Raw genomic sequence first — 44,228 nt, 5'->3', positions numbered from 1 at the left:
TAAAATAGACTTTTTTTTAAATATAATTGGTATTAGTCATTTTAATGAATAATTATATTATTTATTTAACAATTATTGTTTTTTTTGATACACAATCATTACAATTATTGAATAATAAAAAAATAAGAGAATTGCTATAAGAAGGGGGATTCGAAAACCTTTAAAAGAGTAGAAAAAATAATTTTAAACTAAATATCATAGAAAAAATCACAAAATTTTCAAGTTTCATCGCTAAGCTAGAGCGCAATATGATTGACAATAACCAAGAATCTTTGGTACTAACAAACTTTGCAGAACAATCTCAGGGAGGATTTATAGGAATTAATGACAGCAGATGTATTAATGCAACCGCAACTTGCCAGGGATCTATTAACGATTACAAATGTTCAAACGGAAACTGTGACAGCAGTATGAACGGAAAAAAATGTACTACTATACAACAAGGATTAAGTTAAATATTTTTATTAAACACTAAATTAATCTTATAGCAATCTCTTTACTAAACACTAAAAAAAACAAAATCACCATGAATACAAACTCAAAATTTTTAAAGTTCGTTGCCAACCTGGAGCATCAGATAATAGATAATAATGAAGAATTAATCTTATTATCAAGAAATATGAATGACAACTTTGGTGGGAATCTGATTATCACCAACGGCGACCGCTGTATCAATTCCTCATCAGCCTGCCAAGGTTCTATTAATGACTACAAATGTTCCAATGGAAACTGCGACAATAGCTCCAACGGAAAAAGATGTACAACAATACAAAGTACTCTTACACCGTAATTCTATGATTATAAATTCGAATTTCTAAAATTCGTAGCCGGTTTTGAAATAAGATGTTGAATTCTTAAGCAGAATCAATCATTATTTCTAAACAGGAAAACCATCACTGAGGATTTATTGCCATAAATGTGGCAAGCACCGGCGTAAATCAATCCAATTATAACGAAATAAACAATCGCTTTACGAATCCCAGATGCGGAATAAGTCAGAACAAATATAGTAACCATTAGATATTCATTAAATCAAATATCTATTGAGCAAGAAAATACATCATTAAAAAATACCAATAACCAAATTACACTGATATGTACAAATTCAGCAAATACAATTCTATCATTTCATTAAGTAACTCTATTTCAGCGTTATATAACTCTAAAGAAGACAAATGCATCGTCATAAAAAAAGACATTGAAAGCTATTTTAAACTTCCTGCAGGCGATCTGGAAAATCATTATCCTGCTATTTATCAGAATTTACTGGATATTAATGCAATCATTGATGAACATACAGATGAACTTCAAGAAGTTATCCAAAGAAGCAAAGAGGTAGATTATGCAGATAACTCCTACCGCCTTATCATCAATCCAACCATGAATTGTAATTTCAAATGCTGGTATTGCTATGAATCTCATATTGTCGGTTCCAAAATGAGCACCTCTGGTGTGGAAAAGATTTTTAAATTCATTGATAAGACTCTGCAGATAAATCCAAATCTTAAATCATTTGACCTTTCATTTTTTGGAGGAGAGCCATTGATGTATTACAGCAAAGTGACTGAGCCTATCATCAATTATTACAGAACAAAATATGAAGAATATCCGGCTATTCACTTTTCAATTTCTTTTACAACAAACGGATATCTCTTAAACGAAAAAATGGTACATCATCTTATTTATGAAAATGATGAAAAATTTTTCCAAATTACCCTTGATGGAAGTAGAGAAGAACACAACAAAGTAAGAGTGGCCCAAAAAGAAGAAGGTTCTTATGATAAAATAATTAGTTCCATAAAAAGACTTTTAAAAGAAAAAATAAATGTACTTATAAGAATCAACTACACTGCTGAAAATATTGAGTCTACAAAATATATTGCAGATGATATTATTGATATTCCTGAAGAAGACAGAAAATATCTAAGCATCAGCTTCCATCAGGTATGGCAGGATATTGAGGTGAACAATATTGAAGATAAGGTAAAAGAGGTTATGGATGTTTATAAAAAACATAAATTTATTCCGCAAGGCGAGGAAATTCAGTTATTAGAAGGTCTTGCCAATCCTTGCTATGCAGATAAAAAAAATGAAGCAGTTATTAATTACAACGGAGATGTATTTAAATGTACTGCGAGAGATTTTACAGATGACAATAAATACGGATCCTTAAACGATGAAGGATAAATTGAATGGAACGACAAAATTGTAACTTGGGAAACTTTAAAAATACAGTCGAAAGCATGCCAAAACTGTAGAATATTGCCGTTATGCGGAGGAGGATGCCACTAGATAAATCTTGAAGCAAAAGGCATGGACATCTGCCAAATGGGATATGACAATGCTAAGAAAGATGAAGTAATAATGGACAGGCTTACTAAACTTTTCTTCAATGAAGCGTAAAATAAAATTCACACATCAGCTTGAAGCAAATGACTGCGGTCCCGCATGTCTTCAGATGATCTGTGAGTATTATGGAAAAAAATATAAAATTCGTGATATAAAAGAAAACATTACAGCTTCAAAATTAGGAATATCGATTAAAGATCTAAGACTTTTTCTTGAAAAAAACGGATTCAACCATGCTACAGCCAATGCAACTTTAGAAGACATTAATGAAATGCCGCTTCCTGCAATATTGTATCTAAGGCAAGGACATTTTATTATCCTCGAAAGCATCAGCAAAGGCAATATCAATATTGTAGATCCCGGATTTGGAAAAGTAAGCCTCAGTATGGAAGAATTTTCAGAAAAATGGCTCAACGGTGAACACGGAATTGCAATTGTATTTGAACCTTCACCGGATTTTGCGAAAATTCCGCTTCTTGAAAACAAGGAAAAAAAGAAAGACAATCCTATATTCAATAATATAAAAAGAATTTTAAAAAAGAACCGTAAAAGATTTTATTTTTCAATTCTTCTTACTCTAGTTACTCTTTTGGCAAATTGGGCAATGCCACTTTTGCTGAAAGAGAATATAGACAGAGGAATACTTTCAAAAGACATGCATATTGTCGTAAAATTATTGATCTTTCAGTTTATATTTGCAGTCAGTTTTCTTTTTTCTCAGAGTTTTTCGGAAGTTATAAATGCCAGAATAAGTTTAGATCTCAATATAGATTTCAACAAAACTTATTTTGCTAAAATATTAAAGCTGCCAATAAGCTACCATGATTCTAAATTTAAATCTGACCTTATTGAGGGACTGAATGATCAGCACAAAATCAATTATTTCATCACCTACAATATGATAGGTGTTGCTACAAGCATTCTGAATATTTTGGTTTTTTCAATGATCCTGATTTATCAGAATTATAAAATATTTTTGGTATTCAGTATATTCAGTATTATATCCTTTTCTTATATTTTGATTTTCTTTAAAAGAAAAAAACAAATTGATTATTCATTATTTTCGTTGGAATCTACCAACAGAAATACCATTTATGAATTAATCATGGGAATTACGGATATAAAGATAAACAGTGCCGAAAAATCCAGACTGAACAACTGGATACAATCCGAAGAAAAATTAAAAAAAATAAAAACCAGACTTGCTTATATTAATTTTTACATGAACGACGGAAATCTGTTCATTTCCAAAATAAGAGATATTGCTCTAATAGGCTACAGCTCTTATCTTGTAATAGAATCACAGATGACTTTAGGACTTATAATGATGATCAGTTATGTTTTGGGACAATTATCTGCACCACTACATCAATTAACGGATTATACTCAGAATTTTCAAAATACCAGGCTTGCTTATAACAGGCTTACAGACATTTACAACAAAGAAAATGAAATAAAAGAAGATACTGAATATAAAAATATTCAGCGTGTTGACGGGATTTCTCTTGAAAATGTCAATTTCAAGTATGATTCCGGAACTGAGCAACTTATCTTAAAAAACATTAATCTCAAAATCGAAAAAAATACAACAACAGCCATCGTTGGTGAAAGCGGAAGCGGAAAATCTACCTTATTGAAGCTATTACTGGGATTTTATTTTCCTACCAATGGAAATTTATATTTAGGCGAAAATAACATCAAAAATGTGAATCTTACAGACTGGAGAACAAAATGTGGAGTTATTCTTCAGGAAGGATATATTTTTAGCGGTTCTATTTTGGATAACATTACTTTATCTGCAGAGAAACCTGAACCGAGAAGGCTTAATTTGGCTTTAAAAGTTGCTGAACTTTATGATAAAGTACAAAGCCTGCCCATGAATTACAATACTAAAATCGGTGAAATCGGTATTTCATTAAGTGGTGGCGAGAAGCAAAGACTTTTAATTGCGCGTGCAATTTATAAAAATCCGGATTTTATCTTTTTTGATGAAGCTACTTCTTCATTAGATACAATTAATGAAAATAAAATTATCAATAATCTGAATATTTATTTAGAGAACAGAACATCAATCATTATTGCCCATCGGTTAAGCACCATAAAAAATGCCGATCAAATCATTGTTCTCAAAGATGGTGAAATTATTGAAAAAGGAAAACATGATGAACTAATTATGAATCAGTCGGAATATTACAAGCTGATAATAAATCAGGTGCAGCTTAACAGTCAGAAAAATTTACAGGTAACCAATTAAAATTTTAAAAACATGAAATCAAAATTATTAATCATAGCATTTTTAAGTATATTTATGACAACATTTTCGCAGGTGAAAAAAATAAAAAGAAATGATATACTTGAAATCAACAAAGAATGGAGACTGATAAAAACCAATTCTAATACCTACGGAATTATGGATCAAAATGGGAAAATTATTGTTCAGCCCATATATTCGAAAATCGAAAAATTCGGAGAATATGATAAAAACCTGGCTTTGGTAAAAAACGTTTCAGATGGCTACGGTTTTATAGACAAAACAGGAAAGGAAATTATTCCTGCTCATTTCGAAATAAATGATATTAAATCCGGCTTCCATTCTCTTTATAAAAAATACGTAACGCGATAAGAAAATCATGAAGATCAAATTGTATTTTATATTAATATTAGTTTTTAATTTATCTTTTTCCCAAACCAAAAGGTATATTTATGAACTGAGTTATAAACCAGATTCTACAGAGGCATATTATAAAAAAAACTTCATGGTTGTGGATATCAACCCTAAAGAAGTGAAATATTATGATTATAAATTTCTTGAAAAAGATTCGCTAAACATACTTCAAAAATCTCAGAATCTTATATGGACTACGCAAATTCCGGTGGTAAGAAAAAGAAATTCTGACACTCACATTAATTATCCCTTGATAGGAGATAATATTTATGCATATCCAACACAGGATCCCATAAAATGGAAACTTGAAAATGACACCAAAAATTATCTTGGCTTTAAAGTTCAAAAAGCAACAACAGATTTTGGGGGAAGAAAATGGATTGCATGGTTTACAAAAGAAATCCCTTTCAGTGAAGGACCTTACAAATTTCAAGGACTTCCGGGGCTTATTTTGCAAATAAAAGACACTCAGGAAAATTATATTTTTAATCTTATAAAAAGCACCAATTTACCTGAAACTTACAACACAACAAATATTATCGAAGTAAGATATGGCGACACTCCTATTCCTACCAATGAGAAAACTGTTATAAAAAAGGCATTGGAATACTTTAATGATCCTTTCAATGATATCAGACAGGAATTTAATCGAAAAGCAATCTCCTCCTTTGAATATAATGGTGTAAAATACAAACCAGAGGAATTAAGTAAACTGATAAAAGAAGAACAAGAGGATATTCTAAAATCTTATAATCCCATAGAAAGAAACAAAGCTTTCCCTTATCCAAAAAATTAAGATTAAATTAAAAATACAGCAAATAACTTGAAATCATCATTCAAGTTATTTATTTTTATACTAACAATTAAAATTTTAAACTGATGAACATCAATTTCTCAGATGAGTTCTTAGTAAAAGGAAAATTTTCGATCAAAAAGGCTGCCACGGAATATAATGGAAAACTCTCCAAAGAAGAAGGCGAACAATTGCTGATGCAGGAAAAAGAAAAGCTGCGTGAACTCCAGGAACGTCTGTATTCAGATGGAAGCCAATCGTTGCTTGTTGTATTGCAAGCCATGGATGCAGCGGGAAAGGACAGCATGATCGAGCATGTTTTCGGTGGCGTGAATCCTCAGGGCTGTAATGTAACAAGCTTTAAAACCCCAAGCTCCAGGGAATATTCTCATGACTTTTTATGGAGGCATTACCTGGCGCTACCTCAAAAAGGGATGATCGGAATCTTCAACCGTTCCCATTACGAAAGCGTGCTGGTCTGCAAAGTACATCCCGAATATAACCTGACCGAAAAAACATGGAAATCCGTAAAAGATTTTAATGAAAAATTCTGGGAAAACCGCTATGAAAGCATCCGGAATTTTGAAAAACATCTTGCCCAAAACGGAACGACCGTTGTAAAAATATTCCTGAATGTTTCTAAGGACGAACAAAAGAAAAGGCTTCTCGACAGAATCAACGAGCAGGAAAAAAACTGGAAATTCTCTTCCGCCGATCTTCCGGAGCGCGCCCTTTTTGACAAATATATGGAATGCTACGAAACGGCCATTAATGAAACCGCCAAAGATTATGCACCCTGGTACGTGCTTCCTGCAGACAATAAATGGTTTGCAAGAGTCGCTGCGATACAGATCATTATTGATGCCCTTGAAAAAATGGACCTGAAATACCCTAAACTTTCGGAAGAAGAAAAAAAGAGCCTGGAAGATTCAAAAAAAATCCTTGAGAGTGAATGAAAGGTATTATTTTTAACGTGAACCAGAGTAGAAGGCAGGTTAAGGCTGGAAGCCGGATAATAGAAGTTATTGCTGATAGTCTTAAATATCAAATGATCTTGTTTATATACTGTTAACAGAAAGGCTATTTAAGATCCGGGGCCATATTTCTGCCTTTTTGTTAAATTGCTGAAATAAATTAAATATTATCGAATTTACGTTATTTTTAAGGCTATTATCAAATTCAATGATTGGTCTTAGTAAAAATAACCTATAGAAAATGCGGAGCTCGGCTCCGCATTTTTATATATCCATAAACTTTCAAAAAAATCACGAGAAAATCTGTAAGCCGGATTTTGTATCCCATTACAAGAACAGGATGCCTGTTATTTATCTGTGTCATACATTGCTGCATGACTTTAGCTGATTACCCCTCGGCTTTCAGAGCGAGCCACCCCTATTTTCATTACTGAAAAGAACCGATATACTTATCATTGCACCACAAAGAGTTTACCTGGTTTCACTACAGCCGAACTGTACATTCTTTCTGTTGCACTGGTCCTACCCTCACGGGTGACGGAGGTTATCCGCTTTGCTGCTCTACGGTGTCCGGACTTTCCTACCCTTACCGAAGCAAGAATCAACAGGCCGATTTTCTCGTGGCTGCAAAGATAGCGATTTAATGTAACAGTTTACCAATCTGACAGTATAACAATCATACGATCCCGCTTAATGAGCACTGCATATTAAATCTAAGCAACTATCTTCGAATTGACACATTGACACATTGGTACATTGATAAATTGTTACATTATTAGATTTATTTTTTATCTTCGTGCAACCATTTATTACATCAGCATTGGCTTCAAAGGAAAAAGAATTTGCGCAGCTTATCAAGGATAATCAGGGCCTGATTATCAAGGTTTCGCGCCTGTACACCAATTCCCTTGAGGATGAAGAAGATCTTTTCCAGGAAATCGTTTTACAGCTGTGGAGAAGCTATGATTCTTTTAAAGGGAATTCCAAAATTTCTACCTGGATGTACCGGGTAGCCCTGAATACAGCTATTACCCTTTTCAGAAAAAAAAGCAAAAGCCTGCCCACCAATGAGCTGGACATCAACCATGCCGATTTTATCGAAGATGATGACGAAAAACAGCAGCAGATATCCCTTTTGTACACGGTTATCAAGACACTTCCTAACGTAGAACGGGCAATTGTAATGATGTATCTGGACGATTTGCCTTATAAGGATATTGCAGAAAACCTCGGGATCACCGAAGTGAATGCGCGTGTGAAAATGAACAGATTAAAGAAAACCCTTAAAGAACAGATGGAAAAATATGCCTGAATTTGATTTAGACAGCTTTAAAAAGACATGGCAGGAACAACCTGTTCAGAAAAAATACGGCAGCGATGAAATCCTTCAGATGCTCAACAGGAAATCACGGAATTATGTGAAATACATTTTCTGGATAAGTGTAGCTGAATTTCTTTTCTTTACCTTAATAGGTCTCTTTTACATTATCCAGGGAAAAGAAGCCAGTTCGTTTCTCAATATTCTCGAAAGGCTCGGTGTACAGAAAACTTCGGAGCTGGAACTTACATTTGATACTATTTATCTTGTACTGAAAATAGTGAGCCTCTCCGTAACGGCATATTTTGTGTTCCGGTTTTATCAGAACTACAAAGGCATCAAGGTAGAGGAAAACCTGAAAAAATTTATCCTTAAAATCATTCAGTTTAAAAAGACGGTAAATGCATTTATTCTCATTAATATTGTCTTACTGGTTACTTTCACTTCCATTTTTACCGTATTTGTATTCTATATCCTCAATACCCAGAAGATCGAGATTACCAATTCCACCATTGTTGGTTTTATTGCCGGAATGGTGATCAGTACGGTTTTTACGGTAGTAATGGTCTGGCTGTACTATAGGGTTGTGTATGGAATTATCATTAAAAAGCTCGACCGGAATCTTACTCAACTGAAAGAAATCGATTCACAGGAAATTTAATCCGTAAAGCCGGAATGTAAGATTTTATTATTAATTTTATTTCACCAAATCTTTCATTTTATGCAATTATCTTATGTTCATGGAGCTTCCGGCATTCCGTTATTGGGTGAAACGATCGGAAATAATTTCAGGCGGACCGTTGAAAAATTTCCCGATCAGGAAGCTTTAATATGTGTTCACCAGAATTACCGTGCTACGTATCAGGAATTTTACAACCAAACGACAGCGGTAGCGAAAGCCCTCATTTTTCTCGGTGCCAAAACAGGAGACCGTATCGGTATCTGGTCTTCCAACCGCTATGAATGGGTACTGCTTCAATATGCCACCGCAAGAATCGGAGTTATTTTAGTCAATATAAATCCTGCCTACAGAACGAGTGAATTGATTTTTGTGATCAATCAATCTGAAATGTCCCATATTTTTTCATCCCTTTCTTTTAAATCCAGCGATTATAAGCAGATGATCGCCGACGCAAGAGAATTTTGCTCAACCTTAAAATCTGAAATTTTCTTTGATGACAATTGGGATGAATTTTTGAATAACGGACATGAAATTTCGGATGACACTTTGCACAGTTTTGAAGAGCATGTGCAGTTCGATGATCCGGTAAATATCCAGTACACTTCGGGAACAACGGGTTTCCCGAAAGGCGTTACACTTTCCCACCACAACATTCTGAACAACGGCTACTTTATCGGGATCCGTCTGAAATACACCGAAAAAGACAGAGTCTGCATTCCTGTTCCTTTCTATCATTGCTTCGGGATGGTAATCGGGAATATCTGCTGTACTACCCACGGTGCATGCATGGTGATTCCGAATGACAGTTTCGATCCTGAAATCACCTTAAAAGTTGTTTCTGACGAAAAATGCACATCGCTCTACGGCGTTCCGACCATGTTTATTGCTGAACTAGCGGTAAAAAACTTCGAAACCTTTGATTTTTCAAGTTTAAGGACAGGTGTCATGGCAGGCTCTGTCTGTCCGCCTGAAATTATGAAAAAAGTGGAAAATCTTATGAATATCAAGGAAATGAGCATTTGCTACGGAATGACAGAAACCTCCCCTGTTTCTACACAAACCCTGATCGGAACTCCATTTGAAAAGCAGGTGAATACGGTAGGAACTGTGCAGGATCATCTGGAAATAAAAATCATTGATGAAAACGGAAAAATTATTGCGCGTGGCGAACACGGAGAGCTGTGTACAAGAGGTTATTCCGTTATGCTAAAATACTGGAACGATCCCGAAAACACCAAAAAAGTTCTTGATGAAGGAAGATGGATGCACACCGGCGATATGGCGGTAATGGATGAGGAAGGCTATATTACCATTTCCGGAAGAATAAAAGATCTGATTATCCGTGGTGGTGAAAATATTTCTCCAAAAGAAATTGAAGATTTTTTATACACCTATCCGAATATTCTGGATGTTCAGATCATCGGCGTTCCGAGTGAAAAGTTCGGGGAAGAAGTTATGGCATGGGTAAAGGTGAGAAAAGGATTCAAGGTAACCGAAGAAGAGTTGCAGAAATACTGCAGCGGAAAAATTGCCCATTACAAAGTTCCGAAATATTGGAAATTCGTAGACGAATTTCCGATGACCATCTCCGGAAAAATAAGAAAAGTGGAAATGCGCGAAGTTTCGATAAAGGAACTTGGACTGGAAAATATAAAAGCAAATTAACCTGGCGAGTATAAAAAAAGCATTTCCGATGGAAATGCTTTTTTTATACTTAAAGTTCTTTTCTTAATCTCGCTACCGGTATATTAAGCTGTTCGCGGTATTTGGCGATCGTTCTTCGGGCAATGTTGTACCCCTGCTCTTTCAGGATCACCACCAGCGCATCGTCGGTAAGTGGTTTTCTTTTGTTTTCTTTGCTGATCACTTCCTGAAGATGGGTCTTGATTTCTTTCGTGGAAACTTCCTCCCCATCATCATTTGTTAAACTGTCAGAGAATAAATCTTTCAGATAAATAATTCCGTTCGGCGTATCGGCATATTTGCTTTTTACTACCCTTGAAATGGTTGAAATATCAAAACCGGTAATATCAGCGATATCTTTCAGGATCATTGGCCTCAGTGACTTTTCATCACCGGTCAGGAAATAATCTTTCTGGAATTTTACAATGGCCGTAATGGTCTGCAATAATGTGTTCTGACGCTGGTTGATGGCATCGATGTACCATTTTGCCGCATCCAGTTTTTGTTTGATGAATAAAGCTGCCTGCTTATGTTCCGAAGAGTTTTTATCATGTGAATACGTAGATAAAATATCTTTATATTCTTCAGATACTCTTAATGTCGGGGCATTTTTGCTGTTCAGCATCGGGATTACCTGTCCGTCCTTTACCTGGATTACAAAGTCCGGAATGATTTCCTGGTTAATAGTAATGGTCTGTGTGTCGAAGTTTCCACCGACCTTCGGGGATAATTTTGAAATTTCATCCAATGCATCCCGAAGATCCTCCTCTTCAATATCGTATTTCTGGATGATTTTGTTGTAATGCTTATTGGTTAAAGCATCAAACTGATATCTCAGGATATTGGCCGCCAAGGAAACGGCTTTATCGGAACTTACTTTTTTCTCGATCTGTAACAGAAGGCATTCCTGTAGCCCTCTTGCCCCTACCCCCGGCGGATCGAGCTTCTGTACATAGTTTTCAAGGATGTCTTCTACATTTTCTTTCGTCGTATAAATCCCCTGGGAGAATGCCAGATCATCCACAAGGGACTTTATCTCCCTTCTCAGGTAACCGTCGGTATCAAGATTACCAATGATATATTCTGCAATTTTCTCGTCTTCTTCGCTGATGTTTACAAGGTGAATCTGCTCAAGCAGATAATCATACAACGACTGCCCCTCTGTTAAAAGGCTTTCATTATCGAATTCTTCGTCGTCTGAAGAATAATTGCTGGATGCGGTCTTATAGTTTGGTTCGTCGTCGTAGAGATACTGATCGACATCAAAATCGGTTTCGATACTTTCCGTTCCTTCGGTTTCGTAGGAATCTTCAAGCGAGGCATATTCATCTTCCTGGGATTCTTCTTTTGCAATTTCCAATGCCGGATTTTCTTCCAATTCTCTTTCAAGTTCCTCCTCAAATTCCAATGTATGGAGCTGGATCAGCTTCATCAGCTGAATCTGCTGGGGGGCCAGCTTCTGTCCTAATTTGAGTTGTAAGTGTTGTTTTAGCATATTATAGGATGGTGTTTTAACATAACATATTCTACGAATTTAATGATTTTTTTTGAAAAAAATCATTTTTAGCACGATTTTTGTATTCAATCCCACATAATAAGCTATTTAAAATAAACAGAAAAAGCCCTGATGCGTGATTGCCAGGGCTTTTTTACGTTTTTATTCTAAAAAAGACTGATAACTATTTCTTATTTTTTATCTTGAGAGAAGGGCTTGAAGAAGGAAACCGGATGCCGGAAGTTTTTTTTGTCAAAATACTATTAACGATCTTAAATATAAGAGCTCAGATAACATCAAAGTCATGCTATTTTACATTTAGATTCTCAGGGTTTCTCCGGTTGTCCCAAAAGGCTAGAATTTCAACGACATCTTTATTCGTTCTGTAATAGAGGGAAAATTTTTATCAATTAAAACATATCGTATGCCTTCTATTTCAGAGATGGAACCCATGTCCGGGTTTTTGGAGATCAGTTTCTCTTTCTTTTCGACTTCCCTTATTAATTTATCAGATCGGTTGTGACCAATCCAATATTTTAACGTATCAAGATAGTCAGATTCAGCCTGATGCTACCAGATTACCCTAAGCATTTTCTGGCTTTTTTACTTACAGACTCACTGGAAGAAAATTTACCTTCCGCAATATCTGAAATTCCTTTCATAATTCTTTCCTTCTGCCAATCCGTTAGATTTTCTTCTTTATTGATTTCAAAACTGATCTTGAGCTCTTTCAAAAGGGCCTTCAGAAGATTGATCTGGTTTTCGTTTTCCGTATGGATGGTAATGGTACTCATTTGTAAATTTTTAATAAAGTTAATAAAAAAATCCTTCCGGTATTTCAGAAGGATTTTGGTATGTTTTAAAGAAATTCTTAGAATTCTGCATTTTTCGGCGTTCTCGGGAAAGGGATTACGTCCCTGATATTCGTCATTCCCGTTACGAAAAGCACCAGTCTCTCCAGTCCTAATCCGAAACCGGCATGTGGCACAGAACCGAATTTCCGGGTATCCAGATACCACCAAAGTTCATGCTCGTCAACGTGCATTTCGGCCATTTTCTGCTTCAATACATCCAGTCTTGCCTCTCTTTCGGAACCGCCAATGATTTCTCCGATCCCCGGGAAAAGAACGTCCATTGCCGCAACGGTTTTGTTGTCATCGTTCAGCTTCATGTAGAAAGCCTTGATCTCTTTCGGATAATCGAACAGTACCACCGGACTTTCAAAATGCTTCTCCACCAGGTATCTTTCATGCTCAGACTGAAGATCCGTTCCCCATTCTTCCACAGGATACTGGAATTTCCCTTTTTTATTTTCTTTAGAATTTAATAAAATTTCGATGGCCTCCGTATAACTTACTCTTTTAAATCGTTTAGCCACCACATTTTCCAGCTTTTCGATCAGTCCTTCTTTTGCTCTTTCCTTTTCCGGCTTTGATTTCTGTTCTTCGGCAAAACGCTTGTCAAGGAAATCAAGATCGTCTTTGCAGTTATCCAGCACATACTGGATTACATATTTCAGGAAATCTTCCGCCAGGTCAATGTTGTCTTCCAGGTTATTGAAGGCAACTTCCGGCTCGATCATCCAGAATTCGGCAAGGTGTCTTGTGGTATTGGAGTTTTCTGCACGGAAGGTTGGTCCGAAGGTATAAATTCTTCCCAATCCCATCGCAGCTGTCTCTCCTTCAAGCTGTCCGGAAACGGTAAGGTTGGTTTTTCTTCCGAAGAAATCCTGGGCGAAATCGATGTCTCCCTGCTCGTCTCTCGGAATGTTATTTAAATCAAAATTGGTTACCCCAAACATTTCACCCGCTCCTTCTGCATCGGCACCGGTGATTACCGGTGTGTTAATGTAAAAGAACTGGTTTTGGTTAAAAAATGAATGTACCGCAAAACTCACGGCATGGCGCACTCTGAAAACCGCACCAAACAGATTCGTCCTGAATCTTAAATGCGCCTGCTCTCTCAAAACTTCCAGCGAGTGTTTTTTAGGCTGAAGAATGGTTTTATCCCGATCTTCCGTAAAGTTATCGCCTAAAATAATAATTTTCTTAGCGATAATTTCCACAGCCTGCCCGGCTCCCTGGCTTTCGACCACTTCGCCTACTACTTTCAGGGAAGAAGCGGTACTGATCTTACTGATAATTTCTTCGTCGAAATTTTCGAAATCAACAACAATCTGCAAATTATTAATTGTAGAACCATCATTAAGCGCGATGAAGCGATTGGCCCGGAATGTTCTCACCCAGCCGTAAACCGTAATGTCATGATGTAGTACTTTCTTGTAATCCTGTAGGATTTCCCTAATGGTCTGCTTTTTCATTTGTTGATTAAAATTTTTGTGTAAAAATTAATGTCTGCAAAGGTACAAAAAAACAGCGCAATCTTATGACTGCGCTGCCTGAATTAAAAAGTCCTTATCAATTATTGCACAAAAAATAATGCTCTACATACAAATCAGTTAAAGAAAACCGATTTTTTCCGCTGTTTTCCTTTTCGGATTTTCCAGGCATGATAGCAGCTCGGAACATCATACTGCCATTTCGGAAGGATTAAAATAATTAAAATAACATCTGCGTGGGCAACGAATCCCAATCCTGCCATAAGATAAAAAGCCCAACCGACTGTTCCGAATCCAATAAGATAAGTGAAGGCAAGCAGCAGACTCAGTCCCCACATTTTCGATAAAAACGCATGCGTACAGGTTTCTTTGCCAAATTTCATCCAGCTTATGATATAGCACAGCACCTCCATTATGAAAATAACAGAAATTATTTTCCAGTGATTTCTGATCAGATCAGAATTTAAAAAGTAGGCGGCAAATCCTAATGACAGCCAGAATACGAGATCGGTCTGGCTGTCAAGCCTCCTCAGTTTCTCAGAAGAGACGCCAGCCTTGCGGGCGATAATTCCGTCAAAAATATCGGTCAATATTCCGGAATACATCAGGATTAAAATTAAATGCCTGGCATTTTCATCGGTGTAATAAGCAACGAAAGCAATAACCGGCGCTAAAATGAATCTTAAAGCAATTAAAAGATAAGGTATTGTTCTCATGGTTTCTGTTTTTCAAAAGTTAAGTGATAATGGAATGTTTTCCAATCGTTCATGACGATCATTGCTCCGCGGCAGAAAAAATAATTGGTTTCGACGGTCAGCCTATTATTTTCGTCTACGGTAAAGCGGGACTTCTGGACATTCCAGCCACCAAAAATCAAAGGAAGACCATCCAACATAAGTCTCTTCTCTTTTAAATATAAAAAACCATCATTCTTCAGCTTCATCTTCATGTCTTTATCAAATAACAATTCTTCTTTTCTGTAAATTTTCACATTCATTTTATCTTCGCTGATAGATTTTAATTTAAAATGTACCGCCCTAGTATCATACTTATTCCTACGGGTGAACATATCCTTATTTCTATCAAAAATATCAGCGAGACCATCAACATATCCAGGATCTCCTTCAACAGGATAATTGTTATAACTTCCGTCTATGCGGCTTACATTCTCTCTGCTTAGGACACCGTGAGTACTTCCGGTATTCTTAAAACCGGCACAGTTAATCATCATCAGAACAAAGCATAAATAAAAACACAGTCTTCTCATAATTCATTAATTTATAATTGTTAAATCAAAATTATAAGGATAAGACGCCAAGACGAATGTGAAAAAAAATTAAAATAAATACCTACATTTGTGAAAATCGCAAAACCATGCATCAGGAACGCTTGCTTAAGGAAATCCGAAAAAAAATTGCCAACAAATCGTTGAACGACGAAATTGCAAACATCCTGAATATAAGCTATGACGCCGCGCACCGCAGAACTTCACTGAAAGCTAAATTCAGTTTTGAGGAAGCCCTTGAACTCGCAAGACATTATCAGATCTCCCTGAATCAGTTCCTGACTTCGGATCATCAGATTTTAGTGCAGAAAACCAAAGCGGTTACGGAAACAGGAGATTTGCAGTCTTTCTTTAAGCACAACCTGAATGTTTTTGAGAACCTTCCTCTTTCAGAAGGGATGATCATTTATTACTCTGCCAAAGACATTCCTTTTTTCTATACGCTTTCGGATACGCTGCTTTCCCGTTTTAAAGTTTATGTGTGGATGAATTTATTAAACTCAAGACAGGTATTTATTCCTTTTCTGCAATTTTCACCACCCGACTTTGAGCCGGCAACGCAGGAGCTAAAACAGAGATATGAAGAACAGCATGTAGTGGAATTGTGGAATGACATGACGGTATCAAGCATTCTGCAGCAGATTGTGTATTATTTTGAAACAGGACTTCTTCAAAAAAGGGAAGCCATGGTTATATTGGAAGAATTAAAGGAGCTGATCGGATACATAGAACGGAAAACCGAAAACAATCCGAAATTCCATCTGTACGAAAATGAGCTGATGCACTTGTCCAACGACATCTTTTTCCATCACCCGCAGCAGTCGCTTTTTGCGATTCCTACGAATATGTTTGGCTACATCCTCATCAATGATGAAAAAACCTGCAAAGAGACCCTGAATTATTTTGAGCACCAGATCAGAAATTCAAAATCGATGAATACTTCCGGAAACAGGGACCGGAAAATATTTTTCAATAAGATGTATCAACAGATTGAAAATTTAATTCAAAAGCTATCGTATGAAAAACCTTCGTAACGGCGAATTTTTCGGACAGATCAATGAAAAGCTCGACTTTGACGGATTGACTATTACTGATACCGAATATACGTATCCTTATGTCGATTGGCATTATCACGAAAACCCATATTTTACTTTTCTGCTTCAGGGAAATATCAGGGAAGGAAATAAAAAAGAAGTATACGATTGCTCAGCAGGAACCTTACTTTATCATCATTGGGAAGATGCGCATTACAACATCAAACCGGATCTTTTTACACGAGGTTTTCACATTGAAATTACAGAAAATTGGTTTGAAAAATTTCACCTTCCGAAAGATTTGGCGGAAGGAAGCCATAATATTAAAAATCCTGTGATCATATTATTAATGTATCAGATTTTCAAAGAATCAAAACTAAATGATAACTTGTTTGAATTGAACATTAATCAGATTTTGTTGAATCTTTTCGGCAGATTGTCCAATGTGAAGAAATCTCCTGAAAAAAAGCCTGTTTGGGTTAATGAGATTGATGAGATCCTCCACGAAAGTTTTACGGAAAAACTGACCCTTACAGAACTTTCACAACATTTGAATATTCATCCAATGCATTTAAGCCGTGATTTTCAGAAGTACTTTCAATGTAATCTGGGAGAATATATAAGAAAACTGAAAGTCGAAAAATCCTTGAAGATTTTAAATGATTTTGAATCCTTAGCGGAAGTCGCTTTAGAATGTGGTTTTTCAGACCAAAGCCATTTTATCCGTTGTTTCAAGGAAAACGTCGGGATCACACCTTTAAAATATAAAAACATTCTAACTTAACAGCGCTTTCCCACAAATTATAATGTTAATTCTATTCTATTTTCTTCGAGAACCAAAGTCTAATTTTGTCAGATAAAATTAAATCTATGCCCAAGTTTTCAAGACAATTCAACCTGTTGCTGTTTTTATCTGTACTGATGATGTATTCCTTTTCTTTCGGACAAATAGCGAATATTGTGGAAACTGAAGGTATAAAAACAGAATTACAGAAAAAGAATATCGGCAAAATATTTTTTACCGATAAGAAAATTGGGAATGATGTTTTAAAGCAGGAAGATTTTTTAAGTTCTTATACGTTTACCAACAAAAGCAATCTTTTTTTCGTTGCTTATTTTGACAATTCTCTTACCAATTATAAACATTTTCTTTCGCCGGAAACTCCGGTAGATTCCTTATTCAAAAGTGGAAATTACCAATTTACCCTGTTTGTAGACGGAAAAGAAACTTATAAAAGCAATCTGATGCCGGGAGCTCCGCAATCCGAAGTTCAGGATCAAGCGACTTCGTTAAATCGACCTTTTATAGACAATATGAACGGGCAGGGCTCCTGGAGCGAATCTTTCTGGAACCGGTTTCTGAATAATGGCGGGGATCAGGCGCTTTCGGATGGCAGCCATACGCTGAAGATGGAAATCCGCCCTTATGTAAAAACCGAAACGGTAAAAGCAGGTGAAGTAATAGCCTCCGGAAGCCTGAAACTTAACGTTGTAAGAAATCCAAAAATTGATATTTCAAACATTGTTTTAAATAAAATACTTCCTTACAATGGATTTTCTATTTCTAAAGAAAAATACGATACAGAAAAAATAAAATTCCTGAAAGGTTCTATAGACGAAGGGATTTTTAAAAAGATAAACAGCATCGTTGTTATAAAGAACAGCGGAATATTAATTGAAGAATATTTTAATGGCGAAAACAGGGCAACGCTGCACGACCCGCGTTCTGTAGGAAAATCCTTTACTTCTACATTGATGGGGCAGGCCATTGCTGATGGTTATATCAAAGATGAATCAGAACCCCTTAAAGCTTTTTACCAGCTTGATCAATTTAAAAATTTCAGTACAACCAAAGAACAAATTACAATTAAAGACCTTCTGACAATGAGCTCCGGATTCGACGGAAATGACGAAGACAGTTACAGTCCCGGAAACGAAGAAAATATGTATCCTGCTTCAGATTGGGTAAAGTTTGCACTGGACCTGCCTTTTCAGGAAAAACTTAATCATCGGTGGCATTATTTTACTGCCGGAGTGGTTGTTTTAGGAGATATTATCAATAAATCTGTTCCGAATGGTTTGAAGAAATATGCTGATGAAAAACTATTCAAGCCACTTGGCATCAAGCATTACGAATGGCAATATACGCCACAGGGCGTTCCCAATACAGCCGGAGGAATCAGGATGAACGCACTGGATTTTGCAAAATACGGCCAGCTTTATAAAAATAAAGGAATCTGGAACAAAAAACAAATTCTCGCTAAAAACTGGATCAACAGTACTTTTACCAAACAAAATCAGATAACCGGCAGAAAAGATGAATATTATGGATATTTGTTTTGGAACAAAAGATACAAATCCAACAGGAAATTATACGAAGCTTATTATTGTGCTGGAAATGGCGGAAACTATATTTTGATTTTCAAAGACCAGCCATTGGTCATTGTCATTACCGCAAGTGCTTACGGACAGCCTTACGCCCATTCGCAGGTTGACAAAATGGTTCAGGAATTTATATTACCCGCAGTTATGGGTAATAAGTAATTCGGAATAAGCAATAAAATAGGTTGAGTAATATAACAAAAGGTGAACATGCTTTCTCAGTTCATGCCGTCTTTTTATCAAAAAAAATTATTCGTCTTTCTTGGAAGGTACCAGGAAAACATCGATAAGTCCTTTCGGCAACTGCATTTTGATGAACCGTTCTTCCCGGTTTACATCAAGAACCCAGTCTTTGATCATCGGGATTACGACCTCTTTACCGTCAAGATTGGTAATAAAGTACACCTGTGCCGTTTGGTCATTCACGGACCGGATTACACCACAGTCATTGTCGTTTTCATCGAAAATGGTAAATCCTATGATTTCGTGATAGTAGAATTGTTTGCCGGTAAGTTTCGGCAAAGTGGAGAGCGGAAGATAAACGTCTTTTCCTAAAGACTGGTCTACCACGGCTTCCGTAGAATTTTTAAAGGCAATATTCAGAGCATCCAGTTTGCTCCATGAGGATTTGGCAATAAAAAAAGGAACCAATAATCCGTTGATCTCAACGAATATTGATTCCAGTTTATTGTAAAGCTCGGGTTGATCGGTATCCAGTTTAAGGATAACGTTTCCCGCAAGTCCGTGTCTGCGTGTGATTTTTCCTAATAAATAGCAATCTTCTTTACGCATACGGGATTTTTCTTAAGCTTCAGTGTTTTCTTCTGTAGATTCAGCAGCAGCTTCTCCTTCTGTAGTTTCTTCAGCAGGTGCATTGGCAGCTTCCTCAGCAGCTTTTGCATCGGCTTCAGCTTTCGCAGCAGCAGCAACTCTAGCTTCGTTTACTTTAGTTTCAGCATCCAAAGCCGCTTTTTTAGCATCGGATTTAGCAGTTGCCAAACCTTCTACTTTACCTTGTACTTTAGCATCTTTAGCCTCTACCCAAGCATTGAATCTTTTTTCAGCTTCAGCTTCATCAAAAGCGCCTTTGGCCACACCACCTTGTAAGTGTTTTTTGTAAAGGGCACCTTTGTAAGAAAGGATTGCTCTTGCAGTATCAGTTGGCTGAGCACCGTTGTTTAACCACTTCACGGCAGAATCAACGTTCAAATCGATAGTTGCAGGGTTTGTAATTGGGTTGTATGTTCCTAACTTCTCGATGAATTTACCATCTCTTCTAGCTCTGGAATCGGCAACCACGATGTGGAAAAAAGGTCTTCCTTTAGATCCGTGTCTTTGTAATCTGATTTTTACTGACATAATGTTTGAATTTTACGGGAACTCGTCCCAGTTAAATATTTAAGAGTGCAAAGATAAACAAAAAAAATTATTGGACAATCAATAAATGTAACAATTAATAAATGTAACAGTTTACCAATTTAGCAGCACAACCTTATTTATCCGAAAAGTCCTTTTATCGTTGTATCATTGTCTTATTTTCATTCTTTCACTGATACATTGCTACCCATTGTATTGGCAGATCTCTGCATGGTTAAATTGCTACACTATTTCATTGTTACATTGTTACATTGCATCTGCAACGCCCATATAAAAGAAGCCCAGGCATTTTTGGTTTTCTTCGATGGTTAGGGATTCTTTCAGATGGTCTACCAGCTTCGGAGAACTCCAGTAGCAGCCGATTCCGTTGGCGGTACAGGTAAGATACATATTCTGGACAGCCATGGAAACGGCGGCAATCTCTTCCCATTCCGGAACCATTCCGCTGAAATTCACCACAATGGAAACCACAGCATCCGCTTTATTGATTTTGAAGCCAATATCGTTGTACTTTTTCTCTAAAAACACCTGTTCGGGCTGGGTTGCTTTATAGATGGCCTGCATTTCTGCAGCAAGGCCGGCCTTTTCTTCTCCCCTAAAGGTTTTGAAACGCCATGGTTTGGTCCTTTTATGATTGGGAGCCAGGGTTGCCGAATGTAAAATCTCATCAAGGATTTCCTGAGGAATTTCCGTATCCGTATAATCTTTAGGAAAAATACTTCTCCTCTGCTCTATGATTTCTTTTAAAATTTCTGCTTTGTTCATAAAACAAAATTACAAAAAAGATGGAAGCCGAAGACGGGATGGAGAAAGTTTAATGTTTAGAAATACAGGCGGCGTGATGAGTGATGGGTGATGGGTGATGGGTTATGAGTTATGAGTTATGAGTTATGAGTGTTTATCAAAAAAANAAGCCGAAGACGGGATGGAGAAAGTTTAATGTTTAGAAATACAGGCGGCGTGATGAGTGATGGGTGATGGGTGATGGGTTATGAGTTATGAGTTATGAGTTATGAGTGTTTATCAAAAAAAACATTTTACATTTTACATTTTACATTTTACATTTTACATTTTACATTTTACATTTTACATTTTACTTAGTAATTTTTACTTAGTAATTTTTACTTAGTACTTTTTACATGGCTCTTTCCTTTACAAAACCTCCACAATCTTCTGATGGATTTTATTTAAGGTAAATTCGTCTCCGGGTTTCATGCCCATCATTTTTTGAGCCATCGGACTTTCCGAAGAAATGGCGTAGAACCGGTCGCCTTCAAAGAAAAATTCTCCCAGAGAAACCGAAATATAGAATCTCGCTTTATTGGTAATTACCAGAGAACCCAGCTGTACCCTGTTCGTAGAATTGTTCAGAACTTTCGCCATATTTCTTCTGAGGTCATGCAAAGCACCCAGCTGCCGCTGCATCTGGTAGATTTCTTCCTGCATCTCCTCTCTTATACTGTCATATTTCGGGGTCTTTTTTATTTCGCGGCTAGCTTCAAGGGTAAATTCTATAAAATTTTTAAGTTTTTCTATTTTTCCGGCAATCACATCTTTAACATAATTCCTTATGTTGTTTTTCTCAAATACTATCTTCTCCATGTATCGAATCTTTAATATAAAGATAATATTTTTTAAATAATCTGTACTTTGAAGTTAATCGAATATTAAAATAACTAAAAACGAGGCATGACTATGAATTGGCAGATGTTTTTATTGAAGATTCGAAAACAATTGCTGAATCGAATTCTGAAGAAGAAACCTTTAATATTATAATTATAAAAGAGCAGCTGAACCGGCTTGAAAATAAATAGCTCAATGAGTGTTTGGAGTCTTTAATTGTCTTCACTCTGAAAAATGTTCGGATTGGATTGAAGAAAATAGATCACGTACAGAAAATATTTCTTTAAACCGGGGGAAATTTAGCAGCAATGTCTCATTTCATTGGCTAAGAACTGAAAAACAGATTCATCTTGGCAGACCTTAATCTAATCCTAATTGCACAGACAGTATATATTTTTATACTTCGAAAGGCGAAAAATTAAATCAAATTTACGGATAATCCTAATCTGAATATTATAACAGAAAAATATCAGCGTATGTATTAAAAGAGAAAATCAAGAGCGGAAAACACCGTGAATGCTGCTTCAAAAATTTATTTAATTAAATAAGCCTTGTCCGTCGACAAGGCTTTCATTTTATTTTTCAACTAATTTTTTCAGGTTATTGAGACCTTCTTCGTAGGATTTCCCCATCTGGTAATCCATGATCGGTCTCATGATCTTCATCATAGGATCCTGTTCCGTATCCATTGTCCAGGTTACTTTCGTTTCATTTCCTTCGGGTGACAGGATCATTTCGGAAGTTGCCTGTCCTTCAAACGGCTTTTTAAAGATCATTTCCGTTTTCTGCCTTTGGTACGGAATCAGTTCTTTAATTTCCTGGCAGCCAGCGCCTGCATCATTGTTTTTGCTGTCCCAGCAATATTGATCTCCTATCTGCCCTGAAGTTCCCGAATAAACAAGCTTCATTTTGGGATCCAGTTTCAGCCAGGGATTCCATTTGTTGACGGCCTGCATGGAACTGATTTGCTGCCAGATTTTCTCTTTCGGCGCGTGGATCACCATGGATTTTTCATAGTGATAGTTTTTGCCGAAAGCCAGCATGGCAATAACAGCGTACACGACAAATAAGATAATCAGGATGCCAATAATTTTTAGAAATGTTTTCATAGTCACCGTATTTTTAGAGTTTAATTTTTAAATAAGGAGATAATCCGGATGCTGTCAAATGTAATCAATTCCGGTATATTCCGGCTTCGCATATGACAAGATTATGCAATCCCGTCAATTTTGTCACATCTCCGGGCTCAGGCATTATTTTTGAGCAATTTAGCTGTCGGTTCATCAGAATCGTTACATTTACAAATACTAAAATAAGACTATGACTATTTTAACGGAAAAATTTAATACCCCATATCATTCGGCTCCATTCGATCAGATCAGTAATGAAGATTTTCTTCCTGCTTTTAAGGAACTGATCCAAAAATCGGAAGAGGAAATTAATGCGATCGTCAATAATCCTGCAGAACCAACTTTTGAAAACGTAATCGAAGCCCTGGCTTACTCCGGAGAACAGCTGGATATTGTTTCCAATATATTTTTCAATCTGAATTCTGCCGAAACCAGCGACGAACTGCAGCAGATCGCCCAGGAAGTCTCCCCGATCTTAACGGAATATTCTTCAAAAATTTCCCAGAACGAAGCTTTATTTAACAAAATTAAAAAAGTCTACGACGAAAAGGAAAAATACAACCTTAACGAGGAACAACAGATGCTTTTAAACGAGACTTATAAAGGTTTTGTAAGAAGCGGTGCCCTGCTGAATGAAGAAGACAAGGAAAAATTAAAGAAAATCAATATGGATTTATCTTTAAAGTCGCTTCAGTTCGGGCAGAATGTCCTGGCTTCCACCAATCATTATTTTAAGCATATTACCAACAAGGAAGACCTGGCCGGAATTCCCGAAGCCATACTGGAACAATATGCCGAAGAAGCAAAAGAAAGGAATCTCGAAGGATGGGTGGTAACGCTTCAGTATCCGAGCTATATTCCTTTCATGACGTATGCGGAAAACCGGAATTTCAGAAAGGAACTGGCTTTGGCCAACGGTAAAAAATCTTTTGACGGCGGCGAGTTCGACAACCAGAATTTAATTAAAGAGCTGCTTTCCCTGAAACAACAGAAAGCGGATCTTTTAGGCTATAAAAACTATGCGCAGTATGTATTGGAGGAGAGAATGGCCAAATCTCCGGCAAAAGTGATTGACTTCCTGAATGAACTTTTAACCAAAGCACAACCTTATGCAGCAAAAGAAATCGAAGAATTAAAAGCATTGGCAAAAGCCGAAGGAATCGAAGAAATGCAGGCGTATGACCATGCTTTCTATGCGGAAAAGCTCCGTAAAGCGAAATATGATTTAAACGACGAGGAACTGAAACCTTATTTCCCGTTGAACCAGGTTCAGGAGGCTGTCTTTGGCTTAGCCGAAAAACTTTTCCATCTTAGTTTTGAGGAAAGAAATGATATTCCCAAATATCATGAAGATGTAAAAGTTTATGAGGTCCAGGAAACGATTGCAGCATCCAGCTCAGGAATGATTGAAAAACAATTCAAAGCCCTGCTGTATGTCGACTATTTCCCTAGAAAAGGCAAAAGAGCCGGCGCCTGGATGACGAGTTATAAAAACCAGTACCAGAAAGACGGCGAAAATTCGCGTCCGCATATCTCCATTGTCTGCAATTTTACCAAACCGACAAAAGATACACCAAGCCTGCTGACGTTTCAGGAAGTAACTACACTGTTTCATGAATTCGGACACGCCCTTCACGGAATGCTGGCCAATACGCAATACCCTACCCTTTCCGGAACTTCCGTGAAATGGGATTTTGTGGAATTGCCGTCCCAGTTCCTTGAAAATTTCTGTTACGAACCGGAATTCCTGAAAACATTTGCGAAACATTATAAGACCGGCGAAGTCTTACCGGACGAGAAAATAGAAAAAATCGCCCAGTCGAAGAACTTCATGGAAGGTTACCAGACGCTCAGACAGCTTGGTTTCGGATTGCTGGACATGAATTACCATACTAAGGTTAATGAATTGGAGGGTAAAAGTGTGAAAGAGTTTGAGGATGAATATACGAAGGCGACCCAATTGTACCCCGCCAATCCGGAAACCGCAATGAGCCCGAGTTTCTCCCATATTTTCCAAGGTGGATATTCCGCAGGATATTACTCCTATAAATGGGCGGAAGTGCTGGATGCAGACGCGTTCCAATATTTCAAGGAAAACGGGATCTTCAATCCGGAAATTGCCGCAAAATATAAGGTTCTGTTGTCTTCCGGCGGCACAAAAGATCCGATGGAGTTGTACAAAAACTTCCGGGGAAGTGAACCAAAAGTGGAGAGTCTGCTGAAGAGGGCGTTTGGGTAGAAATATTTTTTTTAAAAACCATTGAGTGAATGAGCTTAATGGTTTTTTTATTTTAAATTAGAGCCATGGAATTAATTATGAATATTGTCTGCCAGGTATACTTTGACGAAAAGTCAACCGAAAAGATATTTGAACTTCTTAACCTATATCTGCCGAAATACGAAGAGCTGAATTTAGATTATACCCTAAAGGAAGGCTTTAAAAGTCATTATGAAATGATTGAGTATTTTGTAATCACGGACAATATCCGCCAGACATTTTACTGGAATCAGCAGCATGATAACCCTAACAACCTTATGTTTGGCGTTAATATAACAGATGATAACAAAACCGTATTCAGCCTGACGATTGACGGAACTATTTCATTGGCGGAAATTTATTTAAAGGATCTAAAGCAGAAATTAAATTCCGATGTCGGAGTTATTACTTTTGTGAATCCTGCAGAATATCAGAATGGAGCTGATTTTAAAGAGATATCAGCCGGTTAATATTTAGAAAACGATGCATAATATTCAGAATCTTTATAAAAGCCTGAACGAGCGCAAGCGCCCGGAAGATATTGCAGAGCTCATTGCTGATCTTATGCATGATAAACTCACAGTTGCTGAAAATGAAATTCTTAAAACAGCTGCACAGAGTGCCTTAAACAGAAATTTTTTCGGATACACATCCATGCTGGAAAGTTTCGGTGAAGTCATCGGAGCCGACAGGCAGATTAACAAAGCTCTTGAAATCTTCAAGGTTCAAAACTTTTCAGATTCGGATTACAGTAAGACCGAAGGAATTGAACTTTTTTTATATGGTATTTCTCCTCTAATTTCAAAATCGGTAGGTCAGAATAATTTCAAAACGGACCGGCTGAATAAGGTAGAGCGAAAAGAAGCAGGCCTTCATATCTCAAGGAGGAGCTACAACAAAAAATGGCGCCTCCTGAAAAGGATTGAAAAAAGACTTCAGAAATGTATTGTTGAACATAAAAAACTGGAATTCCAGAAGATTTCAAAACATGGTTTAAGCCACACTATTGCTTTTAAGGATTTCAATTCAGATCTAAACACAGCCTGTTTCATTGCTTACTATAACGCACGTTGCAATGTAAGAAGTGTCTTTACCAATCATAGCCAGGAAAGACCTTTTGATGAAATCTGTGACATGTTATTTAAAAGATGCGTCCACAATAGCGAATCTACGAACTGGTGGGCGATCTCCCATATCTACACGAGTGATGAAACATTATCTTATTTAACGGAGGAACAAAAGGGGTTGCTTTTAGGAAAATGGACCTCAGTAATTCAGGAAATTGCGGAATTTCTGGGTGATTTATGGAAAAACAATGACATTAACAGGAAGACCATGACAGTACGAAGAGGAAATGATTCGTCTACATGGAATAATACTGCCGGAGCCTGGAATAAAGCCAGAGACAGCTGGATGAATCTTATCTATTCCTTAGGAATGGAATTTATTCTGGATGATCTCTGCTTTGGGAAAGCCATGAGATTGATGGCCGCTGATGTCGTTGCCTGGCATTATGCAACCGGTGGTAAAATTGATCCTGATACGGAAGTCTGGAATAAACTTCCGCTACCTTGGGAAGTTTTTGAAGGAAAAGCTTTTTGTAATAAAAAATTAATTGCTGATATTTGCAGGGAAGTGGGAACAGATCCGGAAAAATCCGGATGGATCGCCCCAAGAATGCATACGGTTGCAAAATTTAAACCTACCCCCGAACTTGTGCACGGCGTAATGGTTTCAAATCCGTTTATGGCAAAAATACTTAAAAAAAATAAATTTTTCTCGGGGAAAATTAATAATAATTAAAGACAGGTTAATTCAGTGGTAGAATGTCCGGCTCTTCTTCCGGATCGACGCAGGTTCGAGCCCTGCACCTGTCTGTTTCCCGGTATGGCTTAGCTGCAGAGCATCCGGCCCTTCACCCGGGATAGCAAAGGTTCAAGCTCTGTTATCAGAATAAAGTTTATAAAGATAAGAACCTCAATTAAAAATTTCAGATCAAACAATGGAAAATGAAAATCTCCAAGATAAAATTTTAGTTGAACACATCGAAACCCCCTTATGAAACAACCTCATCCCATTGAAATCATCCCTTTCTCCGATGACCTTCAGGACTATATCAAAATCCTTAATTATGAATGGCTGGAAAAATATTTCAGGATCGAAGAAGGTGATCGGGTTTCGTTGTCCGATCCGAAAAAAGAAATTATTGAGAAAGGCGGATTCATCTTTTACGCAAAACTTAACGGTGAAATCGTAGGAACAGCCTCTTTATTGAAAAAATCAGGCACTGTTTTCGAGCTCGGTAAAATGGCTGTTTCCGGAAAAGCTCAGGGCCACGGGATCGGAACGGTACTGCTTGAGCATTGTATCAAATATGCCGAAGAACTTTCCATCGAAAAACTGGTCCTGTATTCCAATACAAGGTTACAGTCTGCCATACATCTCTATAAAAAGTATGGCTTTCAGGAAATACCGCTTGAACCCGGACTTTATGAAAGAGCGGATATCAAGATGGAGAAACATTTAATGTAAGCATTTCACATTCATCATTTAAAATCATGAATATCATAATCAAAAGACTGGAAAACGTAAAAAAACTTCAGGCCAAACGTTGGGAAAATGAAGATCACTGGGATGCGATCAACGATCTTCTGATCAGGGAACTGGATGAAATTTTGCAGATTGAGCCGGAAAATACCTCAGCTCTGATCAATACCGGTGCGGTCTATTCCGATATGGGAGAAGACGAACAGGCACTGGCCCATCTGCACAGAGCATTACATCTCGGTTCTTCCGACAAAAACCTTTTCATCAACCTTGCGATTGTTATGGCCTACATGGGGAAACATCCGGAAGAGTACCACGAATACCTCGAAGAAGCAGAAGACAAAACGGAAGATCCGCTAACCTTTAAAGCCCATTTCAATCCCGAGTCCCGTTAGTCATTTTATTTAATTTTAAGCATCAAAAATCACTTAAAAACATCTTATCAAAAACTTTAAAAGCAAATAACTATGTTCACATTTTTTAAAAGAAAAAATCCTGAAGCAAACATCCGCTCCATTTCTGTCCCGACTTTCGGATGGGAAACCGTCGAACAGAATGATGAACGCATCGTTTGGGTAAATCCGGAGCAGAGCGCTCTGATTTCTCTTTATTTTTTTAACATTCCGCCCGATTTACCAACGGTTAAAAACGTAGAAGAATTACGGAATTTTTACCGGCAGTCGGTTGCAGAATCAGGAGGAGGCCTCGTTGAAGTGTCTGTATTCAAACTTCACGGTATCCCCAGCGTTAAAACTATTTTTAAAATGCCGCAGCCGGAACGCGGGATGACCTATCTTGCTTCCGTTACCATACCCTTTGAAAACTGCAGTTTTGTAATTAAAGCCCAGGCAGTTGAAGTGGGAACAACGGGAATAAGAGACAATCTTGTATTAAGCCAATTTCTACAGACCGGCGAGGTCACTTTCGACGATGATGGACTGAAAAACTGGTTTGAAGACCCCTATGACGCTTCATTCAGAGAGGGAGCCCTTATGAATAAATCCGAAAGAGAGGAGTACGATAACGAATTTCCCGACCATCCGCTTTCCGTGGTTCGCCACCTGATTCACAAAGCCCTGAAGGAAATGGTATTAAATGATGACATAAAACATCTGCCTGCTTTCGATAAATAATAAAAATTAACGGCAAAAACAGAGTGCGTATGAAATATTACCGCTCTGTATTTTCATGTCCTTTTTTTCACTACCTTAGTCATGAAATTTACTGAAAAACAAGGCATCACATAACAGTATGGCAGGGAAACTTTACTTCATTAAGACCAATCCGGTTGTAGCAAAAATTAATTTGTACAACACACTCTGCCGCGAAGAAGAACACGTTCTTCCATTCTTACAGGATGATAAAAAAACAAGCCTGGAGCTCATCAAGAAAAAAATGCTTCATCATATTGACGATGTTTCAAAAGAAGAGCTGCTGGATATTTTCAGGTGGTTCGATGCCAGGTGCCAGGCGGACCCGGAAGAAATGCAAGGCCAGTTATTTACTCACGGGATTGATATTTTCCATGAGATCTGTGGCACTTCAGAAGTGGAAGCATTTCAAAAAATCCTGTCAGATTACGAGAAACATTCGCAAGTCAGCCTTTGCTACAAAGCAGATTCGGAAACATTCAACCCATTCCTTATCTACGGAATCTTTTTTTCTGGATTGAGGAATGAAAAAGATGAAACAGACTTGTATTTTAATTATCTGAAATCCAGCTATTCTAATCTTTTTTCCCTGGCAGAAACAGTATATCAGGAAAATAAATCTGCTGATATGCCGAAACAGGAAATGTACCGCCATTTTTCCGAGCTGTATGATTCCACTAAATTTTATAAGGGAAATATAGTAATGCTTCAACTGTTATAGCAGGATAATTTTTTACAACAGGAAAAAAACTTCTATATTTGCAAGCATGACGCAGCTCAGTAACATAGTACAACTGCCTTTCTTCAGCAATTATTATTACCCGGCTTATTATTGTTCGGGAAAGCTTCTGTAAATATATTTCAGTAAAAAAAATTAACTAAAACAATAGAGAACCCGGACCCATCGTCCGGGTTTTTCATATTTAAAATTCAAAAAAAATGATCCGTATATTAAAAGAAAATGCAGAAATCATTCTGCCACAAAACGGCCTGGAAGAAAAAGCAGTACAGGCAGGAAAAGAAAACAGGAAGCTTATCATAAAACTGGGCTTCGATCCTACCGCTCCGGATCTGCATTTGGGGCATGCCGTCGTATTGAAAAAGCTGAAGCAGTTTCAGGAATTGGGCCATCAGGTAATCATCGTAGTCGGAAGCTTTACGGCAAGAATTGGGGATCCGACCGGTAAAAATAAAGCCCGGCAACCCTTAAATGCTGAAGAAGTGAAGCATAATGCAGAAACCTACATCAGCCAGCTTGCCAAAGTGATTGATGTTGAAAAAGCAAAAATAGTATTCAATTCCGACTGGCTGGATGCGCTGCCTTTTTCAGAAGTCATTCAGCTCATGTCTCAAGTAACGGTGGCGCAGCTGCTGCAGCGGAACGATTTCAGCAAAAGATTTACCGAAAATATCCCAATTGCCATGCATGAGCTGGTATACCCGATTCTTCAGGGATTCGATTCGGTACAGATTGAATGCGATATAGAGATGGGCGGAACCGATCAGCTGTTCAACTGTACCATGGGGAGGCAGCTTCAGGAAATCCACGGAAGATCACCGCAAATTGTCATGTGCATGCCGTTGCTTAAAGGCCTGGACGGTAAAGAAAAAATGAGTAAATCTTTAAAAAACACCATCGGATTAACAGATACACCGAATGAGATGTTCGGAAAAACCATGTCCATTCCGGATACCCTGATCAATGAGTTTATTGATCTTACTACCGATTTTTCCGTTGAAGAAAAAGAAAATCTGAAGCTCAGGATTAAAGATGGCGAAAATCCGATGTACATTAAAAAGCTTATCGCCAAAAACATCATTACGCAATATCACGATCCTGAATCCGCAGAACAGGCTGAAATGTTTTTCACGAACCAGTTTCAAAATAAAAATGATGATGAAAAAGTGTTTGAGCCGGTTTCTTTAAATTCACTGAATAATCGTCAGGAAAGCATGACTCTTTCAGAACTCTGTCATCAGCTGAAAAACAAAGAAAGCAAGTCTTTTATCCGCAGGCTCATTATCAACGGCGGGATTCAGATCAATCATCAGAAAATAACTGATCCCGATGAAAAAGTTGCAGTAACCAAAGGAACAAAAATCAAGATCGGAAAAAGAAGTTTTTTTGAACTTTTATAAATACCGGATTTTCAGAGTCAATTTTTTGATATATTCGTCAGGTCAAAAATTAATAAAAAATAAAGGATATGAGCTACATCATGGTCGATATAGAATCGGACGGCCCGATTCCCGGGGATTTTTCAATGGTCTGTTTCGGAGCGGTTCTGGTAGACGAAAATCTGGACAGAACTTTCTATGGAAGATTAAAACCGATTTCCGAAAATTATAATCCTGATGCGCTGGCGGTTTCAGGATTTGCGAGAGAGGAAACCCTGGACTTTGACGATCCCAAAGAGATCATGCTGAAATTTGCTGCCTGGATAGAAGAGCATTCCAAAGGCCGGCCGATTTTCATCAGCGACAATAATGGCTTCGACTGGATGTTCATCTGCTGGTATTTCCATCATTTCATCGGACGGAATCCATTCGGTTTTTCGTCCAGGAGGCTTTCCGATCTGTATTGCGGACTGGAAAAAGATACTTTCGCACAGTGGAAGCATTTGAGGAAAACGGAACATACCCATCATCCCGTAGATGATGCCCGGGGAAATGCGGAAGTGTTGTTGTATATGAAAGACGAAATGGGACTGAAAATCGCGCTGAGGTAATTTATTATTTTAACACTAACTATGAAAAACGATATTGAACTTTATAAAAGCTTCTTTCAGAAAAGAGATGATTATTATCTGGAAAAGCTGGACAAATATAACCAAAGCAAAAAATTTACTTTTAATTATGCCACATTAATCTTTGGAATATTCTGGTTTCTTTACAGAAAAATGTATATTGAAGTTATAATTATTTATTCATTAATTTCCTTAGAGAGTTTATTTGAAAATTTATTCCTTAAAAGACTGATTGGTGAGGAAAGAACGGTTATTTTTAGTCTTTGCGTTACCGTATTGTTTATAATAACCACAGGATTTTCAGGAAATCTGCTATATCTGAAAAAAGCAATGAGAACAGTTAGTAAAGCCCAAAAAAAGTATCCTGATTTTGAAAACCAGAATAGTTATGTCGCTAAAAAAGGAGGCACAAGTTTTATTGTAATTTCAATTATAATTATATCTCTTGTTTTAATTTTAGCACTACAATAAACCAATACAAGTATGCTTTACCTGCATAATTTTTAATACGTATACGGCACCAGTACCTCAATAAAATTATCCGTTTTATGGGGTTCCCCGATGGCACGGAATTTCCAGTCGCCGTTATAACGGTACGCTTCCGCAAAAACCATGGAGCACATACCGTTCATGCTTTCATCACCGGAAAGACTGAATTTGGTAATTTCCTTTCCCCTCGCATCAACAGCCCGGATAAAAGCATTTTCGATCATCCCGAAATGCTGCCTGTTCGCAAGTCCCTGATAAATTGACACGACGAAAACGATCTTCTGATAGCGCTCGTCCAGTTCATCCAGCTTTACAATGATCTGCTCATCATCGCCATCCCCCGCACCGGTCCTGTTGTCACCGGTAAGCCAGATCTTTCCGCTCGGATGCCGCATGGAATTAAAGTAGATCACATCACTTTTGTACAGGACAATTTCGCGCCCGTTGCCTGCCGGGAATGTTTTTCCCATATCTGCCACCTTTCCGTTTTTATCGAGCAGAAAGGCAATGGCATCCAGATCATATTCCGCGCCGCTACTACTGCCGAAAAGACGGTTGAGAAAGCCTCCGGAGCGGCGTACATCCCAGCCCAGGCCAATGGTTACGGAAGAAAGATCATATATTTCGCCACCGTTGTCGCTTTTGCGCAGATTGATGGTCTGCCCCTTCTGTAAATTGATCGCCATATTATTTTATAATTTGCCCTTTGTAATATTTTTCCAGAAAAAAACCGAGATCTGCACGGTAGCCGATGCCCGAAGCCTCAAACTTCCAGCTTCCGCCCCGCTTGTACAGTCTTCCGAATTCAATTCCCGTCTCGATGGAAAAGTCCTCATCGAGTTCATATTTGGCAATTTCCTGGTGCGTCATGTTATCGATAATCCGGATATAGGAATTTCTCACCTGTCCGAAATTCTGCTTTCTTCTTTCAAAATCTTCAATGGTTACCACGAAAAGGATTTCCTCAACCCGCGAATCTACTTTTTCCAGGTCCACGATAATCGCTTCATCATCGTCACCGTCGCTGTTTTTCCCGCTTGGATCGTCGCCGGTATGCGTAAGGGCGCCGTCGGGAGAATTCAGGTTGTTATAGAAAACGAAATATTCCTCACTTACCAGTTTACGGTCGGCATCGATCATAATTGCCGAAGCATCAAGGTCGAAATCATATCCCATGCCCTCATTAGGATCCCAGCCCAGACCGATGGTCATTTTGGTAAATCCAATTTCTATCCGCTGACCTTTCTGTAAATTAATTGCCATAATTATAAATGTGTTGTTCCCTCTAAATTAGTGTTCATCCGGGAATTTTCCAAATGAAATCTGCAAAATTATCTGGTACAAAAAAATCCGGCGATGTGCCGGGTTTTAGAATATGTCTCTTCATCTTATGATTCGGATACCGTATTTTCGGTCAGCCTATTTCTTGCCTTAGCCAGCATCGGAATGGAAACAAGTCCCATCACCAGCATGATTACGATCTGCAACGGCAGTGAAATAAAAGAATAGGTTAATCCTATTTCTCCACCCAGCTCGCCGCTTTTTCCCATGGAAATAAACAGGGCCATAAAACCGTACTTCATTGCCAGGTTAAAAGCTCCGATGCCACCGCTTGCAGGGATGATCATCCCGAAAGTTCCCACAACGAGAATCAAAAATCCGTCATCAAAAGTAAAATCCGAAGTTTCCGGCAGTGCAAAACACACGAGATAGGCTGCAAAATAATAAGAAATCCAGATGCCTGCCGTATAAAGGATGAATTTCCCTTTCTGTTTCAATTTAAATACGGAGGTAATTCCTTCCAGAACACCATCAATGAACCGGATGATCTTATCGAGAACAGGAACATTCGCCAGTTTTTTTTTAAACACAAAAAACAATATCGCACCGACAGTTAAAACCGCTGCACCCATCAGAATTTTATCCGGATTAAGTTCTATTCCTGAATTTTTATAAAAAGAATAAATCACCTCTCCTTTAAAGATCAGGGTCAGGCCGAGGAATACGACCATACACACCAGATCCACAACCCTTTCCAGAATAATGGTCCCGAAAGACTGGTCTACCGGAACTTTTTCAACCCCATATAAAGCGGTTGCCCGTGCCACTTCCCCGCTTCTGGGAATGGTAAGGTTCATCAGGTAACCGAATGAAATCGACCACAGCGAATTGGAGTCTGAAATATGATGTCCCATCGGCTCGAGCATCAGGTTCCACCGGATGGCCCGGAACCAGTAGGCTGCGATTCCGAAACAGGCCGCCAGTAAAACCCACCAGTAATTGGCTTTTGCCAATGATTTTTGGATCACCTTAAAATCCAGTCCTTTTAGAGCAAACCATAAAAAAAAGCCTGCAAAAGCAAGCGAGATTACAATGGTAAGGATTGTTTTTAAAGGCTTTTTTGATTTGTTTTCCATCCTGTTACGTTACGTCAAAAGATTGGTTTTTTCGTCCGGGAAAACGATTTTCGGCTGAAAAGCCTGCGCTTCCTCGGGAGTCATCTGTGCGTAAGCGATGATAATGATGATATCGTCTTTCTGTACTTTTCTTGCAGCCGGCCCATTAAGACAAACCTCGCCCGATTTTCTTTTTCCTTTGATCACATACGTATCAAAACGCTCTCCGTTGTTTACATTTACGATATAAACCCGCTCTCCCACTACCAGTCCTGCCGCTTCGATCAGCTCTTCATCTATGGTAATACTTCCTATATAATTAAGGTCAGAAGCCGTAACTCTCACCCTGTGAATTTTAGACTTAAAAACTTCTATTAACATGGTGCAAATTTATTAATAATAATTTACAAAACCGCCTTTTACAATGAATTTAAAACTAACAGATACACAGCACATTAATTTCTTTAAATATAATTTTTGAAGATTTTACTTACCGAATTTATAAACATATCCTGAAAACCCTTAATTCTTGATATTAAATTCAGGATTTAATAAATGTTAAAAATAAATTTCAAAATTTACTAAAGTCAATACAGATAAGCAATTGGCATGATTTTAGCAACGTGTAACGTAGATTTTTCGTAAGATCCTGAATTATGATATTTTAACCAATTTTACTTAAAATTAAAAAAATTAATTATTTTTTTACAATAAAATTGCACATTTATAAAATAGTATTATATTTGCTATACTAACGAACTAACTTTAATAATAAAAATTATGAACAAGTCTGAATTAATCGACGCAATCGCAAAAGATGCAGGGATCACTAAAGTTGCAGCCAAAGCTGCTTTGGAATCATTCATCAACAACGTAATGACTACTTTAAAGAAGAAAGACGGAAAAGTTTCTTTAGTAGGATTCGGAACTTTCTCAGTAGCAGAGAGAGCAGCAAGACAGGGAATCAATCCTGCCACTAAAAAGCCGATCAACATCGAAGCAAAAACCGTTGCTAAATTCAAGGCAGGTGCTGATCTTTCAGCTGCCGTAGCTTCAGCTAACGCTCCTGCTCCAGCCAAAAAGAAAAAATAATCAATTAAGATTATAATAATAAACCTCATCATCCGATGAGGTTTTTTTATGCCTGATACCGGTTTACGGTGCCAGTCTTGAGATCTTCCATTCGAAATCGTCTGTCAGTTCATAGATAATCCGGTCGTGCAGACGGTTCGGCCTTCCCTGCCAGAATTCTATTTCATAAGGTTTTGCGATATATCCGCCCCAGTTTTCAGGTCTTGGAATCTCAGTACTTTCATATTCCTTTTCAAGTTCCTTAAGCCTCGTTTCCAGAAATTCACGGTTGGGAATTTCACGGCTCTGCGGAGAAACTATGGCACCGAGCTGGCTTCCTTTCGGTCTGGAATGAAAATAGCCGTCGCTCAGGTTTTCAGCAATACGTTCCAGGTTCGCTTTTATGATGATCTGCCGTTCCAGGCCGGGCCAGAAAAAATGCAGGCAGGCTTTATGGGTTTCCTCAATAGCACGACCTTTTCTGCTGTCGTAATTGGTGTAAAAAATAAATCCTTCATAGGTATAAGCTTTCAGCAGAACCATCCGGGTACGCGGGCAGCCGTCTTCCTCCAAGGTAGAAACCGCCATTGCATTGGCTTCGGAAATGTTCGGATTTTCGCCGGCTTCCGCATACCAATCCCGGAATTGCTCCATGGGATTTTGTTTTATCTCACTTTCAATAAGTTGGGATTTATCATACACTTTTCTTTTATCGTGCAGGTTTTCCATAAATATTTTTTATTAAATTTGAGTATGAATTACTCTTACAAAGGTAAAATATTAATTTCCACACCTGACATTTCCGGCGATATTTTTTCCCGATCGGTAGTGCTTGTTGTTGAGCACAATGAAAATGGTGCTTTCGGTTTAATATTGAATAAAAAGAACAGCCAGATGAGCAGTAAGTTCAAGGATTTTTTTGATTTTAAAATCGAAGTGTATGATGGAGGACCGGTGGAAAATGACAAAGTTTTCTTTATAGTAAAAGGCAAGAAAGTTACCGAAATTTACACGGAAATAACTTCTGAATTTTATCTTACGGAAGATATCGAAAACATTATCAGTGCCGTTCTAAACGGGGAGCTGGATATTAACGATGTAAAGATATTTTCCGGATATTCCGGATGGACAGCGTTGCAACTCGACGGCGAGATCCAGCGGAAAGTGTGGACCGTAGTGGATGTCTACAATCTTGATTACACTCTGCCGAATGACCAGACCTTATGGAAATCGATTATGCAGAATCTTGGCGGTGAATACCTGCTGTGGGCCAATTCTCCTGAAGATATTTCACTGAATTAAAATTTATCTTGCAAGCTGAATAAAAATTTAACAAATTTTAAGAATCCATTAACTAAGTTTAAGCCTGGAATTGCCGTTATTTGTTAAACCAAAATCTCAGCGATATGAAAGGAATAAAACTATTGGCTTTAGCCGCTTTTTCAGCAGCATTTTTATCCTTTACCCCTGAAAATAAAAAGCTAATCGTAATCGATGCCGGCCATGGCGGAAACGATATGGGAGCCCATCGAAACGGGATTTATGAGAAAGATATTGTCCTCAGCATCGGAAAAGAGATCCAAAAATTCAATGCTACCCAAAGTAAATATGAAGTTATCTTGACCCGCGATAGCGATACCGACCTCCCGCTGAGCGAGCGCACCATATTTATTAATCAGCTTCATCCTGAACTGGTTATTTCTTTGCACATCAACAGCAGTGCCGACCGTCATTCTACACAGGAAGGCCCGGAAATATACACGCAGAATACAGAAAATTCAAAAAAACTTGCCGAAAGAATTTCCAGAAAGTTCAATGTTCAGAAGATCGAAGATAGAAACCTTCATATTTTAAGAGAATCCAAAGTTCCTGCGGTCATTATGGAATTGGGATTTGTCAATAATCCAAAAGATGAAACCTATATGAGCAGCGAAGCAGGCCAAAAGGAAATTGCCCGGAAACTAACAGAAGTCTTCAAAGAATATTAAGATAACAAATTCTGACCTGTTCAGAATAAAACCCGGTAAAGGACTGTGATACGTTGTTTACCGGGTTTGTCAATTTAGAGTGATATATATTATTGATTTAGAACTTTGTTGTTATCTAGAAAGGATCTTACAAAATATCTGTCACAAATAATAACTCCACTTTTAGAATAGCATGGGATTAAAAAAATTAATAATTTGTTCATAAATAATTTTGTGGTACCACAAAAATTTACATATTTTTGCTCTGTTAAAAAATTAATTACAATGAAAAAAACTCTAATCATGAGCTTGGTTGTCGGCTCATTATTTTCTTCTTGTTCTTCGGAAAGAGAATTTGACACTGAAGCAAATTATAAATCAAATGCAAAAATATCAGCTTAAGGACGTGAATCCGTTTGTGATTTCTTTGAAAATTCTACCGCAAGTACTGTTATTCCGGGCATAAAAGCTGTCAATTTAGATACAGTCTCGCTACTTCATGCCAAAACAACATCTTAGTATTTCCTACATTGCAGGATTATGAAACAGCTATTGTAAAATTAGATCAGCAGATTGAAGATTACAATGATGCTTTTGATCAGCAAACTGCCGGTATGACAGATGAAGAAGCAGATGATTATGCTGAATCAGTAGGCTTTGATGAAAATCAGCCACTAATTGATTTTGAAAAAGATCTGCATTTTTGCTCCCTAAGACAATACCTGGCCGAACTGGATGATACGTGGCTAGATCAACAAGGTGACGGAGCATGGGATTTAAATACGGCTCCTGATGAATATTATATAGACGATGAAACAGAAAGGGCATTATTAAGCTTAGGTTCAGAATTTATTGTTGGTGACTGTAAAAACGGTTATACGCTTTATAAAAGATATGATTGGGGATACGCAAGTTTTCCTATCAATGATATCGGAACAGCAACTGATATTCTGACTGCCTTAAACAACATTACCAACCCTACACAACAACCGATCAATATTGTCGGAGCTACTCAAGGACAAGTATCACAAGCTGTAGAGCCTTATAAAGATTCAGGGGTAACCGTTGTTGCTACTGTCCCTGCTCCACAAGGCGGTTATTGCCACAGTGAGATTAAAGATAAAGGTGAACATTTATTTAGTTCTGAAAGGAGAATAATGTGGAAGCATAAGTTTAAAGATGCTCATTTCCCTAATTTTTCAGGACAAACATTAATGAAAACTTTTACAAAATCATTTAGAAAGAAGAAAGGAAAGTGGAAAAAATTTAAAGCTACTATTTTTACAGGTTTTTATGGAAAAACGGCAACAGCTTATCAATGCAACGATTATGGTGACCAACCATTAACCGGCAAAGAAAGAAGGAGGAAAAAAGTTAAAAAAAGAGAATATATACTTGGGGATTTGGCCGTGAAACAGAATGTATTTTTTAGTGTACATAAACAAGAAGGAAATTCTTATCAAAATGAAGTGTATTAATATAAATAAAAACATTGAGAGCAAGTCTCTCAATGTTTTGTTTTTGTTTTTAACAATCTTTGCATATTCACAACAATACCCTTTAAAATACGGTGTAAAAGCAGGCTGGAACTATTCTAATGTAAACGCAATAGATGAAAACGGTGAGCCGTCAGGATATTTAAGCGATATTATTGATGAAGCCTATGCAGGTTTTGTTTTGGAAAAGCAAATTTCCAGGAAATCATATCTGCAAGTTGCTCCTACTGTCTCATATACGGAATCAGTAACCTTTGTTGAGTTACCTATATATTACAAACATGATTTTTACAGAAAATTTTCATTTGTAATAGGCCCGAAACTCAATTATATTCCGGATGAACAGTATAATAATTTTTATTATTTCCGCAGAAGATTTGGCATCAGTGGAGACATCGGGTTGAACTATAAAATATCCGATCATTTTACTTTGGAAGGAAGCTTTTCAAAAGGATTCACCAAACAGTTTGATCAATTGATATTAACTTATTACCATGCGCGGCGGGATGTTTACAGAATTGGATTAATTTATTTCTTCTGACATTTTTCATCGCATCAAAAAACCCGACAATCTCTGCCGGGTTTCATTTATTTAAAATTTATGAAAATGTTCACTATAAAAAACTGTTTCTCCAGTTTTCCGTCAGTTCTTTGAGACGGGTATTTCCAAAGGTTTTATTCCTGATTTTGCCCACGGTGAAAATTCCTTTTTCATCGGAAATCAACAGGATCTCTTCAGCTTTCTGAGATTCAAAAGCAATGATCTCATGCTCCTGGATATCGGCAAGGTTGTTCTTATGCAGGAAGGTTACAAAATTTTCCATCAAAGGCGAAATGTAAGCTCCTTCAGTCTGTTTAGGGATTTTAATAACGTTTCCTTCCAGAAAAAGCAGATTTCCAAAAGTCGTACGGGCAATCCTTTTATTAGGATTCAGGAGAATTACATCATCCAGGTCATTTTCCTGGGCATAAATCTCCCCGTAAATGTTTTCCGGGCTATGAACACGGATATTGCTTAAAAGGTTATTATTAACGTTAATTTCCTTTATTAAATCAAGCTCCAAAGGTCTTTCTTGAACCGCCAGTACATCTGCCGTTTCAGCGATTTCATAAAAATAAGAAACCGAAGACTTCGATAAAGTGATGCCATCCGTATTCCGGAAAACCAGGAAGTTGACGATTCCGTCCTGGATCCCTTTTCCTTCGATTATCTCCGTTCTGAAAAGTGACTGGAAAAATTCCAGGGTATAGCTTAAAGGGATGTTCAGCCTCATTTTCCGCATGGAAGCCATCAGGAAGAAATAACACTCTTCATCCATGATCAGCTTACCATTCCTGATAAAAAATGAAACCTTTACCGCATCTCCTGAAAGGAAAGCCCTGTTCCGTACCGCTATTTCGTCTGATGTAAAATATTGATTGTCCACTTGTTTCTGATTTGTTTATAAAAAAATAATGAACGATAAATCGTTCATCAGTTTTATCATGCAGTACAGCCTACGTTTAGGCAGCACCTAGTTTAATTCTAAGGTTTTCAATAAGGTTTTCCCAATACATGGCGTTTTCATTTTCATCACCTTCCTCACAGAAGTCGGTAATGTTAAGGGAAAGATCTTCGGTAATATCGTCAATGGTGATCGTCATTTCAAAGAAATTTTTCGTTCCTTCATCTTCTTCCCAACGGAAACGCACAAAGCCTTCAGGCTTATACCTGATCAGCGTTGCCTTCTCAGCAGGTCCTCCGCCCCAGCTGAAAAAGAAGTCATCCCCTTTCTCTGTTACCTCATCCGCAAACCATTCAGACAACCCCTCCGCAGTCGCCAGATATTCGTATAAAATCTCTGAAAGACAGTGCATTGGGAATTCGTAATGGACTTTATGTTTCGCCATATATCTTTGTTTTAATCGTCCCGCAATATATAAATTAATTTTTTTATTACACAAAAATGTATTTATTTTTTTACATAATCTTTATGATATTTGTCAGAGATTTTTACATAAATGTTTAATAATAAATTCAGGAAAATCCGCCAGTTGCTCCCAATGAAAAAACGCTTCTGTGCAAAGCGTTTTTCCCTTTTAATTTTCGTTCAATATCTCAATAATGATCCTGCAGCCCTCTTCAATCTCCTCCCTGGAAATGTTGAGCGGCGGGGAAATCCTCAGATATTCATTCCTGTAAAGCTGCCAGAAAACGATAAGGCCCTTGTCCATACATCGTTTAGCTACATCGAGGGTATATTCCGGCGATCCAAGATTTACGGCCAGCATCAGGCCTTTGCCATTAATATTTTTAATGTTGGGATGCACCAGCAATGTCCTATACAATTGTTCTTTTTCTTCCACTTCATCCATCAGCCCGCTTTCCAGTACTTCCTGTAAAGTAGCCAGGCTGGATGCGGCGATCAGCGGATTTCCGCCAAAAGTGGTAATATGCCCCAGCTTCGGAGAATGGGTTAAGGTTTCCATAATTTCTCTCGAACTCATAAAGGCGCCTACCGGAACACCTCCGCCCATGCCTTTTCCCATTACGAGGATATCCGGAACAATTCCGAAATGTTCAAAAGAAAAAAGCTTGCCGGTCCTGCCGAATCCAGGCTGTATTTCGTCGAGGATCAGCAAAGCACCCACTTCCTCGCATCTTTTCTTTAATTTAATTAAATATTCCTTATCCGGAACAAGAAAGCCTGCTGCTCCCTGAATGGTTTCCATGATGACACAGGCCGTTTTCTCCGTGACTTTATTAAGGTCATGTTCATTATTGAATTCAATGAAAGAAACCATCGGCAGCAAAGGACGGAATTCCCTTTTGTGGAATTCATTTCCGGAAACGCTCAGCGCGCCGTGCGTATTCCCATGGTATGAGTTTTTGAAGGAAACGATCTCTTCTCTTCCGGTATATCTTTTGGCGAGCTTCAGGCTTCCATCGATAGCTTCTGCCCCACTGTTCACCAAATAAGTAATTTCGAGAGGCTCCGGTGTTGCTTCGGCCAGCAGCCTGCACAAAGCCACAGGCTTTTCCTGAGCGTATTCCCCATATACCATCACGTGAAGATACTTTTCCGCCTGTTCTTTGATGGCCTCAACAATCCTGGGATGCGAATGCCCCAATGTGTTTGCAGAAACCCCTGCTACGAAATCCAGGTATTTCCTTCCGTCTTTGCCATAAATATAGCTTCCTTCCGCTTTCTCAACTTCAAAGCCTGCGGCAAATTGTGTCGTCTGGGCCTGATAGGTAAAAAAATCTTTTTGCATGTCTGTTTCCTGAAAAATTTAAGCAAAGCTAAAAAACATTCGCCATATGCAGAAATAATCCCGATAGAATAAAAAAATCGCTTACAGTAAATCCTGTAAGCGATACCACCAAATCACAAAATATTAATATAGTTTTCGTATATTTTCTATGATAAATATATAGAAAAATTTAGATAAAAATACACATTCAGTAAAAAATATTTTATTTTTATAATGATATCCTACTTCAATTCATTAATCCATGAATATTTTCCAATCCTACAACCCTTTTGTAATAAGCTTTCCGCCTTCACTTATTTTTGAAAAATTTATGATTAAATTTTTATCATTTGAGTTAAAAAAAGTCCGTAAAGATTTATCAACACAGTATTTTTATAAAAATAATTCACCATTTCCCTTAAGAAAATGGTGAATTGATTCCTTTTTTTAACCGCTTATCCGGTGATAAACGAGCTATCTTCGGGTCCGTTTAGGCTTTTTAGCTTCTTCTTTGGCCTTTTCTTTTGCTACCGCTTCCTGTGCTTTATCGTATAAAGTATTGTCGGATTCGTATTTTATTTCTTCGTAATTTGGTGTATCGACCAAGATATCCTGCCATTTGAGGATACGGTCTTTCGTATTCCAGTTAAAGTCGGGGAATTTACGTTTTTCCGGCTCGATCATGCTCATCGGATAGGTATCCGATGCAGCACCAATGTTACACTCTACTACATACAGGAGCTTTTCCTCGAACACGGCGTCAATAATTCCACAGGAAGTCAGGGAAATTCCTACTCTTTCCTTTTCACCGGTCTGCTTGTTTTCGTCATCCGAATATGAGATTGCCTGTGCATTTCCGATTACTTTGGCTTCTTTAATATTATTGTCCGGTCCGTAATACACCGTCATCAGCTTTCCTTTTACCTGGTTGAATTCATCTTTCAGGTTCAAAGAATCTACCTTACTGATGGCAAAGGCATTTCCGATTACCTTTAACGAGTCAATGTTTTCGTTCTGGGTATTGAAATAAGCTTCCACTTTATCGCCCGTTACCTGTTTGCCGTTGCTCCAGAGAATAGGATCCGTGTACATATGAAGTATCCCATCCGTTTCGTTAAAGGCAATAGAATCTGCCCTGCCCTGGGCATTCGATTTATAGAACCTTCCTTTCCGGAAAGCTCTTAAAAAACTTTTCTTGACTTTAATATCTGCAGAATCCGGCCGCTGAAAGGAGATAATTTTTTCCGCCGCAAAATACATTGAATCTTTTTCCAGCGCTTTTACAGCATACGGATTTTTAGTCATCATGGCAGAATCTTTCTTCTCAAAAATTTCTCCGTAACCGCCTTTGATCCATCTTCTTTCATTAGGATCATCGAGGGTTACGTTTCCTGTGGCTTTTCCGAAACCGGTCAGCTGGTTATAGTACATTTCATCGCCGGTAAGGATCTTGTCATTATAATAAACCCTGGAGTTCTTATAAAGAAAAGCCTCCTTTGTGTTCGTATTATAGTTCCCTTTGTCGGTAACGATACGGTTCTTCGGATTTTTTTTATTGATAATGGTTGTAGGACCATTAATATTCACGATGTTGGTGTTCTGGTTCTGCACTACATTGTCACCTTCCAACGTATACTGATTGTCTTCAATTTTCACTCTTCCGGTAAGATCAATTGTTCTCGTTGCCAGATAGTAGGTTCCTGATTTTGAATAAGTCGTGCTTTTACCATCATTAATGGTTCCTC

General features: G+C 37.8%; 47 protein-coding genes, 1 tRNA gene and 1 other RNA gene (1 of these 49 cut by a window edge). 29 read left to right on the top strand and 20 right to left on the bottom strand.

The features are described 5' to 3' along the window. Positions 1–526 precede the first annotated feature (526 nt). From ACED20_RS14600 to ACED20_RS14570, 7 genes are all read left to right on the top strand, one after another. Entirely contained in the window at positions 527–790 is a 264-nt protein-coding gene (locus ACED20_RS14600; protein ID WP_294238839.1) for a hypothetical protein, read from the top strand. A gap of 305 nt (positions 791–1,095) precedes the next feature. Next, a complete protein-coding gene (locus ACED20_RS14595; RefSeq protein WP_294238840.1) occupies positions 1,096–2,187 on the top strand; it encodes a radical SAM protein in 1,092 nt (363 codons plus the stop codon). Next, positions 2,188–2,292: an SPASM domain-containing protein gene (locus ACED20_RS14590; protein WP_378105379.1), complete on the top strand. Its 105-nt coding sequence runs from the start codon at positions 2,188–2,190 to the stop codon at positions 2,290–2,292. Positions 2,293–2,392: 100 nt separating this feature from the next. After that, the gene (locus ACED20_RS14585; protein WP_378105372.1) at positions 2,393–4,603 is read left to right on the top strand and encodes a peptidase domain-containing ABC transporter; all 2,211 of its coding nucleotides are present in this window, start codon (positions 2,393–2,395) and stop codon (positions 4,601–4,603) included. A gap of 12 nt (positions 4,604–4,615) precedes the next feature. Next, on the top strand, positions 4,616–4,972 hold the full coding sequence (locus tag ACED20_RS14580) for a WG repeat-containing protein (protein ID WP_294200446.1): 357 nt from the start codon (positions 4,616–4,618) through the stop codon (positions 4,970–4,972). Between the two features lie 7 nt (positions 4,973–4,979). Continuing rightward, entirely contained in the window at positions 4,980–5,810 is an 831-nt protein-coding gene (locus ACED20_RS14575; RefSeq protein WP_294324346.1) for a GLPGLI family protein, read from the top strand. Between the two features lie 83 nt (positions 5,811–5,893). Further along, positions 5,894–6,763, top strand: coding sequence for a polyphosphate kinase 2 family protein (locus tag ACED20_RS14570; RefSeq protein ID WP_294231046.1), 870 nt, complete (start codon positions 5,894–5,896; stop codon positions 6,761–6,763). A 308-nt stretch (positions 6,764–7,071) separates the two neighbouring features. Here ACED20_RS14570 and rnpB read toward each other — a convergent pair. Continuing rightward, positions 7,072–7,402, bottom strand: an RNA gene (gene rnpB, locus ACED20_RS14565) — RNase P RNA component class A. Positions 7,403–7,601: 199 nt separating this feature from the next. Between rnpB and ACED20_RS14560 the strand changes: the two genes are divergently transcribed. Genes ACED20_RS14560 through ACED20_RS14550 form a run of 3 tightly spaced genes read left to right on the top strand, consistent with a single transcriptional unit; the run spans position 7,602 to position 10,446 of the window. Beyond that, complete coding sequence (locus ACED20_RS14560) at positions 7,602–8,093, top strand: RNA polymerase sigma factor (protein ID WP_294202333.1); 492 nt, start codon at positions 7,602–7,604, stop codon at positions 8,091–8,093. After that, positions 8,086–8,760 carry a beta-carotene 15,15'-monooxygenase gene (locus ACED20_RS14555; protein ID WP_294202327.1) on the top strand — a complete coding sequence of 225 codons (675 nt, stop codon included), beginning with the start codon at positions 8,086–8,088 and terminating at the stop codon, positions 8,758–8,760. The genes ACED20_RS14560 and ACED20_RS14555 overlap by 8 nt, the downstream gene beginning before the upstream one ends. 60 nt (positions 8,761–8,820) lie before the next feature. Beyond that, a complete protein-coding gene (locus ACED20_RS14550) occupies positions 8,821–10,446 on the top strand; it encodes an AMP-binding protein (protein ID WP_294202325.1) in 1,626 nt (541 codons plus the stop codon). Between the two features lie 49 nt (positions 10,447–10,495). On the opposite strand, the gene rpoN is transcribed toward ACED20_RS14550, so the two are convergent. The 5 genes from rpoN to ACED20_RS14525 form a co-directional block, all read right to left on the bottom strand. Then, complete coding sequence (gene rpoN / locus ACED20_RS14545) at positions 10,496–11,959, bottom strand: RNA polymerase factor sigma-54 (RefSeq protein WP_294225409.1); 1,464 nt, start codon at positions 11,957–11,959, stop codon at positions 10,496–10,498. Positions 11,960–12,537: 578 nt separating this feature from the next. Beyond that, complete coding sequence (locus tag ACED20_RS14540; RefSeq protein WP_294225415.1) at positions 12,538–12,753, bottom strand: DUF2683 family protein; 216 nt, start codon at positions 12,751–12,753, stop codon at positions 12,538–12,540. Between the two features lie 77 nt (positions 12,754–12,830). Continuing rightward, positions 12,831–14,279 (bottom strand): asparagine--tRNA ligase, encoded by a 1,449-nt coding sequence (gene asnS / locus ACED20_RS14535; protein WP_294202319.1) that lies wholly within the window; start codon positions 14,277–14,279, stop codon positions 12,831–12,833. Between the two features lie 134 nt (positions 14,280–14,413). After that, positions 14,414–15,013, bottom strand: a complete 600-nt coding sequence (locus tag ACED20_RS14530; protein WP_294234674.1) for a CDP-alcohol phosphatidyltransferase family protein — start codon at positions 15,011–15,013, stop codon at positions 14,414–14,416. Continuing rightward, entirely contained in the window at positions 15,010–15,564 is a 555-nt protein-coding gene (locus ACED20_RS14525) for a hypothetical protein (protein ID WP_294202316.1), read from the bottom strand. The genes ACED20_RS14530 and ACED20_RS14525 overlap by 4 nt, the downstream gene beginning before the upstream one ends. A 107-nt stretch (positions 15,565–15,671) precedes the next feature. On the opposite strand from ACED20_RS14525, the gene ACED20_RS14520 reads away from it, so the two are divergent. The 3 genes from ACED20_RS14520 (at position 15,672) to ACED20_RS14510 (ending at position 19,160) form a co-directional block, all read left to right on the top strand. After that, complete coding sequence (locus tag ACED20_RS14520) at positions 15,672–16,616, top strand: XRE family transcriptional regulator (protein ID WP_294238846.1); 945 nt, start codon at positions 15,672–15,674, stop codon at positions 16,614–16,616. Continuing rightward, positions 16,600–17,400 (top strand): AraC family transcriptional regulator, encoded by an 801-nt coding sequence (locus ACED20_RS14515; RefSeq protein WP_294225423.1) that lies wholly within the window; start codon positions 16,600–16,602, stop codon positions 17,398–17,400. Before ACED20_RS14520 ends, ACED20_RS14515 begins: the two co-directional genes overlap by 17 nt. 86 nt (positions 17,401–17,486) lie before the next feature. Then, on the top strand, positions 17,487–19,160 hold the full coding sequence (locus ACED20_RS14510; protein ID WP_378105366.1) for a serine hydrolase domain-containing protein: 1,674 nt from the start codon (positions 17,487–17,489) through the stop codon (positions 19,158–19,160). 87 nt (positions 19,161–19,247) lie between these two features. Here ACED20_RS14510 and rimM read toward each other — a convergent pair whose 3' ends face one another. The 5 genes from rimM to ACED20_RS14485 all read right to left on the bottom strand — a co-directional run bounded on the left by rimM (position 19,248) and on the right by ACED20_RS14485 (position 23,107). Beyond that, a complete protein-coding gene (gene rimM, locus ACED20_RS14505; protein ID WP_378105363.1) occupies positions 19,248–19,790 on the bottom strand; it encodes a ribosome maturation factor RimM in 543 nt (180 codons plus the stop codon). A gap of 12 nt (positions 19,791–19,802) precedes the next feature. Continuing rightward, positions 19,803–20,357: a 30S ribosomal protein S16 gene (locus tag ACED20_RS14500; protein ID WP_294202308.1), complete on the bottom strand. Its 555-nt coding sequence runs from the start codon at positions 20,355–20,357 to the stop codon at positions 19,803–19,805. 264 nt (positions 20,358–20,621) lie between these two features. Continuing rightward, the gene (locus ACED20_RS14495) at positions 20,622–21,140 is read right to left on the bottom strand and encodes a nitroreductase (protein ID WP_294202307.1); all 519 of its coding nucleotides are present in this window, start codon (positions 21,138–21,140) and stop codon (positions 20,622–20,624) included. 387 nt (positions 21,141–21,527) lie between these two features. Then, positions 21,528–21,977 carry a hypothetical protein gene (locus tag ACED20_RS14490; RefSeq protein ID WP_294202305.1) on the bottom strand — a complete coding sequence of 150 codons (450 nt, stop codon included), beginning with the start codon at positions 21,975–21,977 and terminating at the stop codon, positions 21,528–21,530. A gap of 596 nt (positions 21,978–22,573) precedes the next feature. After that, positions 22,574–23,107, bottom strand: coding sequence for an SRPBCC family protein (locus ACED20_RS14485; protein WP_294238853.1), 534 nt, complete (start codon positions 23,105–23,107; stop codon positions 22,574–22,576). 211 nt (positions 23,108–23,318) lie between these two features. On the opposite strand from ACED20_RS14485, the gene ACED20_RS14480 reads away from it, so the two are divergent. From ACED20_RS14480 to ACED20_RS14430, 11 genes are all read left to right on the top strand, one after another. Further along, positions 23,319–25,367, top strand: a complete 2,049-nt coding sequence (locus ACED20_RS14480; RefSeq protein ID WP_345766416.1) for a M3 family metallopeptidase — start codon at positions 23,319–23,321, stop codon at positions 25,365–25,367. Between the two features lie 65 nt (positions 25,368–25,432). Next, on the top strand, positions 25,433–25,855 hold the full coding sequence (locus ACED20_RS14475) for a hypothetical protein (protein ID WP_294238859.1): 423 nt from the start codon (positions 25,433–25,435) through the stop codon (positions 25,853–25,855). 13 nt (positions 25,856–25,868) lie between these two features. Then, positions 25,869–27,188 (top strand): hypothetical protein, encoded by a 1,320-nt coding sequence (locus ACED20_RS14470; RefSeq protein ID WP_294200485.1) that lies wholly within the window; start codon positions 25,869–25,871, stop codon positions 27,186–27,188. Position 27,189: 1 nt separating this feature from the next. Further along, positions 27,190–27,262, top strand: a tRNA-OTHER gene (locus tag ACED20_RS14465). Positions 27,263–27,443: 181 nt separating this feature from the next. After that, positions 27,444–27,917, top strand: a complete 474-nt coding sequence (locus tag ACED20_RS14460; protein WP_294200483.1) for a GNAT family N-acetyltransferase — start codon at positions 27,444–27,446, stop codon at positions 27,915–27,917. A 26-nt stretch (positions 27,918–27,943) separates the two neighbouring features. Continuing rightward, positions 27,944–28,327, top strand: coding sequence for a M48 family metallopeptidase (locus tag ACED20_RS14455; RefSeq protein ID WP_294238861.1), 384 nt, complete (start codon positions 27,944–27,946; stop codon positions 28,325–28,327). A gap of 72 nt (positions 28,328–28,399) precedes the next feature. Further along, positions 28,400–29,065: a hypothetical protein gene (locus ACED20_RS14450; RefSeq protein WP_294238864.1), complete on the top strand. Its 666-nt coding sequence runs from the start codon at positions 28,400–28,402 to the stop codon at positions 29,063–29,065. A gap of 118 nt (positions 29,066–29,183) precedes the next feature. Next, entirely contained in the window at positions 29,184–29,804 is a 621-nt protein-coding gene (locus ACED20_RS14445) for a hypothetical protein (RefSeq protein WP_345766419.1), read from the top strand. 218 nt (positions 29,805–30,022) lie between these two features. Next, complete coding sequence (tyrS, locus tag ACED20_RS14440; RefSeq protein WP_345766420.1) at positions 30,023–31,222, top strand: tyrosine--tRNA ligase; 1,200 nt, start codon at positions 30,023–30,025, stop codon at positions 31,220–31,222. Positions 31,223–31,290: 68 nt separating this feature from the next. After that, entirely contained in the window at positions 31,291–31,812 is a 522-nt protein-coding gene (locus ACED20_RS14435) for a 3'-5' exoribonuclease domain-containing protein (protein ID WP_295213746.1), read from the top strand. A gap of 21 nt (positions 31,813–31,833) precedes the next feature. After that, a complete protein-coding gene (locus tag ACED20_RS14430; RefSeq protein ID WP_294238878.1) occupies positions 31,834–32,301 on the top strand; it encodes a DUF2628 domain-containing protein in 468 nt (155 codons plus the stop codon). Positions 32,302–32,333: 32 nt separating this feature from the next. On the opposite strand, the gene ACED20_RS14425 is transcribed toward ACED20_RS14430, so the two are convergent. From ACED20_RS14425 to panD, 4 genes are all read right to left on the bottom strand, one after another. Then, entirely contained in the window at positions 32,334–33,005 is a 672-nt protein-coding gene (locus ACED20_RS14425; RefSeq protein ID WP_294238881.1) for a TerD family protein, read from the bottom strand. 1 nt (position 33,006) lies between these two features. Beyond that, positions 33,007–33,582, bottom strand: a complete 576-nt coding sequence (locus ACED20_RS14420) for a TerD family protein (protein WP_294199837.1) — start codon at positions 33,580–33,582, stop codon at positions 33,007–33,009. Between the two features lie 125 nt (positions 33,583–33,707). Next, positions 33,708–34,736: a lysylphosphatidylglycerol synthase transmembrane domain-containing protein gene (locus tag ACED20_RS14415; RefSeq protein WP_294199835.1), complete on the bottom strand. Its 1,029-nt coding sequence runs from the start codon at positions 34,734–34,736 to the stop codon at positions 33,708–33,710. A 9-nt stretch (positions 34,737–34,745) separates the two neighbouring features. After that, positions 34,746–35,096, bottom strand: a complete 351-nt coding sequence (gene panD, locus ACED20_RS14410; protein WP_294199834.1) for an aspartate 1-decarboxylase — start codon at positions 35,094–35,096, stop codon at positions 34,746–34,748. A 399-nt stretch (positions 35,097–35,495) separates the two neighbouring features. Here panD and ACED20_RS14405 point away from each other — a divergent pair, with 399 nt between their 5' ends. Then, positions 35,496–35,807, top strand: a complete 312-nt coding sequence (locus ACED20_RS14405) for an HU family DNA-binding protein (protein WP_294199833.1) — start codon at positions 35,496–35,498, stop codon at positions 35,805–35,807. A 63-nt stretch (positions 35,808–35,870) separates the two neighbouring features. On the opposite strand, the gene pdxH is transcribed toward ACED20_RS14405, so the two are convergent. Then, complete coding sequence (pdxH, locus tag ACED20_RS14400) at positions 35,871–36,515, bottom strand: pyridoxamine 5'-phosphate oxidase (protein WP_294228910.1); 645 nt, start codon at positions 36,513–36,515, stop codon at positions 35,871–35,873. 24 nt (positions 36,516–36,539) lie between these two features. Here pdxH and ACED20_RS14395 point away from each other — a divergent pair, with 24 nt between their 5' ends. The 4 genes from ACED20_RS14395 to ACED20_RS14380 all read left to right on the top strand — a co-directional run bounded on the left by ACED20_RS14395 (position 36,540) and on the right by ACED20_RS14380 (position 39,790). After that, positions 36,540–37,088 (top strand): YqgE/AlgH family protein, encoded by a 549-nt coding sequence (locus ACED20_RS14395; RefSeq protein ID WP_294199831.1) that lies wholly within the window; start codon positions 36,540–36,542, stop codon positions 37,086–37,088. 104 nt (positions 37,089–37,192) lie between these two features. After that, positions 37,193–37,774, top strand: coding sequence for an N-acetylmuramoyl-L-alanine amidase (locus tag ACED20_RS14390; RefSeq protein ID WP_294238884.1), 582 nt, complete (start codon positions 37,193–37,195; stop codon positions 37,772–37,774). Positions 37,775–38,283: 509 nt separating this feature from the next. Next, a complete protein-coding gene (locus ACED20_RS14385) occupies positions 38,284–39,231 on the top strand; it encodes a hypothetical protein (protein WP_294223384.1) in 948 nt (315 codons plus the stop codon). Between the two features lie 43 nt (positions 39,232–39,274). Further along, on the top strand, positions 39,275–39,790 hold the full coding sequence (locus ACED20_RS14380; RefSeq protein WP_294334013.1) for a hypothetical protein: 516 nt from the start codon (positions 39,275–39,277) through the stop codon (positions 39,788–39,790). A 73-nt stretch (positions 39,791–39,863) separates the two neighbouring features. Here the strand turns inward: ACED20_RS14380 and ACED20_RS14375 are convergent, their stop codons facing one another. The 4 genes from ACED20_RS14375 to ACED20_RS14360 form a co-directional block, all read right to left on the bottom strand. Next, positions 39,864–40,676 carry an aminotransferase class IV gene (locus tag ACED20_RS14375; protein WP_294223387.1) on the bottom strand — a complete coding sequence of 271 codons (813 nt, stop codon included), beginning with the start codon at positions 40,674–40,676 and terminating at the stop codon, positions 39,864–39,866. A 76-nt stretch (positions 40,677–40,752) separates the two neighbouring features. After that, positions 40,753–41,139 (bottom strand): START-like domain-containing protein, encoded by a 387-nt coding sequence (locus ACED20_RS14370; RefSeq protein ID WP_294199078.1) that lies wholly within the window; start codon positions 41,137–41,139, stop codon positions 40,753–40,755. Positions 41,140–41,328: 189 nt separating this feature from the next. After that, positions 41,329–42,504, bottom strand: a complete 1,176-nt coding sequence (locus tag ACED20_RS14365) for an aspartate aminotransferase family protein (protein ID WP_294238891.1) — start codon at positions 42,502–42,504, stop codon at positions 41,329–41,331. Between the two features lie 453 nt (positions 42,505–42,957). After that, on the bottom strand, positions 42,958–44,228 hold the 3' portion of the coding sequence (locus ACED20_RS14360) for an OstA-like protein (protein WP_378105346.1). It continues 490 nt past the right edge of the window; the window shows 1,271 of its 1,761 coding nt (coding positions 491–1,761); its start codon lies beyond the right edge, outside the window — the gene reads right to left on this strand; the stop codon is at positions 42,958–42,960.

It is taken from the genome of Chryseobacterium sp. sg2396, assembly GCF_042610505.1.
In the GTDB taxonomy this organism is placed as follows: Bacteria; Bacteroidota; Bacteroidia; order Flavobacteriales; family Weeksellaceae; genus Chryseobacterium.
This window is presented reverse-complemented; position numbering and strand designations above follow the sequence as displayed.

Bases quoted from the DNA above. Each gene is read 5' to 3' on its own strand.
- ACED20_RS14415 (WP_294199835.1), bottom strand. From the start codon at position 34,736: ATGGAAAACAAATCAAAAAAGCCTTTAAAAACAATCCTTACCATTGTA.
- ACED20_RS14580 (WP_294200446.1), top strand. From the start codon at position 4,616: ATGAAATCAAAATTATTAATCATAGCATTTTTAAGTATATTTATGACA.
- ACED20_RS14405 (WP_294199833.1), top strand. From the start codon at position 35,496: ATGAACAAGTCTGAATTAATCGACGCAATCGCAAAAGATGCAGGGATC.
- ACED20_RS14515 (WP_294225423.1), top strand. From the start codon at position 16,600: ATGAAAAACCTTCGTAACGGCGAATTTTTCGGACAGATCAATGAAAAG.
- tyrS (WP_345766420.1), top strand. From the start codon at position 30,023: ATGATCCGTATATTAAAAGAAAATGCAGAAATCATTCTGCCACAAAAC.
- rpoN (WP_294225409.1), bottom strand. From the start codon at position 11,959: ATGCTAAAACAACACTTACAACTCAAATTAGGACAGAAGCTGGCCCCC.
- ACED20_RS14475 (WP_294238859.1), top strand. From the start codon at position 25,433: ATGGAATTAATTATGAATATTGTCTGCCAGGTATACTTTGACGAAAAG.
- ACED20_RS14390 (WP_294238884.1), top strand. From the start codon at position 37,193: ATGAAAGGAATAAAACTATTGGCTTTAGCCGCTTTTTCAGCAGCATTT.
- ACED20_RS14525 (WP_294202316.1), bottom strand. From the start codon at position 15,564: ATGAGAAGACTGTGTTTTTATTTATGCTTTGTTCTGATGATGATTAAC.
- ACED20_RS14420 (WP_294199837.1), bottom strand. From the start codon at position 33,582: ATGGCAATTAATTTACAGAAAGGTCAGCGGATAGAAATTGGATTTACC.
- ACED20_RS14600 (WP_294238839.1), top strand. From the start codon at position 527: ATGAATACAAACTCAAAATTTTTAAAGTTCGTTGCCAACCTGGAGCAT.
- ACED20_RS14585 (WP_378105372.1), top strand. From the start codon at position 2,393: ATGAAGCGTAAAATAAAATTCACACATCAGCTTGAAGCAAATGACTGC.
- ACED20_RS14425 (WP_294238881.1), bottom strand. From the start codon at position 33,005: ATGGCGATCAATTTACAGAAGGGGCAGACCATCAATCTGCGCAAAAGC.
- ACED20_RS14520 (WP_294238846.1), top strand. From the start codon at position 15,672: ATGCATCAGGAACGCTTGCTTAAGGAAATCCGAAAAAAAATTGCCAAC.
- ACED20_RS14445 (WP_345766419.1), top strand. From the start codon at position 29,184: ATGGCAGGGAAACTTTACTTCATTAAGACCAATCCGGTTGTAGCAAAA.
- ACED20_RS14490 (WP_294202305.1), bottom strand. From the start codon at position 21,977: ATGGAGAAGATAGTATTTGAGAAAAACAACATAAGGAATTATGTTAAA.
- ACED20_RS14555 (WP_294202327.1), top strand. From the start codon at position 8,086: ATGCCTGAATTTGATTTAGACAGCTTTAAAAAGACATGGCAGGAACAA.
- ACED20_RS14530 (WP_294234674.1), bottom strand. From the start codon at position 15,013: ATGAGAACAATACCTTATCTTTTAATTGCTTTAAGATTCATTTTAGCG.
- ACED20_RS14485 (WP_294238853.1), bottom strand. From the start codon at position 23,107: ATGAAAACATTTCTAAAAATTATTGGCATCCTGATTATCTTATTTGTC.
- ACED20_RS14450 (WP_294238864.1), top strand. From the start codon at position 28,400: ATGTTCACATTTTTTAAAAGAAAAAATCCTGAAGCAAACATCCGCTCC.
- ACED20_RS14540 (WP_294225415.1), bottom strand. From the start codon at position 12,753: ATGAGTACCATTACCATCCATACGGAAAACGAAAACCAGATCAATCTT.
- ACED20_RS14455 (WP_294238861.1), top strand. From the start codon at position 27,944: ATGAATATCATAATCAAAAGACTGGAAAACGTAAAAAAACTTCAGGCC.
- ACED20_RS14570 (WP_294231046.1), top strand. From the start codon at position 5,894: ATGAACATCAATTTCTCAGATGAGTTCTTAGTAAAAGGAAAATTTTCG.
- ACED20_RS14550 (WP_294202325.1), top strand. From the start codon at position 8,821: ATGCAATTATCTTATGTTCATGGAGCTTCCGGCATTCCGTTATTGGGT.
- pdxH (WP_294228910.1), bottom strand. From the start codon at position 36,515: ATGGAAAACCTGCACGATAAAAGAAAAGTGTATGATAAATCCCAACTT.
- ACED20_RS14395 (WP_294199831.1), top strand. From the start codon at position 36,540: ATGAATTACTCTTACAAAGGTAAAATATTAATTTCCACACCTGACATT.
- rimM (WP_378105363.1), bottom strand. From the start codon at position 19,790: ATGCGTAAAGAAGATTGCTATTTATTAGGAAAAATCACACGCAGACAC.
- ACED20_RS14435 (WP_295213746.1), top strand. From the start codon at position 31,291: ATGAGCTACATCATGGTCGATATAGAATCGGACGGCCCGATTCCCGGG.
- panD (WP_294199834.1), bottom strand. From the start codon at position 35,096: ATGTTAATAGAAGTTTTTAAGTCTAAAATTCACAGGGTGAGAGTTACG.
- ACED20_RS14595 (WP_294238840.1), top strand. From the start codon at position 1,096: ATGTACAAATTCAGCAAATACAATTCTATCATTTCATTAAGTAACTCT.
- ACED20_RS14575 (WP_294324346.1), top strand. From the start codon at position 4,980: ATGAAGATCAAATTGTATTTTATATTAATATTAGTTTTTAATTTATCT.
- ACED20_RS14365 (WP_294238891.1), bottom strand. From the start codon at position 42,504: ATGCAAAAAGATTTTTTTACCTATCAGGCCCAGACGACACAATTTGCC.
- ACED20_RS14510 (WP_378105366.1), top strand. From the start codon at position 17,487: ATGCCCAAGTTTTCAAGACAATTCAACCTGTTGCTGTTTTTATCTGTA.
- ACED20_RS14480 (WP_345766416.1), top strand. From the start codon at position 23,319: ATGACTATTTTAACGGAAAAATTTAATACCCCATATCATTCGGCTCCA.
- ACED20_RS14430 (WP_294238878.1), top strand. From the start codon at position 31,834: ATGAAAAACGATATTGAACTTTATAAAAGCTTCTTTCAGAAAAGAGAT.
- ACED20_RS14460 (WP_294200483.1), top strand. From the start codon at position 27,444: ATGAAACAACCTCATCCCATTGAAATCATCCCTTTCTCCGATGACCTT.
- ACED20_RS14495 (WP_294202307.1), bottom strand. From the start codon at position 21,140: ATGAACAAAGCAGAAATTTTAAAAGAAATCATAGAGCAGAGGAGAAGT.
- ACED20_RS14370 (WP_294199078.1), bottom strand. From the start codon at position 41,139: ATGGCGAAACATAAAGTCCATTACGAATTCCCAATGCACTGTCTTTCA.
- ACED20_RS14500 (WP_294202308.1), bottom strand. From the start codon at position 20,357: ATGTCAGTAAAAATCAGATTACAAAGACACGGATCTAAAGGAAGACCT.
- asnS (WP_294202319.1), bottom strand. From the start codon at position 14,279: ATGAAAAAGCAGACCATTAGGGAAATCCTACAGGATTACAAGAAAGTA.
- ACED20_RS14470 (WP_294200485.1), top strand. From the start codon at position 25,869: ATGCATAATATTCAGAATCTTTATAAAAGCCTGAACGAGCGCAAGCGC.